Raw genomic sequence first — 57,671 nt, 5'->3', positions numbered from 1 at the left:
GACCGCCGGTTTCCAATGGAAACACCTGCAGGCGATCAAGGGGAGCGAGTTGGTCGCATGCTTGCTGCACTTGCTGGCGAGGTCCGCTCACCACGATTTGAGTCAGATTGCTATCTTCCAGGCCATGGTGACGCTGGCAGTACCGGCACAATCGGGTGTGGTGCTGTACGAGCAGTTTGCCGAGTTGCTGGATATCGACACCCCCACCCGGGCGATAGTCGAGGAACATGCGTCCGCCACCCATCACGCCGAGTTCCACGCGTGAGTCGTTCACACTGATCACCAGATCGGCTTTCGATTTTGACCTGCGGGCAAGATGAACCGTGCGGGCGAGAGCGACTTGCGACGATTGAATCGAATCGACCTCCATGCCCGATGCTTCTACCGTTTGCTTGAGAACCTGCAGCGTTTGTTCGGTAGCGACCGACAACAAAGCGTACGAGTGACGTGCATCCAAGGGGGTGCTGCTGCTGGCAATTACCTTTCGGCCTGGGCCGAGCATCAGATAAAGTTGGCTCCGCTCACGTAGTTGACCAGTTTCCCGGTTAACGTGTTCGGTGGTTCCAGTGACTGCGCGGGTAACGCACATTTCGCTGCTGAGCAGCAGTACCGCGCCGGAGCCTGCCAAACGTTCCTCGGTAGAGAGTTTGGTGAGAGCGGCGGTGAGCTCATGTTTGGTTTCGGGGGCATGCAGCGGTTCGTTGCTGGCTCGCCATTGCAGCGACCGGCAAACAGCAAGATCTTGTTGTTCACCAGGGCGTTCGACCACGATCACTGCATGCAGCATGGAAGGGGTGATATGGATTACCGGAGTCCGCCGCTCGGCATTGCGACGTCGATCACCATTTTGGCGACGATCGACTCGTTTGCGGCGATCGCCAGGCGTTCGTTGTTGGGGAGATGTACGGTTCATGTCTATTACAGTTCGACTGTTGCTTCCACGGTGCGTGTTACATTGCCGCTGACGCCGGTCGATACGATGTCCACATCGCCATCCGTCCCATCGCTCGCTGTTGCGGAGTAGGTGTTGTTTGCTGGATAACTACCGTCGGTTACTGTGCCACGCCACGCGTTGTCGGCCTCGAGTTCTGCACAGACGTGATGCACACCTGCGTTGGCAAGATAGATGGCGCGTTGGTAGTCATGTACGTTGCGAGCTACCGAGTATTGAAGGGTTTCTGTGGTGATCACATTCAATATCAGCGAGCTAACGATAAACACGACAAACAAACAAAGCAGTAGCGCCATGCCACGTTGATCGTGGCGGCGTCTTTTTCGCTGATTGTCGTAAAGGTGAATCATCGGTTACCAGGTGCGGATCCAGGCGTAACAGGAAACGGTGCGCACCGTTCCACCAGCGGCAGGCAAAGTGATTTGGACTGCGCATTTGATGGAGTGAATGTCTTCAACGACTGTAGTCGGAGTGGTGCCATCCGCTTCGTATCCGACGAACGTCAATTGATCGATGTTGAAAGCCAAGGGCTCGGTCGGCGAGGCCGGATCGATTCCGAACAGCACTTGACCACTGCCATCGTGCTGCCAGTGCCAGATTTCACCGGAGTCCATCGTGAGCGACAAGTTGCCGGTGGTGTCACTCGATGCGGAAATCGCAGAAACCCCACTCGCTTGGCGAGCGTTACGGACGATATGTCGCAGAGCAGCGTAGGCGGACTCCGCAACCTGCATGTCCGATTCGTGGGCCTGCCACACGGCGTAGCTCGATCGAATCAACACGACAACCGCCACCATGAGCGTCGCCATCATTGCAGTGGCGGCCATCAGTTCCAGCAGCGTAAAGCCGGATCGTCTATGGGGTGGCAAGCGATTCATACAGAGCAAACTTTCCGACTTTCGTGCGGAACGTGCAATTCTTCTCCGAGCTATCAAGGGTGTCGTCGCTATCTTCATCCAGGTAAGTCGTTACCTGGATGTGCATCAGTCGGTCGACCAGGCCACCGTTGGCTTCGGCATCCGAGCGATTCACCGAGTAACGTATGTCCGCGTGACCATCGGCAGCAAAATCGCCTGACGCTGAGCCTGAAGTCCAGGTCGCAGCTACCAGGGCTAGCTGTTCCTCCAGTTTGCTTACCGCGTAGTTGGTCATTAGTTGTCGTTGGTCAATCGTACGGCTGGCGATCATTCCGTCTCGCAACAATTCCAGTCCCCCAACTAGCGCAACTGCACACAACGTCGAGGCCATTGCTACCTCGAGTAATGAGTATCCGCTTCGGTGGCTTGGCGATTGTCGATTCATCGTTCAGCAATACAACGTGACTAGCATCTGGGAATGAAAATCTCCCCTGAAATCTAGGACGTTCTGTTCGCGAATCAACGTGGATTTCACGCTGGTAGCGAAATAATGAACAGCAACTATTCGCTGGAATAAGCGCTGGTATCGTTACAAGCTGACTTTGCTCGACGAGATCGTTCCGGTTGCCCGATAGACCGAAATGGTCCATGTGTAGAAATGGCCGGTCACCTGGATGGTGCCGACGCCGGTGCCGGAGCCGAGGGATCCGTCGAAGTCGAAGGCCCACTGATCCGTGGCCGTAGTGACAAGAGTACCTTCGGGAACATCGACGATACGGTCAACTACTACAGCACCGCTTCCAGTGTCGCGATAGAGGGTGTAGCTAGTGACGATCCCCCCATCACGCGTGAGCTGCAGATAGTGGTTATCACCAGTACTGATGGTTCTCGCCCGAGCTTGATTCAAGTCGAGCATTAGCATGCGGGTGAATCCCGCGGCGTTGGTACTTTGGTAAGTAGATGCACCGAACCGCAAGAAGACCGCCGACGAGATGATTCCAATGATGGTAAGCACCGCCATGAGTTCAATCAGCGAAAACGCACGTCGCGCATTAGCGCGACGTGCGTTGTGAACTCGAAAGTAGCGGTCCGATCCCATCGTCTACTCTGCGTGCTGTTACTACTGCACGCGGTGCGTGGTGGTATTCAGTGCGTAGGCCGAGTTGTCGGTCGGGTTCACTGGAATGCCGTCGGGGAAGTAATTGGTGTTAGCGCCGATGTCGCTTAGATCGTCGGCGGGCCAGCTACCGGTCTCGATATAGTACCGCTCTACGGCCGAATTGATGGTGGCCTTGTTGTGCTCATGAACCTTTTGCTTCGCCGTGGCGGACGAAACACTAACACGAGGCACTACGATGGCAGCGATAATACCAAGGATGGTCACCACCGCTAAAAGCTCCATCAGGGAGAAACCGCTGCGTTTGGTGGATGTTCGTCTCATGATTCTGGGACCTCTAGTGTATGTCGCGTGTCGGTTCTGTGTGTGTCCACCCGACGGTGGTGAAAGTCAATAAACAAGCTGTCAAATGGAACTAGGCGTTTGTTCTAACATAGGTCGCAGCAAATCGGCGTCAGGTAAAACTGATCCAGATTGCGCTTAATGCGTGTGGCCTATGACGGTTCCTGTGGTTGTGTCGATCGTATAGGGAGTGCCATCTACTGGGCACGTCGGGAGACCTTCAGGGAAGTAGGTAACGTCTGCACCAGCGTCCGACATGTTGGCTGATGGATAGCTGCTGTGATTTCGCAACCATAATTGTGTTTGCAGTTCAATTTCGGCCTGGTTCATATAGCAGGCTTCTTTGCTGCACTCGCTTATCTGGTTCGTTGCTCGCGGAATGATCACCGTTGCCAGAATGCCCAGTAACACGAGCACAGCAAGCAGTTCGATGATCGAGAATCCTGCTTGTGGGTAACTATTGTTATTCATTTCTACTTGCCTACGGTGTTAATCATGTCGAACATCGGCAAGTAAATCGCCATCAACACCGCCGCCACGGCAGCTGCCAGAGTCATCGTGAGAATTGGCTCAATCGCGGCCACAAACACGGTAGCTTTGCGTTCAATCTCCGAGGAGAGGTGATCGCAGATATGTCGGGTTGATTTGGTTAGCATGCCGGTTTGCTCGCCGATAATCACCAGTTGGCTTACCATAGGAGGGAAGAACGAAGAGTGTCGTTCCATTTCGCGACTGAAGCGTTCGCCACGGATCACCGCCTTTTGGAGTTCGCGAACGCGTACTTTAGCGGAGCGGTTTGTAACCGATTCGGAGGCTTCTCCAAGTGCATCGGCAAGGGTAAAACCGGCTTTTAGTAGATCGCCTAGCACTTCCATCATTTGTAGCAGGGCCATTTCGCGAAGCCAGGGGCCCACGACTGGGATCTTTAATAGCGATTCATCCATGCGGAAGGCAAATTCTTCATTCCGCCGCAATTGCCGGATGGCAACCGTCGTGAGAATGATACCGCCGATAATGAACAGCAGATAGCTACGGCTGAATGCACCAACTGCGATGAGGGCTTGAGTGATGGCCGGCAAGGGTACTTTGGCGTTGTCGTAGGTTTGCTCGAATACTGGTACCACGTACGTGAGCAAAAAGGTAATAACGGCCGTGCCAACGATTACCAGCAGGGCAGGGTAGGTGAGTTTCTTAATGATCTCACTGCGGAGCTTACCTGCTTTTTCGCGATGTTCGGCGAGGTGTCGGAGCGACTCACCAAGGTGACCTGCACGTTCGCCAACCTTCACTTGGCTAATCAGCACCGCGTCGAATGTGCTGGGGTAATGGCTTAAAGCGCCGCTAAAGCTTTCGCCGTTCTCGAGTCGTTTTCGGAGGACTTCGAGCATGCGGCGATAGGTTTCGGTCCCTTTTTCTTCCGACAGAGTGGCTAATGCTTTGGGGAGTGAAACACCATTTTCGATCAAAGTCGACAACTGACGGAACAGGTAGGTGACTTGCTTGTTCTTTAGATGACCTGAATCGAGTTTGTGTTTGTTGCTGGTCCGCAGGCCACCTCGCGCAGCATTATTCTTTCTCGCTTTCGAGAACGAAGGTAACTTCAAGCTGTCGAGTAGGGGACTCATAGCACTCTTAATCTAGCAGTCGATGAGACTAGCCATTTACCTTGTAATACACTTCTTCCAGGGTCGTGCGACCAGCAAATACTTGTTCAAGGCCAGCCGTAGCCAGTTCGACCATGCCTTGCGAGATGGCAATTTCTCGCAGGCGATTCGCGGGTAGCCCCTTTTCGATTCCGTCGGATAATTCAGGCGTGATCACCATGATTTCATAAATCGGAATTCGTCCCAGGTACCCGGTGCCGAGACATTTTTTGCAGCCGCGTCCGCGGAAGTAGACCGGGTTTTTGTCGACCGGACAGTTTTTTGCAAGGGCTTGCAGCAAGGATGGGTTCGGATCGGCCGGTTCTTTGCACTCGGGACATATCGAACGCAATAATCGCTGAGCGACAGAGCCCAACAATGCACCGCCGATCTTGAAGTTGTCGACGCCCAAGTCATTCAAACGAGCAACCGCACCCACTGCATCGTTGGTATGCAGCGTACTGATAAGCAAATGGCCCGTTAAGGCGGCTTGCACACTAGTCGTGGCGGTTTCGTGGTCGCGAATCTCGCCCACCATGATCACGTCGGGGTCCTGACGCATGATGTATTTCAATGCGTTGGCAAAACCCAATCCGTAGTCGTTGTCGGAGGCCACCTGATTGATGCCAGGGAGTCGATACTCGACTGGATCTTCAACGGTAACAATGTTTCGATTGATACTATTGAGTGGCCTTGTTGACTAACTCCACTCGAACTGTGGAAGCCCGAGTTGGGTGAATTGATTGATGATTTTACAGGGCCTTGTTGACTAACTCCACTCGAACTGTGGAAGCCCGAGTTGGGTGAATTGATTGATGATTTTACAGCGCAAGCGGGCTTCCGTTTGTTGGTTTTCGAATACTCGGTTTTTGAGATGGCTCCCAAAGCTTTGTTTCACTCGGTACATGGTCGTTTCCGCCAAGCTTCTACGATGATAGCCCACTTCCTCTTTCCAACTCCTACGCCCCTTGCGTCGAATCTGACGAATTGCCTCGTCCCGGGGCAAAGGCTCCTCCGCAGAGTTGCCATGTTGTTTGATCTTGGCGTTGTGCTGCGGCGGAATCACCGGCTCAATGCCTTCGGATTCCAGCCCTTCATAAACCTTCCACTTGTCGTAACTACCGTCGCCGTGAAACTTTTTTACGGGCTGCTCCACCTGCTCCAGCATTTCGGGAACCGCATCGGCATCGTGGCAACTGTTCTCGGTCAAAATCTCCGCCACAATCTCGCGGGTGTCAGGATTCACCGACAAATGCAGCTTCCGCCATGTCCGCCGCTTCGACTTGCCATGCGTCCGCATCTTCCATTCGCCCTCGCCAAACACTTTCATGCCGGTGCTATCCACCACGATATCGATGTCGCCCCTCTTGTTAGCGATATCGAGCGAAACATTCAGCTTGCTGGCTCGCTTGGCGAGCGAAGAATAATTGGGAATCGCTGCCTCGACGCCCAACATCGCCACCAGCGAGCGGCCGAATCCCTCAGTCTGCCGATAGGGAAGTTTCAGCAGTTCGCGAATCGTCAGCAAGCACTCGATCGCCGTATCGCTGAAGACAAAAGGGCGACCGACTTTTGTCTGGTCGTTAGGATGTTCCCAGTTCTCCAACGCCTCGTCGCTAAACCAAATAGTGATGTTTCCACGCTCGATGAGCGACTTGTTATACTCCTTCCAGTTCGTGACTTTGTAGGTTCGTTTTTCTTTCGTAGCCATGTTCGATCTCCGTAAAAAAGGTACGTGGTTCCATTCCACGTTAGTTTTTACGGAGGTTTGTGACTAATTGTTCAACAAGGCCCTATTGAGTTGCGAGAGAATCGCATACATCGAGGTCGTTTTACCGGAACCTGTAGGGCCGGTCACCACGAGCATGCCATGCGGTTTATCGATCAGCGATTGCAGGGTCTTCAAATCGCGATCGTGCAGACCGAGCGATTTGAGGTCGAAGACTTTATTGCCTTCGTCGAGCAAACGCATCACAACTTTCTCGCCACCCACGGTTGGAATAGAGCTAACACGAAAGTTGACGCGTGCCCCGGCTTCACTCACACTAAGCCGCCCGTCCTGCGGACGACGATTCTCGGTGGTATCCATGTCGGCCATGACTTTGATGCGCGAGACGACTGCTTCCTCAATGTGATTGGGAATCGTCATCACCTGCTGTAATTCACCATCCACCCGATAGCGTACCCGCATTTCGGGGATGTGAGGCTCGAGGTGAATATCGCTTGTGCCTGCATTGATCGCACCCATGAGAATCGCCCGCACCAGGCGGACGACAGGAGCCAGGTCTTCTTTTTCGACTGGCTCTTCCGCGAGCGACTCGTCGATTGAGTCTTCCGCAGCCGCCAGATCGGCCATCTTCATGTCAACAATCGTCTGGCGAGCAACAATTCGGTCGTCGAAGCTGCGGTCGATCGCCGATTGGAGAGGGCTGTCGAGTGCTACGACCGGCTCGACATGATAGCCAGTGATCAGCTCGGTTTCGGCAATCGTCTCAATGTCGTCGGGGGCCACCATGGCTAATTGCATTTGATTGCCGGAGACACCGACTGGCACACAACCGCGTTGGCGAGCCATTGTTTCCGGTAGCAAACGGGCGATCTGTGGATTGACTGCTTGCGGCACCAGCTCGAAGTAGGGCACTCCATATTGTTCGGACAGCGCTTGTCCTAATTGATCGAACGAGATCAGTCCTCGGCGAACCAGGATCTGTCCCAGCATACCGCGTTCGTTGCCCTGAGCCATCAGCGCACTGTCCAATTGACTGGATGTGATCCAGCCATGATTAACCAGGATGTCGCCAAGTCGGGCCATGGAGTTGATTCAGTCTGTGAGTGCTATCCGTCAGGTCTACAGTTCGAGCCCAGCCAGACGGTTGACCTTGTGTTCGAGAGTTTGAGGATCGTATGGCGTTACCAGATACTCATCCGCACCCGCATTGAACGCTTGTTGCACGTCGTCGAGTTCGGAGTTGGGCGAAAGCAGCATGGTGGGAATCTTCGATGTTTTCACTTCGTTACTGATACGATTGAGAAACTCGAAGCCGTCCATGCCGGGCAGAAAGTGCCCGATGATCATCAGATCGGTAGAGCTCTTCTCAAGCCAATGTAAGGCTTCTTCGGCCGAGTGAAGCACCGATACTTCATGCCCCAGCAATTCCAGACGAAACGAAGTGATCTCGGCTAAAGTCGGATCTTCTTCGATCAGCAGAATGTGATTCTTGTTCTTCGCCACAATAATGTTGGTAGTACGTCAAGGGGATCGTCAAACAGCAAGCAGCCGATGCTTGTTGCAAAAGCAGAGGTTCGGCGTGTTCAATGAGCGCAGAAACTCAGAGGTATGTACCTTTTTTGCAACGCCCTGCAAGTTGTGTTTGCCGCAGCATGGAAGAGAAACGGATGGAGCACTCGTAAGGGGAATGCCATCTGTTGCAGATATCTTGTCTACCGAGCTTCGGTCCACTTAATCAGACGAATGCCAGGCCCTTTTCCCGAGTGGTAAATCGCATCGACTTCTTCCCCTGAGAGTGCCCGATTGTACAAGCGGACGTCTCCCATTCGGCCTTGGTAGAGTCCATCGCTGGGCCAGTTGCTACCCCCGATGAAGTTGTAGACTCGCGAAACATTCGTCGGAAGTACTCGACTGTCCGTACGAACCTGCTCGCCATCGACATACAACCGAATCACCCCTTGGCGATCAATTGTGCCAGCGTAGTGGTGCCAAGCGTTGTTTACAATCGTGCCGGCCTGATAAGAGTGCATGCCAGGAGCAGCAATCATGCGCAGGCTATCGGTCGTGTCGAAGCGGCCAAAGTCGATTTCTTCCCAGGTTCCATTGGCCAGCTGAATGAATTTGCCATAGAACGGCGAAGCTGTCGGACGTGCCCAAACCGAAAGTGAAACTCCTGTTTGAAATGTATCGTCAATGACGGGAAGCTGAACGAAGTCGTCGGTTCCGTCGAATTCCATCACGGGTTGATCTGCATGGATCCCACTAGTGGCAAGTGTGGGACCTCCGTGGATCACGCCATCACGGGCGTTTGGCGTGCTATCATAGGCAGTGTTGCCAGCCGATTCATCAAGCTTCCACCAACCGATTAGACCATATAGTCGGGATACTTCTTGTTCAGAGATGGCACGATTGTAGACTCGCACATCGGCGAGTCCCCCATCCCATAACCGCGAGGTTGCTTCAGTGTTGCGAGCGATGTTTACGGCAACCGTGTTAGTGCGTAGAAGGCCTGTATGACTAGAGGCCCCTTCAAGTTCGCCATTCACGTAGATCTTCGCGATCGTCCCGTCGTAAGTAGCGACCACGTGCTTCCAGCCACCTGTCATGGTTGAACTTGCATTGGCTAGGGCCATCCCGCCAGATTGCAAATCCATGTGGCAGGTCAAGTAGTCGCTATTGAGATACTGATGAAGTCGCCAACTGGAATCGCCCTTAGCAATGACTGGGTTGTAATGGTTGTACGTATCGGCTCTTGTCCACGCGGCGATTGTAATAGCCTCTTCAATGTTGTAGGAGCTATGATGGGGAATGCTCACGTACGCAGAGCTTCCATCGAACTCAGCCGAGTACTCACCGGAGTAGGGTTGGTCGGTATTCACGGTAACCGTGCCTTGGTAGGTTCCATGGTTACCGATGCCAGAACTATCGTAAGCGGTGCTGCCACTCGTTTCGTCAAGCTGCCAGTGACCAACGAGACCGTAGATTTCGGCGATTTCTGCTTCGGAGATTATGTAACTATAGACACGCAAGTCGTCGATACCCCCGCTGAAACGCTCGCTAGATCCGGTGCGAGTTCCCATGGTGAGTGTCGCTGCGGCAACATCCGATAGTGCCAGAGTGCCTGATTGGTGCAGCTTGCCGTTCAGGTAGATGTCGTAGGTGCCCTTGGTGGAATCGTAACGATACACTATATGGGTCCACTCTTTGTCGTTTGTGAACAGGCGATTCACATAGGTGCCCCCTCCGATGGCGATATCCAGATAGAGGACAGCGGTGCTTTCGAGTCGAGCTTCCCAGGCGTCGCTGACGCCGAAAATGCGCTCGACCCATTGAGGAGAGGAACCTGGGTGAAACCAGAAGGCGACACTGCCGATCGGCGGTGGGTCGAATGTAGTGCTGGTCGCCGCAGTATTCAAACCACTGAACTGAAGCGAATCGTCGCGCACGCCAGGGGTCCAGGTGGGCGTGCCAGCGCTGAAAGTCGCGTTATTAGCCTTCGGTGACGAGTCGGCAATGGTGGTTCCGGTACCTTCGTCGAACTTCCAGTGGCCGATGAGGCCATAGAGGTCGATCACCTCCGAGGCACTGATCGCGGTGTTATAGACTCGGATATCATCGAGAGAACCAGTTAGATATAGAGCGTAGTAAGGGGTTCCTTCGTCTCCGGCGATGGTTTGATTGCCGACTGTATAGTTGGGGTAACCGGAAGTGGTACCGCTACCAGCCAGCACTCCGTCGACATAAATCTTTAGCGACCGATTCGAGCTATTGAACGTCGCGCAGTAATGATGCCACCCTTTGCCTATACGACTCCCACCAGATGCGGCTACTGCTTCGATGGAGCCACCGTTCCAGAACGTGATCACGGGTGAATTAGAAGCCGAATAGTGAGCGAGCAAAGCAACGCAGTTACCGATGGAAAGCACTGCTGCACCGTCGGTATCCGAGGCGGTGACATTCGCCCAGCCGGCAACGGTAAAGCTGCCTGGTTCACCGAGTTCGCTGTTGATGTAGCAATAAGAACCCTTAGGAACTTTGAGTCCACCGTCGCGCTTAGCGGTGATCCAGGTAGGAGACCCGGAGAGTGTGCCATTGCGATGGTAGTCAGAAGCATCGGCAGACGAGGTACCTGAGGTTTCGTCAAACTTCCAGTGCAGGATCAGTTTGTTGTAGTCGCTTGCCGCCCAGTCGATGGCTCGCTCAGCGATGAGGAGTCCATTGCTGTTCAGAGACGACCAATTGAAGCTGTCGCTCCCCCAGGGCATCGCCACTCGACGACCGGCTGCATTGCCGCCGCCCGCCAATGCACCGCCAACTTCGATAACGCCCAGCATTTTGCCGTTACCATAGCTTGAGTTCTGCGATAACAGCGTCATGCCAGAGGCAAGCGTATTCTTTCTCATCGCAAGCTGCTGCGTGGAAGAGACGATGGTCAACGAGCCAGTAGATAAGCCTGAGGTAATAGGGTGATTGTTAGAAGTGACCTCCGTATGAGAGAAGAAATCATGCCAACCCTGGTTTGAGGAATATCCAAGGTGTTGATCTAGGTAGGGATTCTCGTTCACGACTCCCGCCGTGGTATTCTTGCACTTATCCAGAACTTCCCACTCGGAGGTAGTTGCAGAGATGTAAACCACATCGACGGCCGCCATGGCGGTGTCGAAAGTCGCTTGCGACGCATTGCCATCGATTGTGGTAACCGTATGTCCCCAGCTCTCAAACTGAGTTTTCCGCGATTGCTCGGAAGCGTTGATGCTACCATCGCGCATGACCAGTAGCACGTTGGCTCCCTGGCATTCCTCAAGGAGTCCACACGCGAGCATCCCCAGCAAGATGGCGAACGCCAGGGGAATACGATGCGGCAAACGGTGGCGACTCATTCGGTTCGGTCCTTCGATCGAGTTCAACTTAGGCCGAGCAGACCGGCGCTTGTGCTTCGCACAAGGCGCGCAAGACATCGACGCGAGAGATGAGTCCAATTAACTTGCCCTGGCGAATCACCGGAAGTCGACGAACGCGATGCAATATGAACTGATCGGCTACATGATTCACTGGTTCGTTGGCTTCCACCGAGATCACTTCGCGAGTCATATGTTGCGCGACCGTGTTATTCATGATCTGCTTGTCATACACCATCGCAAGCAACCCATATTCGGTGAGTACGCCGACCAGGGTGCCTGAGTCATCGATCACAGGTAAGCCACTAATGCGTTTGTCCAGCAACATGCTAATGGCTTGCTGAATGGTCGCATCGGGATGAATGGTATACACGTTGGGTGTCATAATCTGTTCAGCAGTAAGCATGGTACGATCTCCGTCCGATTGTCTTGAATCAATGTGAGCACCGGCCTGCTGGCAAGAGTGGTAGAGAGCCGCCTGGTTGCGCACATTTTCCCACCTTGTTAACCATAGGTCACAACACTGCTGGGGTAGATGCGTGATAAGGGGCAAAATGCCGTAGTTTTTAGGCGAACCATTGCTATCTGGTTTGCGTAGGAATGGTGCCGGCAAAACTAGTTGTAGTGCCGCGCGATCGGCAAAAACTGCTTATTCCTTACGGCAGATGCCATCCCGCACGGAGGGCGAGACGGAAGATTAATTAGGGGCCAGTTCAGTGCTGGCGCAAACTTCTCCTCCGAGCCGTCGATGTCCGCCATCCCAACTACTCCTTCTGATCGTCTCAGGCAACGAATCCCTCGCTCCGCGTTTGCTTTTCGCGGTTACAACATTACCAATCTCGGCAGGACCCACGAGCTTTGGCAGGTGCCAGCGTATCGTGCAGCTTTGGAAAAGTGGTTAGCCCTAGGCAGCACAGTTTGCCGTGAGCATTTGCAAATCTATGCGGATTTGACGGAGCGAGTTATTGAGCGACGAGATTTGGGGCTGCCCGAATATCCCGAGGCGGTTGCCTTTATTATGTCGGTGGAACTCGCTCAGCTGGAGATGCTGGAAACAGTGCATGACATACGGTTTCATGATGCCAAGCTGGCATTTGGATACAGCCTGGGAGAGCTCACGGCTGTTGCTGCCAAGCGGTTGGTGGGTGCCGTAGATGCCATGACCATCCCCGTTGCGCTAGCGTGGGATTGTGCATCGCTGGCGAGCGACATTGAGATGGGCATCCTCTTCTCGCGATCGGAAATGATTCCGGAGGATGCAGTGCATCGCTTGTGCGAGCGTGTAACCGCCGAAATGCGGGGCGTGGTCGGCACTTCGTCCATTTTGTCGCCCAATACGCTACTCGTGTTGGGGCAACATGGAGCATTGGGGCGATTCAAGCAGTTGATGCACGAGGCATTGCCAAAGTCAGTGTTGCTGAAACGCGACCCTAACATCTGGCCGCCGTTGCATACACCGATTGTTAGACAGCGGTGGATTCCGGATCGCGCTTCGGTAATGATGGAACGCATGCTACCAGCGACGACTAGCGAGGGGCCACAACTGTTTTCGCTAGCAACCGGAGCGCCCAGCTACCAAACGATGCCTACCCGCGAGGTGCTACGCCGGTGGGTGGATCATCCCCAGCGATTGTGGGATGCGGTAACCTTCACCCTTCGGGAGGATGTCGATCTTGTCGTCCACGTGGGGCCGGGACCGAACGTGATTCCTGCAACGTTCCAACGACTGAGCGATAACGTGAGTACTCAGCTGGCGCGTCTATCACTAGGAAAAGCCGGCGTGCGTGCCGTGTCGAATCTGGTTCACCGCAGGTGGTTGGCCAATCTACTGCCCGACCGGGCGGCGCTATTGCGCGCACCCGGTGTCGAGCATGTGATTCTGGAAGATTGGCTGTTGGAGAATGCTCCCAGATAGCAGGATTAACCCTGCTTGGGGGCCGTCGCTTGAGCAGTGGATTCAGCCGGTTTGCTCTTCGTGGCCGACGCCCGCAATGCTTCTACCACGTCGTTGGTAATATCGCACTCCGGTGCATAGTCGTAGAGCAGGCTGTCTTGCTTCGTGACAATCACGCTTAGTCCTCGTTCGCGAGCCACCTTACGAGCAGCCGGTTTGACGGCTTCACGAAACTTGCTGATCAATTGCTGACGGTGAACCGCCAGATTCTGTTTGGCTTGGGACCGGGCGTTCTGGAAGTTCTTGTTGGCTTGCTCCTGGTACGAAGCTAGCTGCACAGTCCCCTCTTCGGCTGCGGGCTCCGCGTCCATCGCTTCTTTTTGCTTATTCAGGGCTTCGGCGTACGACTTGGCGAGTTCCGTGAGCTTGGTATTGAGCGCGGCCTCGCGTTGCTTGATCGCGGTCACGATTTGCTTATCGCTACCCAACTGATGGGCAATCTCGTCGAGATCGATGATTGCAACCCCAAGGCCTTGTGACTGCTTGGCTGCTGTCGGGGCCGGTTCGGTTTGGGTGCAGCCAACGAAGCAGGGGAGTGCCATAAGTGTAAATGACAGGGCAAATAGCTTGTTCATCTCAGTCTCTATGCCGTGGAAGATGGGGTGGTCAACAAGCGGCTAAAGCCGGCGGCGAGAGATTAGTGGAACAGCACATTTGGAGCAAGCTTGGTTTAGGGGTGGGATAACATGCGGCAAACAGTGAGTTGCTTGCATTGCTGTCGCTGAATGCAGGGAAGTGGTCGAATAGGCAAACCTTGACGATAAAGTTGTGAGAAATGGTTGGTGAAGTCCTGCCGGTTGTGCCGATTACCGTCGTAGCGACTGTATAGACCTCGTGGATGTAGCGCCATTGCTATGGATAGCGATGACGTTAGAATCTGCCCCCCGCGACCGCCAAGAACCTTGATTCTTGGCCCAGCACTTTTCTAGGAGCTTATCGTGCAAGGCTGTCAAACTCCACTGTGGAACCTCCGTGGTGCGGCTTCAGCGATGACGATCATATGTCTGATGGCTGCTTCACTGGCCCACGGACAAACGCCGACAAGTGTCGATCCGTCAATGATTCAGACAGGACCCACCGGCGACATCGTCTATTCGACTGAGGGAAGCTTCTATAGCCGCCCTAATGCCAGTTACTCTCCCTATGGAAGCGACTACAGCCCAAGTGCACAGGCGCACTTGAGAGCGCGCTACAACACCAAGAGCTACGGCCAGGTGCGTGGTAACCTCGATTTAGGCACCATGCGAGTCTTTGAAACACCTGAAGGGGTGTGGTTTGTCGATGGCCAGGTAACACTGAACGATGAGTCGAAGATCGGCTACAACGTTGGTATTGGTTACCGATACATGACGTTGCCGCTCTTCCCGTTTAGCGACGATACCGCCAAGATTGCTGGTATCAGTATCTGGTCCGACGGTACCACTACCATCAACGACAACTTCCTGTCGCAGTTCGGTGTGTCGCTTGAGTACCTCGGCGACAACTGGGACGTGCGGTGGAACTCGTACGCTGCTCTTTCGGGCACTGAATCCGGAGAAGCGGTTGGAACCGGCGACATTTCGTACGTCGGCAACTTCTTGGCCGCGGAGACCATTACTGGTACCGACGAAGCCCTGGGAGTGAACGAGTTCGAAATCGCTCGTCGCATGGGGAACCGCGACCTGTGGTTCTACGGCGGCGGTTATGGCTTATATGGCGATACTACCGACACCACTGGTTACAAGCTGGGTGCTCGTGGTTATCTGACCCCGGATCTCTCGGTCGACTTAGGCATTTACGACGACGACGTCTTCGGAACCAACTCGAAATTCACCGTTACATGGTTCATTGGACGTACTCGCGATCCCGCTTACTGTACGCCCTCTTTGGCAACGCGGATGCGGGATCCTGTGATTCGTAACGACTACGTGGCAGTGCGTCAGGATAACGTCTTTGGTGGCGAGATTCTTGAGGGCGACCTCGACGGAGACGGTGAAGTAGAACCTATTCGCGTGGTGCATGTCGATAGTTCGGCAGCTGCAGGTGGTGATGGTTCGTTTGAGAACCCGCTCAACACGCTGGCCGGTATCGAAGGCACTGGTGCCTCGCCCGGTATCGTGTTTGTGCACAGCGGCAGCGCCTTTACCGACGATGCTGCAGTACTGCTCGACGGCCAACGCATGTTGGGCGAAGGCAACGACATCGAGCATATCGTAAGCACCACCGATTTTGGCGACGTGGTGCTACCGGAAAGTTCGCTCGGAGCCGCTTCGGGTGCAATTCCCACGATTACCAACTCGGGAGCCCAGGATGCCATTACTTTGGCTAACAATACCTTGGAAGTCTCGAATCTCTCGATCGACGGCGGTGCCCGCGGCATCGTCGCTCCCAATGGCAACATGGGAGTCGATATCAATCACGTAGCTATTTCGAATACAACTGGCAACGGTATCGAACTCACCCCTGGTGTGTTTGCGGATGATCCTGAGACCACGACCGACGAACTCGCAGTGCGGTTTGCTCCCACGATTTCGGATGTGACCTTCGATAACATTGGTGGCAACGACATCGATATCGATGCCACTTCGCCGGAAGCGTCGAGCGTGCCAATTACGGAAGCGATTGCTATCTCTAATGTCACCAGCACCAATGGACAGGGCATTGGCATCAATCTGTCGAATAACGTGAGTGCTGTATCGATTAGCGACTACTCGAACGACTCGGGTAGTGGTCCGGCAGCTATCTTGTTGACTTCGAACGATGGTGCTGTTTCGATCACCGATGCTACCATCACCAATCAGGCTGGCATGGGTATCTCGCTGGTCAATTCCGATGGCAGTCACACCTTCACCGACGTGGCTATCACCGACACCGACGGAGCAGCCATGCACGTCAGTGGGGGGGAAGCCGACGTTACCTTCACCGGCAAGATCACTCAAGCTGGTTTGGGGGCGGTGTTGTTAGTTGAAAACGAGCATACTGGGTCGCTCGACTTCTTCGAAATGGAAGAGGATGAGGGAGTGATCGAAGCCACCAGCGGTGCGGGCATCGTGCTCAACAACGCCGATGGTGTCTACACATTTAACGAAAACGTAACGCTGAATGGCACCACTAATGCGTTGGATGTGACCAACGATTCGGAAGGCACATTGACCTTCCTCGATGCTGAGTTCACGGATACCACCGGCACCACGATTCACTTCGACGGTGGCGAAGCAAGCTTGAGCCTTACCGGTATCGTGTCGCAAAGCAATGCGGCAACTACGTTGTTTGTGGAGAATGAGCACACGGGTACGTTGACCTTCACCGAACGTGAAACCGACGAAGGTATCTTCGACGTGACGAATGGCGACGGCTTTGTGTTCGACGACGCAGACGGCGGTTACGTGTTCAACAGCCTCGTGACGTTGGATGGTTCTGGTAACGGTGCGGATACAGCGATCGATATCCTGAACGATTCGGATGGTACGTTTACCTTCGCTGATGCAACGATTGTCGATCCTTCGGGTGAAGCGATCCGGGTAGACGGCGGTTCTTCGACCTTCACCTTCACGGGTGATATCAGCCAAAATAACAACGTGGCCGCGGTCTACGTGACCGGCGAACACGATGGCACCATGACCTTCCTGTCGCGTGATACCGATAGCGATGTAATCACCGCCACAAATGGTTCGGGCTTGCAGTTCGACCAGGCTGACGGCGACTACGGTTTCATTGGTGCAGTCACCTTGGATGGCTCTGCCGTGGCGGCTGATACCGGGGTGGATATCATCGATTCGGATGGTACTTTCACCTTCAGCGAAACGACCATCGTCGATCCAACCGGCACGGCGTTTAACGTCGATGGTGGTACGGCCGACGTCGACTTCACTGGTAGCATTGAACAGTCGAACAATGCGACCACAGTCGCTGTGACCGGCGGTCACACGGGTTCAATGACCTTCAGTTCGATCGATACCGACACCGACGTGATCAACGCGACAAATGGTGACGGTCTGCAATTCGATAACGCGGATGGTACCTACGACTTTGATGGTACCGTGGTGCTCGATGGCTCTTCCAATGGGGCCGATACCGGTATCGATATCATCAACGATTCGGATGGTACCTTTACCTTCCTCGATACGACGATTGTCGACCCGAGTGGAACCGCGTTTAACGTGGTTGGTGGTTCGGCTGATGTGAGCTATATCGGTAACATCACTCAGTCCAATAACGCGACGACGGTATCTGTCACTGGTGGTCATGATGGAACGATCAGCTTCACCGTTGGTGGAGACACCGACGAAGTCATCAATGCGACCAATGGTAATGGTCTGCAGTTTGACAACGCTGATGGTACCTATCGCTTTAACAGTGCGATGGTGCTCAATGGCGGAGACGCTGGTGTGGACATCTTGAACGGCTCGTCGGGTAGCTTCACCTTCGATAACGAAGTGGAGATCATCAATCCGACTGGCGACGCCTTTGTGATCGACAGCAGCTCTGCCGATGTCGACTTCAACGGAACCATCACCGACAATACCGGCTACGCGGTACGAATCGAGAACAATACCGACGGTACGGTTACCTTTGATGGTGAAGTCACCAGCACCGGAACAGGTATCCTGGTTCAGAACAACACCGGCGGAAGCTTCAGCTTCAACGGTGGTGCTGACCTTGATACCACAACTAACGATGCGGTCACCTTGGCGAGCAACACTGGAACGACTATCTCGTTCTCGTCGCTAGATATCAATACCACCTCGGGGGATGGCTTTGTGGCCACGAACTCCGAAGGAGTCTCGGTGCTTGGTACCGGTAACACGATTACCACTACCACCGGCACTGGCTTGAACCTTAATGGTGTCGAGGTGGCAAGTGCTGGCATCGCCATCGATAGTGTTTCGGTCGACGGTGCGGTGAATGGTATTGTGATGACCGATGTCACCGGTGGTCCGGTTGTGATCGGTGCTACGGCTTCCTCGCAAGGTGGTGGTGGCGAAATCCATAACACCACTGGGGATGGTATCGTGCTGACCAACGTGGAAGACGTCACTCTCAACTTTGTTGAAGTGATGAACGCCACCGGCGATGGTATCATGATGACTAACAGCAACTCGGCACAAATGAACGTGCGGATTGCTGACTCGGTGGTGCGTGGTTCGAGCGATCAGGGCATCAGCCTCGACGCCAATGGTACTGGTGTCGTGCGACTGGCGATGACCGACAACACGCTCGACTCGAATACCAACCAGAGTATCAACCTCGATATCAACGGCAACGCCAGTACGGTGCACATTATTGCCTCAGACAATAACGTTGACACCTCGACCACCTCGAGCGAAGCGTTCAACTTGGTGGCTCAGGGTGCCTCGGGCAAGACGGTGAACCTGTTGCTGGATACCAATAGCTTTACCAATGACGATGGTACTGCAGCGGCGGCTAACATCCTGGCCGATGGTAACGCCACGTTGAATGTCACCGCTGTGGACAACACGTTTGTCAACAGCGATAACACCCCAGGTCCTGCGTTCCAAGCCACGACCAACGCTGGTTCGGCTCGCATTCGCCTGAACCTCGATGGCAACACGGCTAGCTCTGGTACCGTGGCCGGCAACGATGATTTCTATCTCATCAACAATGCTGGTACCTTCACGGTCGAAGACCTGGCCGACATCGAGACCAACAACACTGGCCAAGTCAGTCAGACCGGTGTGATTGGAAACGACTCGGGTAACATTCCTCAGCCGCAGCAACCGTAAGCTCGCTTCGGTAACTTGTGAAACGCAAAAGCGGCCAGTGCTCGATGGTGGGCACTGGCCGCTTTTTATGTTGGGTGGCCACTGAAGTGTTAGCGGTGAGTGGCTACGACGCGATTAAAGTGAAGTTTCACTTCGCCATCGACCACTCGGCGAACTCCTTCCACCAAGCAGTGTGGCTCGTTGCGTTCTTGCCCTTGGCGAACGACTTCGTCGACGGTCTGCCCAGGAGGAACGGTAAAGGTCGATTGGTAAATGATCTGATTGCCAGCATCCAACTCTGGCACAATGAAATGGCACGTTGCTCCGAAGGTGAGCATGCGACTCGCGTACGCTTCGTGATAGGGGCGAATGCCTGGGAAACTCGGCAGCAAGCCGTGATGTAGGTTGATGATTCGCCCCCCAGCGTACTTCCAGCAGCTTGCCGCTGGTAGCACTCGCATGTAGCGGGCCAGCACAATGTAGTCGACTTGATGTTCGTCGCAGATGTCGATCAGCCGCTCGTCATCGGGAATCCCATCTTCGTCGGCGATGTTCTCCCAGGGAACTCCAAATTCGTCTGCCAAACTATGGCACTTTTCACGATTGCCAATCATCACCGACGGAGTCGCCTTGATAGCCCCATCCTGAATCGCTTCTAGAATGGCACGTGGGGTTTCGGGACGGAAGGTCACGCAGATCGCTACGCGAGGCTTCCTGCCGCAGATGTCAGGCGACCAGGTACGCACGGAAAGTCCAGTGCTTTCTGCCACGCCGGCCATGGCTTCTTCCACTTTCGTGCGTTGGCCTGGATCAATCTCCACACGAGTTAGCATGCTGAATACCGACTCCTGGTCGTGGTCGAACATCTGGATCTCCGAGATGTTCGCTCCCAGGGCGGTCACCGAATGGACAATCGGATCCGCCAATCCTCGATTGTCAGGCCCTACGGCTGTGATTACGACTTGCATATTACTTTCCAACCGGTCATAAGTGGTTGCGAGCGTTGCTGGCCCGAAATAGTTTATCAGTCCACTATAAATGCGGCTCCGCCAGATCAACTAAGGTCGAACCTCGTTCGGCTGCCAATTCTGTGAGGTCCGAGTATGTCTAAACCGACTGTAGCGATCGTAGGTGCCAGCGCCGACCCGGCGAAGTATGGAAACCGATCGATTCATGCCCACCTGTCCCAAGGGTACGAGGTTTTCCCGGTGAATCCGAAGGGGGGAGAGATTGACGGCCTCATTGTGTACACTTCGCTTGCCGAGGTGCCGGTGGAGCATCTCAACCGAATTTCGGTGTACTTGCCTCCGGCGGTCGGAATCGAAGTGATCGAGCAGATCGCCGCGAAAGGGTGCGACGAGCTCTGGCTCAATCCCGGCAGCGACGCTCCTGAGGTGCTAGCCCGCGCCCACGAGTTGGGGCTAGAGCCGATTCAAGCCTGCAGCATTGTGGACGTGATGAATCGCGGCGGGGGGTAGCGCACGTGGGATTTCGTACTTCATGAAGCTAGCGTGCGACGTTTTGCCGCACGAGGGCGAACGCTGTCGGGCTGCTAAGATACGTTAGAACTCACTCGAAGCTGGGCTCGCAATGGTTTCTGTCGGAAACACTGCGATGGATACCGCCCTACACGCATCACGCTCGTGCTGCATGCACGGATCGTGTTCCTACGAACCCCTCAAACCCCGAGTAGCGGTTGTGTTTCCCTATTATCCGGTCAACGGTTTTGGGCCCGTCATGCAGGGCATGGTGATCGGTGGCCTCGGTATATTTCATGTGTTTGTCGCCCAGTTTGCCATCGGCGGCGGCATGCTACTCTGCTACTTCCAGTGGCGGGCCAATAACCGTGACGACGAACTCGCTCGCCGATTTGTCGACGGATACTTTCGCTGGCTGGTACTCGTGAGCTTCGTCACCGGAGCAGTGACCGGCGTGGCCATGTGGTTTACCACCATTCAGATCAGTCCTCGCACGATCGGGATGATGATCGATGAATTTCACTGGCTGTGGGCTACCGAGTGGACATTCTTCTGCCTTGAAGTCGCCAGCGGCTACATTTTCTATCGCTACGCCCCGCGGCTCGACGGAACCACTCGCTTGCGGTTACTGATTCTCTACGCGATTGCTGCATGGATGAGTTTGTTCTGGATTAATGGGATTCTGTCCTGGCAACTGACTCCGAGTGGATGGCTCGATAACGGTAGCGTGTGGGCCGGCTTCTTCAACGCTACGTTCTGGCCGTCGCTTGTCTATCGTACCTTGGCTGCGATGGCCATTGCGGGACTCGTCGCCGCGCTGGTGGTGAATCTGGCCAAGGCCTTCACTCTCGAAGAGCGTCGCACGTTGATTCGCCGGGTATTTTGGTTTCTCGCTCCTATGGCACTCATGCCTTTGATCGGTGGCTGGTTCATGCTGGCGCTGCCCGAGGATAGCCGGCAGTGGATCATGGGTGGCAGCATAGCCATGACCCTGTTCTTTTCGCTCGGGGCAGGGGCCTCGCTGCTGATCGGCGGGTATGGACTCGCGATGCTGGTGAAGTCGAATCTCACCATCAACGGGGCGACCGCGTCGCTACTGTGTGCTCTGGCGTTTGCCGCGACTGCCGGCGGCGAGTTTGTTCGCGAAGGTGTTCGTAAGCCCTACACAGTAAGGCACACCTTGTATTCCAACAGCATTACCGAAGACGAAGTGGCCTACTTCCGTCGCGTAGGGTGTACCACCAACGATCCCTATCCCTTGGTCGATGCCGACAGCTATCCCACCGAGCAGCTGCAGCTTGGAGCACACGTGTTTCGTATGCAGTGCGGCATCTGTCACACGATGGATGGAGCAAATGGATTGGTGCACTTGGCTGGTACGTGGAGCGTCGATCAACAGCGGCTGAATATCGCCAAACTGCAGCATACGAAGGCGTTTATGCCACCATTCGCGGGCACGCCGGAGGAGCTTGAAGCCTTGGTGCAGCTTATTCGCTGGCAACACGATGCCCGACCGACCGAGTGGTCCGAGACCACCGACGCCTCGGTGCTGGAGAGTATCGCCCAGCACTTGGAAGAAGCCGGCACTCGTTCCATGGTTGCCCGCCCTCAGTGAGCGATTTTCTCGATCCGATTTACTAACGTCCCATAGCGACCCCATGTTTGACTTGCCCACCGAAAGCCTTGGTTACTTTGTGTTGTACCTCGTGACGCTGGTACTGCACGTGGTGGTGATGAACTACGTTGTGGCTGGTGCGCTGATGGTGGCCGGGGCCGCCGTTTATCGATTGTTCGGGGAATATTGCCAGGCAACACGCACAATGGTGTCGGTGGTAAAAGACTGGTTGCCGCTCGCTCTAGGCGTAACCATTACTTTGGGAGTAGCCCCCATCCTGTTCGTGCAGTTGCTTTACAAGCATGCTTTCTACACGGCCAACCTGCTGCTATTCCATCGTTGGATGGCCATTCTGCCAGTGTTGATCGTCGCCTTTTACTTGCTTTACTTGCAGAAGACCAAATGGCTCGAAGCACGCGGCAAAGGCCTGCAGGCACTCGTCGCGGTCGGCGTACTGGCGATGTTCTTATTTGTTGCTTGGAGTTGGTCGGAGAATCATCTGCTCTCTCTTGCTGGTCAAGAGACATGGACCGAGCAGTTTGCCGCAGGGCGCTGGTGGCACCAAACGGCCGAGTTGCCTCCCCGACTGTCGTTGTGGATGATCGGTTCGCTGGCGACCTTCGCAGTGCTTCTCGGCTGGCAACTAATGGATACCGCCGATAAACAAACTGTTGGTCGGCTATCGCTCACCGCACTAAGTGGAGCAGGCGGAGCAGTGCTCGCGGCCATTTGGTACGCGGTGGTGCTACCGGAAAGCGTTACCAAGGCGCTTCAGCAACCGTGGCCATTGGCATTGTTGGTAGTCGGCGGGGTAGGACTGGCCGGCTTTGTTGCTTCGTGGGGGATGATCGCTAAGAGCGGCCAGTTGCAAACCAAGTGGATGATTTCGGCCTCGGCGAGCATCGGATTGGCGATTATCGCTGCTACGCTACTTCGCGAAGTACGTCGCTACGTCGCGCTCGTCGGTGTCGAGCAGTGGGATGCTGCAGTTCGCGATACTCAACAAGCCGCCCATACTCAAGGGCTGGGCGTGTTCCTGTTGTTCTTCGTCGGCAACGCCGTGGTCATCGCCGGCATCATTTGGAACGTCCGCAAACGCTTAATGCAGTCGGAAAACCAAACTAGCTAGATACTTCGTTCAGGTCTAGATCTAGTACTTCGTCGCTTCGTTTACCAGATGGCCAAGTTCGGGCAGGATGAGCTTCTCCATGGCCAGTCGAACTGCAGCCGTCGAGCCAGGCATCGTCAGCACGACCGTATCGCCGCACACGCCCCCCACCGCTCGGCTGAGCATGGCCGCGGGGCCGATCTCCTGGTAGCTAAGCATGCGGAATAGCTCGCCGTAGCCTGGGAGCTGCTTGGTGAGCATCGTGGTGATGGTTTCATAGGTCAGGTCGCGAGGAGCAATGCCGGTGCCGCCGGTGAGGAGCACTGCCTGCACGTCGGGATTCTCGACCCAGCGAGCGACAAGTTCGGCGATGAGCATCGGCTCGTCGGGGGCGATTTCGCGATCCACTACCCCGTGGCCCGCTTCGTTCAACAACTCAATCACTAGAGCGCCGCCATGGTCGGACTCAGCGGTGCGCGTGTCGCTCACCGTAAGCACCGCCACGGCGACCGGTCGGGCGGCGTCAGAGTGGTGTTGTTTTAGCGACATTGGATGTTTCTCCTCGGCAACATGGGTTGGCTGGATGAGGTAGTTAGTGTCCATATTGCTGGAACAATCGGCAAAAGTGGCCCGCGAACTGTAGCGCAGAGCTTTTGGCACTGGTTTCGCAACGAAGCTGCTGGCACTCGATGGTCGTCACTCCTTATAATGGGTGCTGGTCCTGCACTCCTCCCTAAATCTGCCGGAAACCCATGCGTATTTTACTGTTGCTACTACTGGTCGTCTCTCCAGCCGCCCTGGCCGACATCGTGGAACTGAAGTCGGGTGGGCAGATTGAAGGCAAAGTAGAGCAGCTGGAGGATGGTTCGTATCGCGTGACCACCGAGTCGGGCACGGTCATTACGCTCGATCGGGCGCAAGTGATGAAGGTCGACTCACCCTCGGCCGAGCAGCAATCGTACGCCTCGCGGGCGTTTGCCGCCCCCGATACGGTCGAAGCCCAGCTGGCGCTCGCCCGTTGGTGCCGCGAGTCGCAACTCAATACCGAAGCCGCTCGGCATGCAGAACGCGTGGTGGAGCTTGATCCCACCAATGCCGAAGCTCGACAGTTGCTGAACTTTCGCAATGTCGATGGCAAGTGGATGACCCGCGAGCAACTGATGGCCGAACGCGGCATGGTATGGCACGACGGTCGCTATCGCACTCGGCAGGAGATAGCGGTGCTGGAGCAAGAAGAACAACTCAAGCAGCTCAACGTCTACTGGCGGTCGGAGCTTCGCAAATGGCGACGCTGGTTGGACGATCGCAACGCCGATAACGTGCAGCAAGCGGTAGCCAACTTTAGCAACCTGAGCGATCCGATGGCAGGGCCTCATCTCGTCGATTTGCTCTCCGATGAACGGGACCCTAAGGTTCGTCGCTTGCTGGCGAAGACCGCCGGACAGATCGATCATCAAGCAACGGTAAACGCCTTAGTTCAACTGTCGCTCAACGATCCCGACGAAGAGATTCGCTTGCAGAGTCTCGACGCGCTGATTCGTTCGGGCCGTCCGGGGTTAACCGAAGCGTACGTCAAGGCACTACGGAGCAATGAGAACGCAGTAGTCAATCGTGCTGGAGTCGCTTTGGCGAGCCTGGACGATAAGTCGGCGATTGGTCCCTTGATCGATGCTTTGGTGACCAAGCACAAGAAAGTGGTTGGCAATGCCAGCGGAGGCGATACCTATTCGGTGAGTCCCTCAACCGGGGGCTTCTCGTTCGGCGGCAGTGGCCCCAAAGAAGTCTCTGGACTGCTAAGAAATCCGGATGTTCTCTCGGCACTCGTGAAGTTGTCGAACGAGCACTTTGGTTACGATCAATCGACCTGGAAAAAATGGCACGCTACGCAGGCACGCATGGTGCAGGTCGATTTGCGTCGCGATCGCTAAGCCAATTTGTGCGCAGCAATGCACAGCGATTACATCTCTTGGATCGCCGCTTGCAAGACCCTGTGGCTTTAGGCAGCAGCCATCGCCTTGGTGGCCGACAGCGTTTCTTCGATCTGCGGCAGCATTTGGTCGAGAATTTCTTCGCTCAAGCCCAAACGTTCAAACACGGTCGCTGGTGGCATTAGCGGTTCGGCTTCGAGCATCACGCCGACACCGTTGCGGGTGGCGACGTAATCGGCCACGGCTACCAGATCGGTGAGTTCTCGTTCGTCGCCTTTGAAGTCATCAGGCTTCTGGTGAAACTCAATCGCCGAGATCAAACGCGAGGGGAACTTCGAACGCCAAGCGACGTAGGCACCCAGTTGCGAAGGATCGAACGTAAGGATGCGATGCACGGCTTCGTGCAAGGTCGATCCTTCTTCCATAGTCGACCGAATGCGGGGCACGTGACGAGCCAGGTGCTGATCGATGATCAACAGGCCCATGTCGTGTAGCAATCCAGCCAGATAGGCTTCTTCCGAGTCGGCTTTGTGGGTCGATTTTGCGAGCAGACGAGCGATTGCTCCAACCGCCATCGAGTGGTTCCACAACCGATTGCGATCCAAGGTGTCTTTGCTGCTCGCAGCGTTGAACTGCCGAGAAACGAACACGGTGATCGCAACGTTGCGGATTTGTTTGGTACCAAGCAGTGCGATAGCGCTACGCAGATCGGCAACTTCTTGACGCACGCCGTAGAACGACGAATTGACGATGCGAATGATCCGTGCCGAAAGGGCAGGGTCTTTCTCGATCAATTGTCGCAGGTCTTCGGCATCGGTTCCTTCGTCAACCGCTGCTTCAATAATACGGAGGGCAATCGATGGCAGCGACGATAACTCACTAAGGCGTTGAAACAATGTTTCAAGTGCCTCGTTGTGCAGTTCGAGCGTGCCTTCGCCCAATTCGTCCTTCGATGTTGCAACGGTTGCTGTCACGGTAGCATCACTGGTTGGAGAACACGGTTGATTCGTTGAGTCTTTGCAGACCTATATGCCCCACGGAGCGTGTTCGCCGGGTCCTTACGGAACCTCTAGCGACAGACAAACCTACCTTGCTTGCAACCAGAGTGCGAAAGTGTGTCGACATTTCTCGGAGACCGGGGCAAAGCAAAACTCCATCCAAGCCATAAGGTTCGGGGAATCGTCATAACCGTTCGATCATGGCGAGTTGCTTGCTCATGCGGCTCTATGTAGTACAGTTCATCTTGAGTCCCTAAGTAGCCGTTTGTCGGCCACGGGGACCGTAGCGCGCAGGTTGAGAGCCCCGACTCGGAGATTGCCCCACGATGCCTTACTCTCAAAATCAAGGTGGCCCCGCTGTGGCGGATCAAGATGCCGCCCAAGAGCGACTCGATCTTCTGCTGTCTCGCATTAATGAACTCACCGCAGCCAGCGAGGAACCGGCCGTTACGATGCCGGTGGTCCCAGGCTCGGCAGCCAGCGACGAATCTCACCGCACCGGCGAATCAACCGATCCAACTGTCCCAGCGACTCCTTTTTCCACCGATCCGATTGCCGATCAACGCGATCTGCATGGCGACTGGATCCCCGTGGAACCTGATAACCTCCGGAAGTCAGGCATCACTGAGAGCGAAGTCGAGGACCTACTGCTTAAGTGCCTGAATACGCGCAGCGAGGCGAGCGGGCGGGATCTTTCGGACCAGGTAAAGCTGCCGTTTCGGATCATCGATCCATTGCTGCAGCAGATGAAGCAGGATCAATTGGTCGGACATCGTGGTGCGGCCATGATGAACGACTATATTTATCAGCTCACGAACAAAGGTCGTGATCGGGCGAAGAAGCTTAGCGAGCACTGCACCTACTACGGTTCGGCTCCCGTGCAGCTCAAGCACTATATCGATAGCGTCACGAAGCAAACGCTCGCCGATCAGCATCCGAGCGAAGAAGACCTACATCGCGCGTTTGACGATCTATTGATCGACCGCCGAATGTTGCTGCGACTCGGGCCCGCGATCAACTCTGGACGGGGGTTGTTCCTGTATGGTGCTCCGGGTAACGGTAAAACGAGTATCGCCGAGCGGGTGACCAAGGCGTTTGGTGAGTACATCTGGATCCCTCGCGCCATTGGTATCGATGGCGAGATCATGCGGTTGTACGATCCGAGCTTGCATGAGCTGGCGCCAGTCGAAGACTTCGACGGCCTGCTCGATAACCGCAAAATCGATCATCGTTGGGTACGTATCAAGCGTCCCACGATCGTGGTGGGTGGTGAATTGACGATGGCCTCGCTCGAGGTGACGCTCAACACCGCAACCAACGTGAGCGAAGCTCCTGTGCAGCTCAAAAGCAACTGCGGTACCTTGGTGATCGACGACTTTGGACGTCAGCGGATGACCACCGACGAGTTGTTGAATCGGTGGATTGTGCCGCTAGAAAAACGATACGACTTTCTCAATCTGGCCAGTGGTAAGAAGATTCAGGTGCCGTTTGATCAGCTGATTATCTTCTCCACCAACCTGGAACCAAAGGATCTGGTGGACGACGCCTTCCTGCGTCGTATTCCTTACAAGATCGAAGTGACCGATCCCGAAGAAACCGCGTTCCGCGAATTGTTCGAGATCATGGCACCGATTATCGGAGTGGAATACAACCAGGATTCGCTGGAGTACCTGATCGCAACGCACTACAAGGCAGTGAATCGCCCCATGCGTTGCTGCCAGCCTCGCGACTTGCTATTGCAGGTTCGCAATTACTGCCATTACGTGAAGGCCCCCGCGGTCATGTCGCGCGAGAATCTCGACTTTGCCGTGGAGAACTACTTCGCGGTGATGTAGCCGTGCGGCGCGATTCCATCGGCTGAGTGCTTAGCGACCGTTGCCAAACTTGAGCGGTAACTGCGGGTCGTGGGCTTCCCCATCGCACAGCTCCTCGTGCAATTTGCTCGGCTGGATGTCGCGATTGTGCTGGTACTTGCTAGCGTACTCGGTGATCTCCCCGGTGATTTCGTGGTAGAAAATCTGGCAGATTGGTACCCCGGGATAGATACGAATCGGTTGCACCGCGAACATCTCGAGCGTCCAGTAGCCGGAGAAGCCGACATCGCCAAAGCCGGCGGTTACGTGAACGAACAGTCCCAGGCGGCCGATGCTCGAGCGACCCTCGATCTGCGGCACCAAATTGTGCGTAGTGGTTCGCTCGTTTGTGCGGCCGAGGTACAGCTGATTGGGGCTGAGCGTGAGCCCTTCGTCAGGGATACGAATGCGCCGGACTCGATTGCTCTTGGCCATATCGAGTACCAATTCTTCGTAAACCAACAGCTCGTCATGCAACGTCAGGTTGTAGCTGTTTGGATTAAGCCGCGACTCATCGAAGGGGTCGATTTGAATATCGCCGTCCAACCGTTCGAGAATTTGCTGACCCGATAAAATCATGGCCGTGAAACTCCTTTGCCCGAAACCTGTGCCCAAGGTAAGCAATGAATTACACCCCAGACCGGCGGGGTTTTCAAGACGCCAGATTTGGGGGAAGCTTCGCGCGGCCGTTCGCAAGCGACGCTTAACGGGGATTTGCCGACTCTATACGTCGATTTGGGGACAGAACTTTTTCATCGAGCAGTCGTCGCATTTAGCCTTGCGAGCGTTACAGATAGCTCGGCCGTGGTGAATCATGCGGTGCGAGAACTCAATCCATTTGGGCTTCGGCAGTATTTCCATTAGGTCCTTTTCCACCTTTACCGCATCGGTATTCGTGGTGAGTCCTAGCCGCCTAGAGAGTCGCCCCACATGCGTGTCGACCACCACGCCCGTGGGAATCCCAAACGCGGTGCCGAGCACCACGTTGGCCGTCTTGCGGCCCACGCCTGGCAGGTTGACCAGGATATCGAGATCTTTAGGAACCTCGCCTTGGTGATCGTCGACCAGTGCCTGGCTGCAGGCCTTGATATTCTTGGCTTTGTTGCGAAAGAAACCGGTGCTCTGCACGAGCTTTTCGAGCTTCGCGATGGGGGCACCTGCAATATCAGCCGGTGTCGGAAGCTTGGCGAACAGCTCCTCGGTCACGATATTCACCCGCTCGTCGGTGCATTGTGCCGAGAGGATCGTTGCGATCAACAGCTGGTAGGCGTTGTCGTGGGTGAGCGCACACTCCGCATCGGGATAGTCGGCTTCCAGCCGTCGAACCACTTTGGCGGCCTGCTTCTTTCTTTCGGCAACCGGCATCGCAGGTGTCTTGGTGGCGGATTTCTTGGGGCTCGCTTTTTTCTTGGCCATGCGGTTTGTTCGACCATGTAGGGGGAGACGATTGCAACTGCCAGCAGTATCTATCATTCGCAAGGGTTGCGGAAGTTCCACCCCACTCGGGAACGCCTTGAGCATGGCGAATCAGCTTGACGCTGGCCCAACACCGACATACGCTTGCGGGTATCGCCGCAGGTAGTATCCTCTCCCATTCCGCATGATCCATATAATTCGAGCTGAAAAACTGCCATGAACCAAGCCGACTTCCGTGCTCAGAATCCCTACGCTTCGTTTGGTATGGTTGCCGCCGACGCTCCTGCTGCTGACCGACTGAGTTTTATCCGTCGGACGTATCTGCATGTTGCCTTGGCTGTTTATGCACTGGTGATGCTCGAGGTGATGTACTTCACCCTGTTCGGCGACACCATGAATCAGCTGATGCCAAGAATGATGAATCGGGTAACTTGGTTCCTGATCCTGGCCGCTTTCATGGCGGTTGGTCATGTAGCGAATAAGTGGGCGATGTCCGATACCTCGGCCTCGAAGCAGTACATGGGCCTTGGCTTGTACGTGTTGTTTGAATCGTTTGTGTTGGCACCATTGCTGTGGATCGCAAATCACTACGCGACCCCGGTGGGAGATATGACGTTTAGTCCCATCGCAGTCGCGGCGGTGCTTACGCTCTTTGTGTTTGCTGGGCTTACGCTTGGGGTTTTCCTGACCCGCGCCGACTTCTCGTTCCTCGGTCCCATTCTCGGAATCGGCGGCATGCTGGCTCTGGGGCTGATTGCGGCCAGCTTCTTCTTTCCTGGAATGCTCTCCGGCGTGTGGTTCCCAATTGCCATGGTGGTGCTCGTTTCAGGGAGCGTGTTGTACAGCACCTCGAACGTGCTTCATCACTATCGCACCACGCAGCACGTTGCTGCCGCGTTGGCGCTATTTGCTTCGCTGGCGACGCTCTTTTGGTACATCCTGCAGATCGTTCTCGCTTCGTCGCGTCGCAATTGAGGTTGACTGGTCGCTGTAGCCAAGCCCTCTGTGCTGCTGCGCTTGGGCACCATGAACGGAGACCTGGTTAGCCGGAATAGCCGCGGGCGCGGGATGCGGCCAATGGCAAGTGGTTTATTCGGGGAATTTCGCCTTTTTTGCCAATTCCCCGGGCAACTACTTTTAAGCTTCTCGCTTTTCAATTCCGAATGGCTGCATATGATGAATGATAGATGAGCAAGGAATCTCGCTAACCCTACAGTCGCCAACTCTTCAGCTACCAGCTCCAGGATGAACCCTTCTGATCTACAGCATGTGGAATTCAACCCCGACGATTTTTCGGGTCGAGTTCGCCTGTTTCCCATCCCCAACTTGGTGATGTTCCCGCACGTTGTGCAGCCGCTGCACATCTTCGAAGAACGTTACCGGGAGATGATGCAGGATGCGCTAGCGACTGACCAGTTGATCGCCATGCCGGTGTTGCAGCCTGGCTGGGAGCCCGAGTACGCAGGGCGGCCGCCTATTGAGCCGTGGGCCTGCCTCGGCAAGGTAGTGCTGCACAATAAGCTACCCGACGGATGTTACAACCTGCTGCTCATGGGAGTTGCCCGACTTCGACTAGAGGAAGAGTTGCCGGCGGTGCGTAGTTTCCGCGAAGCCCGTGCGGAACTAATGGAAGAGTTTCTTCCCAAAGCCGAAGGGGAGTGCTGCAAGCTGCGAAAGCAGCTCACTTCCATCTTCGACGGTTGTGTCCGCCGAGGTGAGGCTCCCCATGCGGTGCGTCAGTTGTTAGCTACTGAACTGCCGCTGACGACCCTCACCGACTTGATGGCCTATGCTTTGCCGCTGAGTAGCGAGGTGAAGCTGAATCTACTGGCCCAGCCATGCGCGAAGCAGCGAGCTGAAATTCTGCTCGAGCTGCTCGACGATCGCGTCGCCTCGGCTCCCTCGAGTCAGAGCACCGGCGACTTCCCGCCGCCGTTTAGCACCAACTAGCGGCGTCTATACCAGCCCTACTCGGGGCGTCATAATAGTTCTCTGTGCCTATAGTATCGAAACCGACAGGCGGTGGCCGCTGGTCAACTTGGTCGGTCTGTCATTTGTATTCAGGAACGACAAGTGGATAAACCATCCGAATCTGGTTCGCTAGATGGCGAAACCTGCGAAAACACCGCAAGCTCCCAGCGGAGCCCTGTGGACATGCCCCGCATCGAACGGGCGGTTCGCGAAATCCTGGCCGCGGTCGGCGAAGATCCTGATCGCGAAGGCTTGCTCGAAACGCCTGCCCGCGTCGCCCGGATGTATGCCGAGTTGTTCAGCGGTCTGCATGAAGATCCCCGAATTCACCTCGAGAAGTACTTTACCGAGAAATACGACGAAGTGGTGTTGGTTCGCGATATTAGCTTCAACAGCATGTGCGAACACCATATGCTGCCGTTTTCGGGCAAGGCCCACATTGGCTACGTGCCGAAGGGCAAAGTGGTGGGGCTCAGTAAGCTGGCCCGCGTAGTCGAGGTGGTTAGCCGCCGGCCGCAGGTGCAGGAACGCATGACCGAGACGATCGCTAACCTGCTAATCGACGAGCTCGACGTCAAAGGCGTTGCCGTAGTGATCGAGGCGTCGCACAGCTGCATGACCATCCGTGGTGTCCGCAAGCCAGGCAGTTTGTGCGTGACTTCGGCCATGAAGGGGCTGTTCCGGTCGAACGAATCGAGCCGCAGCGAGGTGATGAAGCTCATTTACGGTGGCTAAATCCGTGTGGCACCTAGCCTTAGGCGTTGCTTATACTGGCAGCTGGAAGGCGACTTGCTGACCGCCTGCTATCGAACCACGCCACCCGAAATTTGTCCTCCGCCACCGCATTATGGATCCCGAACGGCAACGCATCGAGGAAGATCTTCGCGGCCTGGTGGCAGGCGAAGTGCGTTGCGACGACACGGCGGTGCAGCTTTATGCTGCGGATGCCAGCATCTACGAGATCCGCCCGCTAGGGGTGGTGCGGCCCCGCTCGACCGACGACGTGGTGGCCGTCGCCCGTTACGCCAGCGAACAAAACCTGCCGGTGCACGCCCGCGGCGGTGGTAGCGGCTTGGCCGGCGCTGCGCTCGGCCGAGGGATCGTGGTCGACTTCTCGCACAGCATGCGACGCGTGCTGAAGCTGCAGACCGACTCGGTGCTCGTGCAGGCGGGCGTCGTGCATGGCGAACTCAATCGCCTACTGGCGTCGCACGGCCGGCTCTTTGGGCCCGACCCCGCGACCACCCAGGTAACCACCATGGGCGGGGTGGCTGCGATCAACGCAACCGGCAGCCACTTTTTGCGTTACGGCACCCCGCGCGACCATATTCGCCAGCAGCAAGTCGTGCTGGCCGACGGTACCACGTTCATCGCCGGTGTGCATCAGGTGCCGAAATTCGAACCGGAGTACATCGAGTCTCCCACCACCGAAGAGCGGGTCGAGCGGTTGGTCTGGCAGATCGCTGAACTCATCGAACGCAATCGCACCATCATCAACGACACAGCGATCTACACCGCAGTGAACAGCTGTGGCTATCATCTTCGCAACGTGCTGAAGGATGGCGAGCTGAACCTTGCGAAGCTACTGATCGGCAGCGAAGGAACCTTGGCCCTGAGTACCGAGCTGGAGTTCTCGACGCAGGTCATGCCGAAGCACGTGGGGTGCATGTTGCTAGTGTTCGACTCGCTCGACAAAGCCGCCCGCGCGGTGCAGCACATCCTGATGGTCAAGCCATCGGCCTGCGACTTGATGGACCGCCGGCACCTGAGTCTGGCGCGGGAATTAGATGTGCGCTACGAGCAGCTGATTCCCGGTGCGGCCGAAGCGGTGCTGCTCGTCGAGTTCGATGGCGACACGCGCGAGCAAGTGGATGTGAACCTGAACGAAGTGGTCGAGCTGGTCACTTCCACGCACCATCTGGCGGCCGAGGCCCACGTAGCGACTGAGGCCAGCGACAATTTATTGTTCTGGGAACTCGCCAAGCGGTTCGTGCCGACCTTGCACAAGCTGCAAGGGGTGCGTCGCTCAGTCCCCTTCGTGGAAGACATGGCGGTGCCGATCGGCGCGCTGCCGGTGTTCCTGCGCCATCTGCAAGACGTCCTCAAGCACGAGCAGGTGACCGCCAGCGTGTTTGGTCATGCTGGGCACGGGCAGTTGCACGTCCGCCCGCTGCTCGACTTGTCCAACCCCAACGAGAAGCGGCGGATGGAGCGCATTGCAGGCCAGCTTTACGAGAAGCTCTGGCTACTCGGCGGCACCATCAGCGGCGGGCACGGCGACGGTCTTAGTCGCACTCCGTTCATTGCTGGGCAGTACGGCCCGCTCGTTGGTGTGTTCCGCGAGCTCAAGCGGCTGTTCGATCCCGATGGTATTTTGAACCCTGGCAAGGTGGTTCCGCAGGCCGGCGCGCGGATGATTCACCACTTGCGGAGCGTCGTAGCCGATGTCGACCGCCCTGCGCCAGCTACCGATGATAGTTCTGCTGCTCAGCCGGCCAAGCTTGGCGGGGCAGGGCAGCTTGTTGCGTTGCAGCTGAATTGGGACATCGACCAGGTAACGCACACCGCCCGGGCCTGCAACGGCTGCGCGGCGTGTCGCACGCGGAGCCCCGACACGCGGATGTGCCCAGTCTATCGCTTCGCGCCGCGCGAGGAAGCCTCGCCAAGGGCGAAGGCCAACATCATGCGGGCGGTGCTCACCGGGCAGTTGCCGCCGGATGCGGTGCTGCATGACTCGGTCAAGGAAGTCGCCGACCTGTGCGTGAACTGCCAGATGTGCCGACTCGAGTGCCCGGCTGGGGTCGACATCCCTCGCTTGATGGTCGAAGCGAAGGCCGAGTACGTTGCCAGCAATGGCCTCGACATGCACAACTGGATGCTTTCGCGCATCGACAGCTTAGTGCGGTTCGCGTCGCGGCTGCCGACCATTACCAACTGGGTGTTTCGCAACCGACAGACTCGTTGGCTGATGGAAAAGATCCTCGGCATCAGCCAGGCACGCACGTTGCCGAAATTGGCAGTCCATTCCTTTCTCGACCGGGCTACGAAGCATCGGCTCGAGCATTACGATGACGATCGCCCTCGCGTGGTGCTCTTCCTCGATACGTTCGCTAACTACTTCGACACCGAGCTTACCGAAGCGATGCTCAAGGTGCTTCGCCATAACGGAGTCGAAGTCTGCATTCCGACCAGTCAGCAGCCTTGTGCGATGCCGCTGATCACGGCCGGCTCGCTCGACGTTGCCCGTCGCATCGCCCATCGCAACGTGGCCACCTTAGTCGAGGCCGTGCGGCTGGGCTACACGGTGATTTCCACCGAGCCAACCGCCGTGTTGGCTCTCACCCGGGAATACCCCGCGATGCTGGCCGACGACGAAGACGTGAAACTCGTAGCCGAGAATACTCAGGATGCCTGCCATTACTTATGGCGGCTTCATCTGCGTGGGCGGTTGAAGCTCGACTTCGAGTCGCAAAACCTCGAGCTGGCGCATCACGTTCCTTGTCATCTGAAAGCGCTCGAGGTCGGTGTTCCGTCGGCCAATTTGTTGCGGTTGATTCCCGGTCTGCGTCTGCGTGATGTCGAAAAAGGTTGCAGCGGCATGGCCGGCACCTGGGGACTCAAGAAAGAGAACTACCGCAACAGCTTGCGTATCGGGTTGCCGCTGATTAGCGAAGTCCGCGACGGTCCGTATCACGCGTCGGTCACCGAGTGCAGCACCTGCAAAATTCAGATCGACCACGGCAGCCACAAACCGACGCTCCACCCGATCAAGGTCATTGCGGCCGCCTACGGCTTGATGGACTTGCCGTTTGACGCTGCCGACGCGGCGATCGTTCCGGGAGAATAGCCAGCGATGCAGGTCGAGGTGCTACTGTTCGCTGCGGCTCGCGACTTAGCAGGTGCCACCCAAGTGTTGGTGGAGTTGCCGGAAGCGCCGACCGTCGCCGATTTACGTGTCGCACTCGCCCAGCAGCACCTGGGCTTGGCTCCGTTGATTGCGAGTTGCCGGATCGCGGTGGATGGCGACTTCGCCTTCGATTCGCAACGGATAGAACAAAAAAAAGAACTGGCACTTATCCCGCCGGTGAGCGGGGGATAAGTGCCAGTTGGGTAGTCCCAGTTGAGCGTCGCCTCATGCAACGCTGTACTCTTTAGGTCTCTTGTGGTGCTTGCGACTAGCGAGGAGTCACACCACCGCCGGAGCTCGAAGTGCTGCCGGTACCTTCTTTGCCACCTGAGCTGGTCATTTCGTTCCAGGCCAGCGGAGTGACGTCGTCGGTGATGAAGTCGACCGAGCCATCGCAACGCGACACGTTCACACCACCAGGGTGCTTACTGCGAGCGGTGACGTACTGTTGCTTGTGGTTCAAGCTGTCGTCCGAAGTAGCCGACTTGGGAAGTCCGCTGTTGCCGCTCACGCTAACCGGCGTGGTCGGGGTCGGCAGGTCTTGTTCAATGAAGCCCGACTCTACGTTCGACCACCATTCGCCTTGGCGTGCCAGGGCGTCGGGATCCGACGAGTTAGGCGTGTTGTAGCCAGTAAAGGTCTGACCACCGAGCGCGGTTTGAATATCGGAGTAAGGGCCACCCCAACCAGCGGTGGTTGGCAGTACCAGCACTTCCGACATCATCAGCGTGTTCGAGGTGCCATCGGTGATCTTCGAAAGCTTACCAACCTTCTCCGGCACAAACGGGCCACCGCGGAATTGACGGCAAGCCGGGTAGGGAGAATTCGGGCAGTTGCCGATGTTGTGCTGACCGTACACGGTGTTACCAGCATTCACCACGTAGTTGCCACGAACACGTGCCCACGTGGGGTAGCTCCATTCGTTCATTTGCAGGCCAATGTCTGAAGGGCAGGCAAACATCGGAATGAAGGTCTTACGGGCCTGTTCGTTGAGCGGATCGCTGAACGAAACTTCGGGATGCACGATGTCTTCCAGGCCTTCTTGTTCGATATAAGGCATCACCGGCATGTACCAACCATGATCGTCGTACCAGCGATTACCATCCCACCGCTTCGCCATAGGTGGCAAGCCGCCGTGTGCGCTCTCGTAGTTGAGCATTGCCAAGCTAAGTTGCTTAAGGCCATTCATGCACTGCGCCCGTCGAGCCGCTTCGCGAGCAGCCTGTACCGCCGGCAGCAACAACGCCACGAGAATGCCGATGATGGCAATCACAACAAGGAGCTCCACCAGCGTGAAGCCTTTGATTCGGTTCGCTTTAGTAGACATGGAAAGATACTCCACCGCATTGCTCTCCGGAGCGCGGTACTGGGAAAAGAGGGGACTAGTTAAGGTCGAAATCCAAGCTAGGATCGTCCTCCGTTACGGTTATCGACACTCCCGGTGCTGAGCCAGCAGGCACCAGGTTTGCCTTCTCTTGATATTCTTCGCCTGTACGTTGGTTTATTCGCTTTGGGCCAGAAGGGCTCGTGATGAAAAACTTCACGATCACTTCGCCGGTCGGCGACTTTGGACAGTCGTACTTGCTGTCGATGATTTCCGCTTTGACGGTTTTGCCACCGTCGACGGGTTGAAAAGTAAGTTCGCCAGTCGCATCAGCTGGTAACGCCTGACCATGAATGGTTACTTGACCCTCGAGGTGAGCCGTTTCTCCGCTGCCGCCACCGCAACCTACTAGTATTGTTAGCAGGCATGCAGCCAGCGACCACTGGAGCCAGCCAGCGCCAAGGACTTGTTGTTCACGTTGTTGTTGAAGAGCCACCTGTGGCGATCTCCTTCTAGGGAGCCGCTGCTTCTCTGTAGCCAATAGACGAGTTGAATTGGGACGAGCAGAGAAGCGATTAACTTGACCACTTTTAATATTAACATTTCGTCGCCCAAAGTCAGCCCTCAAAATTGGGTTTATGGCAATTTTTTTTAGAAATTACCGTTCGGCTGAAAAGGTGAATGTGTGTGTCGGAATCGCACAGATTATGGATCACCTGCGATCAATTCTGCGTCATCATAACCCCTCAAATCGACACCAGGCAGCAACTCTTTCAGGTGGTCGATGGTGGATTGCCGCATCACCTGGCTGTACGACACTTTTTTGAGTTTCGGAAACGTTGCCAGCATTTCGATTTCTTCGGGACTCGAGCCGCAGAGTTCGAAGCTAAACTCTTCGATCGACTCCATTCCTTGGGCCGCCTTGAGCGCTTGCTCGCTACCTCCGCAATAGAAGTAGATGCGCTTGAGATTCGTCAGTTGGCGGATCACCGAGTAATCGAACGGTTCGTCGAATGGCTCTCTTCCCAATGAGAACTCAAGGCTGGTTACCTTCTCGCGACACTCTTCGTCGGCCGCCAGCGCGGTAAGCATTTCCCAATAGAACACATAAGTATTACCCGATTCTTTCGCGTGGGCGACCGCACTCGTGGCGTACTTCGCCGCCCGCGCTCGCTGATCGGCTTCGATCGCTCTCAGGGATCGCTCGCGGAGAAGCATCACCCCAAATACAAGTAGCGTACCGACAGCAAAGACGGCTAAAGCGATCGATAAACGACGTAAGTTGCGAGACATGGTAGGGGACGCCTAAAAAGGGGGCTGCAAAGTAGCGGAACGTAGGACGCATTCAAACGCTTGGTGCGGATCCTCACTCACAATAGTCGGGGCACCAAACGATCGATTCTCGATGGATCCTTGGTAAGACCAGAACCTGCTTCGAATGGGGGGGGGGAGTTGGATACCAGCAAGCTTTCCAATCTTCCCACCACGAGACAATAGATTCCCAACGCTGGGCAAATAGATTCCCAATTTACCCAACGATGGGAAAATTGAATCTGCACGCACGCTACAAAACCAGTGGTTTTCGCACGCAAATAGATTCCCATTTCCCAAAACGCATCGAGTGGGAATCTATTTTCACGCTGGGAATCAATCGCAAGTCGTTTGTTAGCAATGAGTTGCATCAACACCTCCGGAATAGTTGCCCAAAATAGATTCCCACCCATGGGAAAGTATTTTGGGGAGGAGTCAGGGATCAGGATTCAGGGGACAGGAGAGTTTGGGATATATGATTTCTGAATGATGATTTCTGACTTGCGGAATGTCAGCTTGAGGGAGCTTCCAGCGACTGAAAGATCTAGCCTATTGCTTACAGCTTAAAGCCTACAGCTTTGACACACGCGCAGCAGTGAACGCCAGCACAAGGGCCATCGCGGTCAGAGACCGCTCCTACAGCGCGCTTGCCTGGTGAATGGCCTTACTTGTTTTCATATTCATTCGGTTACATCTTTCCATCCTCCAACAACGAACTACTGACCACAAACAACGGACCAAAACATACCTGTCCATTAGAACACCACAGGTGGCCAATTCCCAGTGAAATCTTGAGCTTCTAGAAAAATCGTTTAGCCCGCAGCCGAAGGCGTAGGCTGGCGATGGGAGACAAGAGCGACCACACAAATTCACACGAATTGTCGCTGGGTGCCACACAGGATCCCACGCCCCGAAGGGGCAGCTACATGTCAGCCCGGGGCATCGCCCCACGAAATGGAATCCCCCCACAAAGCCTCTGGCCCTTCCCGGGCCTGATAGCCCGACCCTCCCGCAAGCGGGTGGGTGAAGACATGAGTGTGGCGAGGTCGCTTACCTAAGCGTGCCCCATTCTGGGTGCCACTGGCGAAGCCCATTACTGTCCGGAGTTCGGTTCTTTGCATTCCGGGAGTGTTGCGCGGCGTCTTATGATTGCATGGATTGGCTTACGCGATCAAGACTCGCCGCCTTTTTCCTTTCACATTGCGCAGGCGGCAGCGTGAGAATCGCGGCCGAGTGGCAGCGTCTCTAAGTCGATTGCTGTTTCTTTTTCTCGCTCCGCCGCGCGGCCGACTGCCGGGCCAGTTCGTTCTGACGTTCTCGCTCGCGGAGGATCGGCAGGATCTCTTCCAGGGTTGCCGCCCCGCGGCCGACCTGTCCCATTAGGGCGAACAGGTACTTGCTCGGTCGATAACCGGTGTGCAGGTACATCAGCAACACGGCAATGACCGCCACGTAGAAGTGCGTTTGCACCCCTTCGCTTGCGTGGCTGATCAAGTGTCCGAAGTTCGCAGAGCTCTTCAGCCACCGAAAGAACAGTTCTACTTGCCAACGATAGCGATACAGCATGGCAATCACGTGCGCCGGTACATCGAGCAGGTTGGTGATCAACCGCAGTTGCGACGGTTTTCCCTTTTCTTCGCAAGCGACGATGACTTCGCGAAGCTGCACTCGGGGAACTCGATGTCGGCTCGGATTCGAAGACTTGAAATGTCCCACTCCATCGCTGAGCACGCCGGCCGCTTTGTCTTTTTCGGTGAGTTCGCGACTTTTCACTTCCCGCAGCGTGGGCGAATTGCCCCCCGCTGGGCGATAACGAGCCACGAAGTGCGATTGCAACGCGTGTGTGTCGTCGTAGTGCGCTGCCAAGAGCGCGAAACTCATGAAGCCGCGGTCGTACAGATAGATACGACCGGGCTGCAACCGTTCGATGGCTGAATCGGCCTCGCTCTGGCCAGGGGATGGAATGACGATTGCCTCGGGAAGCCACGTGCTCACCGGCAAATGGACATCCACCCGCGCTCGATGCTTCTTCGCCCCATGATTGTTCGTATTGCACATGGCCCAGGCGACTTCGGCCACGGCCGGGAGAAACGTGCCATCGACGGCCACGGTCTGCTGGAGCAGTTCGTCGAGATCGTCGTCACCTATCGATTGCCGTTTTGACTTGCGGGCAAGTTGCCGGCGGAGGGCATCGAGAATCGGCTGCAATCGCTCGGGGTCGGCCAGTTGATTGAAGTCTGAGAGCGTACTTCTAGTGATCTTGCGAATCGAAAGGTGTTTCTGAGCCTGTACCGTTTGGCTGAAATCTTCGATGGTTCGCAAACTGCGGATGGTGGGATTGAAGAACGCCAGCAGGTAGGCTACGAACACGTCATCGAGAAATAACTTGCGATTACCGTGGGCGTCTTCCGAGCGGAGTTGTTTGAGAAACTTCTCCAAAAGCCGGACATACTTCCCCCCAATGACCTGCTCGGGCCACACTGGTAGCTCGTCTTTAGCAACTCGCTGGGAAGGCATGGACTATGTCGTACCACACCACTCCCCACCGCGCAAGTTCAGAATCGGTTAAGATTAATTCCGGACAGTAATGGGCTTTGCCAGTGATGAAACTCAGTGGAGTCACTGAACATACGACTGCGTGTTAATCGGATAAGTGCAGTCCCCACCCACTTCAACAGGTCACACAACAAACCATCCAGCAAGCAAACACTGGCGGAGCCAGTGGCCCCCAGGGCAATGCACTACATCCATCCTCAGCACCTCCATATCCCTGAAAGGGAATCGTCGCCCAGCGAAGAGTTGCGCGCCGGCGAGCTCCGCGAGCCAAAACGCTACCCTGGGTAAGAGTGCTGGTGATTGGGGAACGTGGCGGATCATGATCGACCCGTTGCTACTGCCATGCGATCTGGCAAAGCTGTCAGTGGCAAGCAAGCTGTGGTAACTCGGCTATCGCACTTGGGGAGGCTTCCCAAAATGGCAGCACTGCGTGCTTATCGACTTAACTTTCACTACCCACCCCAAATGCAGTCTTCTTTAACTCAAGCATAGGAGTATCCTGGTCCTGCTCTAACTGCTTTCTAGCATTCTCCCAGTTGTCTTCGAGCTGTTGATGAAATTTCACAATGAACTCTAGAGACTCTGATACTGAATTAGGGTCAATCGAATCATTGAGCCTAATAAACTCAACGAACCACGCTCCCTGGCGCTTCTTCAATAGCAGCGGATCAAAGTGTGATGGATTGTTTTGGTAGTAACTAATGTGCTCAGGACCATATTGTCCCGGCAGAACAGTGACTGGGCTTCTTGAGCTTGGAATGTATACCTTTTGCTGGGTAGGGTCGTCAGGATTCTCGAAAAAGACTGTCTCATTCCATTCCTCTTCAGTTAACCATGGAGCATCCAGTTCAATCGGTGAATAGGCAACACCGCCTATTTTCAATTCCAAGAACTGTTCCCATCCATGTTCTCCAAATCTCTCATTAACGGACTTTTCAAATGCATGATGAGCCTTGATTGATTTGAACGCTGACAAGTAGGCCGGCCTTAGGTTTTCTGCTATCCCAAAAGTGCATTCCACAAAGTCCTCTTCATCACCATTCAATAGCGCTCGACGCCACTTCGTAAGCGTGTCTTTTGCGGTTGCTTGATCGGTGGGGATTCTCAAGAGCTGTTTTGAATCTGTGCCCGTTTTCTTGTCTTGGCATCCAACCAACATTGGCACAAAAACTAACAGGCATATGAGAAAGTTATGTAATCTAGCTTGCATTGGTGATTTCCTATTCAGAGTCTATTGTTCCTGTGACTTTACCAAAGGCAGACAGAGAAGCATACACTCCACCGCGCGAACCACAGATAGTCGATGCATTTCTATCTTTGATTATTCGGCGATAGCTACCGGGACGCATCCAGCAAAGATACCAGAATCTTTACTGACAAGAAGCAAGAATAGAGAAGGCATCTGTTTATTCGTCTTCCTTGACGATCCGTATTCATCCGTGGCCAGAACGACTCTGTTTCTCACGTCAGAGGCTACGCGCAGTCCCGACGACGAAGATTCAAAGAGTCGAATGCCACAAGTGTTCCGTCGTGAACTGCGCGGTTTTGCTCGGTTTGCGCTAGGGGGTATTCTGACTCTCTTCGTATTGCTCTATCGCCTTCCGTAGATTCCTGAGCCCGTCCAGGCATTGCTGCCGGATTAGTGCCTCGCGTCGAGCAGCCATCAGCCCTGTTGCGAGGGAGAGTATCACTAGCAGGGCGAAACCTATCACGGTTCGCTTCCGTTTCTTACGGATCACTGCATGAAGGAAAAGTCCGGTACCAGTAATCAGAGTGGTCGTGCTGAGTCCCTGCAGCAGATGCAGCCCTACGACGTCGCGGCGCAGCTCGGAGTGAAGGTCTCGGAAGAGCTCGACTGCACAGTACCCCACGCACAGGATGGCAACAGCCAGCGTGCCATACAGTAACACGCCTGCCAGGGGGTTGCCGGCTCGGTGCTCGTTCGGCTCACTGGTGGGGGATTGGTAAGGTGACTCCATGGAACCTTTTCAGAGGGAGGGGCAGGGGGCGTAACGGAGCAGTTGTGGAGGTTCCCCAAAAACAAGAGTGGCCATCCGACACTTGCTGGTATCTAATGTTACCATCGCAACTTACTGGATGGCGATCGCCTGGGTAGCACCCTGCACCAACCAACGAATGATTCAACTTACGCACGACAAGATCGACCCCACCCAACTGACCGGCCAGGCGACGCATCCGGCCGCCGGGGCGGTGGTGCTGTTTCTCGGTACCACTCGCGGGGTTACCAGCGACCAGTCGTCTGGCGAGCGCCATACCGCGCGGCTGATGTATGAAGCCTATAACTCGATGGCCGAACGCAAACTGGCGGAGCTCGAGGCGGCCGCCCGCGAGCGGTGGCCGATCGTGGAGTGCTTGCTGGTGCATCGGCTCGGCGAGGTGCCAGTCGGCGAAGCCAGCGTGGCGGTGGTCGTCAGCACCGCGCACCGTCGCGAGGCGTTCGAGGCGGCTGAGTGGCTGATCGATACCTTGAAGCAAGAAGTCCCGATCTGGAAACAAGAGCACTACACCGATGGCCAGGCCGAGTGGGTCGGAGCCGTTCGCCCAACGACTGGTTAACCTTACCTCCATATGCCCGACTCTCGATCCTTGCCGCTTGTTGATTCGTTTCAGCGTGTGCATCGCAGCTTGCGATTGAGCGTGACCGACCGCTGCAACATCCGCTGCTTCTACTGCATGCCGGCCGAAGGGGTGCAGTTTCTGCCACGGGTCGACATCCTGTCGTTCGAAGAGATCGCGCGATTCGTTCGCGTTGCGGTATCGTTAGGCGTCACCCGCGTTCGACTGACCGGGGGCGAACCGTTAGTGCGGGCGGACCTGCCAGCGCTCGTCGAGACGCTAACGGCCATCGAAGGGGTCGAAGAGCTGGCGATGACCACCAACGGCATGCTACTTACTGAGCACGCAGCCGCGCTCAAGCAGGCGGGGCTTGGCCGTTTGAACATCAGTCTCGATACACTCGACCCCGAGCAGTTCCAGCGGATCACGCGCCGGCCTGGTCTTGAGCAGGTGCTAGCGGGCATCGATGCAGCACTCGAGGCGGGCTTTAGCGACGTTCGCCTGAACGCGGTCGCGGTCCGCGGCGAGTTGGAGTCGCAGGTGGTGCCGCTGGTGCAGTTTGCCACATCTCGTGGAATGACCATGCGGTTCATCGAGTACATGCCGCTCGACGCCGATCAGGAGTGGGAATCGCAGCAGGTGCTCGCCGGGGCGGCGATTCGCGAACTGATCGCCCGCGAGCTGGGACCGCTCGTGCCCGAGGGCCGCGACCATGCCAGTCAGCCAGCCATGAACTATCGGCTCGTCGAGGGCGCCGGCCGGGTCGGCTTCATCAATCCGGTCAGTGAGCCTTTCTGTCGTAACTGCGATCGCCTACGATTGACCGCCGAAGGAGCGGTGCGCAATTCCTGTTCAGTACCAGCGAGTCGAGCGTTCGCGACTTGATCCGCAGCGGTGGCAGCGACCAGGCGATCGCCGAACTGATTCGGCAGGTGGTTGCCGCCAAGCGGGCGGGCCACGGCATCGACGACGCTAGCTTCCACCGCCCACAGCGGGCCATGTATCAGATCGGCGGCTAACGCCCCGCCACCGAACTCCCCCACCATCCACAGACACACGAACCCCACACGCCGATGTCGAAGAAGAAGCAGTCCGAGAAACAGCCCTGGTACGCCGATGGCCTCCGCTTCAAGTGCACCGGATGTGGCGACTGCTGCACCGGGGCACCTGGGTACGTGTGGGTGAATAAGGAGGAAATGGCCCAGATGGCCGAGCTGGTGGGCGTTGAGCTCGAGGAATTCGAGCAGCAGTTCGTCCGCAAGGTCGGCGTCCGGCGGAGCCTGGTGGAGTACGACAACGGCGACTGCGTGTTCTTCGACAACAAGAGCCGGCAATGCCAGGTGTACACGGCCCGACCGCGTCAGTGCCGCACCTGGCCGTTCTGGGACTCGAATCTGCGGACGCCCGAAGCCTGGGACGAGACCTGCGAGACCTGCCCTGGCAGCGGGCGGGGCAAACTCTACGACATCGATCACATCGAGGCCGAGCGGGCGAAGATCCGCGTATAAACCGCAGGTGTGCTAGCGTTTCTGATAGTCTAGTCGTAACGATTTGAGAAACTTTGACGATTAGGTGGAGAGTTCCGCCGAGACTGTCCGATACTTGCCTCTGAGTCCATGAGACATGGCGATTAGGTAGCGCTAAGAAAGCTTCCAAAAATCGCCGCAACCTGTTGAAATGCAACAAGTTGCGACGAATCGTCCTGAATCCTGGGCCCGGCAGGCCTTGGTTGCTGGCCGTAAGTTGTTTGATAATTTGGGTTTAAGTAGCTTTTGCTGAATTTGGCCGCTAGCACTGCTAAGGCCGAACCAAGCGAGCGACAAAGCCGTATCTGGAGCTACCTCGACGACGGTCAAACTTGACACTAGTGCTTGCTACAACTACACTTGGAGCAAGTCGAGACGACGTCAGATGGGGTCCATTTGGACCAGAATTGCTCCTCGGAACGGGAACTTTGTCGTGACCAAGAAAGAGATTGTGAAGACCATCTCCGAGGAGATAGGCTTGACCCAGCTCAAGACGAAGGAGATCGTCCAAAAGACGTTCGACGCTATCGTCGAGACGCTAGTCGAAGACCACCGAATCGAGCTTCGCAACTTTGGAGTGTTCGAGGTCAAGAAGCGTGCAGCGCGTAAGGCCCGCAACCCGCGGACCGGCGATAAGGTGGACGTGCCCGAGAAGTTCGTGGTAACGTTCAAACCAGGCAAGGAGATGGAAGCTCGTGTTCGCGAGCTGGAGCTCCAAGCCCAAGCCGAACGCGAAGCTCGCGAGCGGGCGGAAGCGGCCAGGTTAAACGGTTCGGCGGGTTATCCACCACCGTCGCCTGAGCAGATGCCAAGTTCAAGCGAGCAAACGAGTTAGATACAGCTACTTTTCCCAAAGGGGTCTTCGCGACTCCCACCAACTTATCGCTAGGTAACGCAGGCAAATCGCCGCAACTCGTTTACCAAACTAGATTTAAGCCAAGCGGTCCCCGCAGGATACGGGGAGCACTCACGATCCCCGATCGATTCGGTATCCGCCGGACGTCGGCGGTTACTCAAGGAGGAGTACCAGTCCCATGCGTAAGTGGTTATTGACGGGCCTCGTGGCCTGTGTGCTCTCGTCGAACGTAGGCTGCCTGATTCCCATGTACTCGGCCGATCCGGCCCGTCGTGCTCGGCAGTTGATTTTCACCTCCGAGGACTTGAGCGCAGTGCTCGATGAATGGGAGCGAATCTGGTTCCTCGATCAACCGAGCCATCTCAGAACTCATCCAACCCACGGCGGCGTGATCTAAGCTGCCAGGGCGTAAGAACTTCCAGCGAGCTGCTGCCGGCGCGAGATGCCCCTCGATGGGCGTCTCGCAAGCCGGGGGCGGGTGGGGTACATTGCTAGTTTGCCCCTCCGCTATTGCTGCTCACTTAGGGATATTGCGACCGTGGATTTATCCGTCACGCTTGGCCGTCTTCGGCTGCCTAATCCCGTGCTCGTCGCTTCGGGGACGTTCGGCTATGCACGCGAAATGCAGGGTCTGGTTGACCTCGGTCGACTAGGCGGTATCCTGCCGAAGACCATTACCAAGCTGCCAAGACCTGGCAATGCGCCGTGGCGTACGGTCGAAACCGCGGCCGGCATGCTCAATTCGATTGGCTTGGACAACGATGGCATCGACTCGTTTCTCGAGAAGCTGATGCCGTACTTGGCGTCGTTGGACGTGCCGATCATCGTAAGCATCGCCGGCCGGTCGGCGGACGAGTTCGTCGAACTCGCCAAACAGCTCGACGGTGCCGCAGGTGTAGCTGCGGTAGAGCTGAACATCTCCTGCCCCAACGTCTCGGGCGGGGTCGATTTTGGTACCGACCCGGCCATGTGCGAAGACCTGGTGCGGCGGGTTCGCGAGGCAGTGTCGCTGCCGATCCTGGCGAAGCTCACACCGAACGTCACCCGCATTGCCGACATGGCCAAGGCCGCCTCGGCCGGTGGAGCCGACGCCCTGTCGCTCATCAACACCTGCCTGGGCATGGCGATCGACTGGCGTCGCAAGAAACCGATTCTCGGCAACGTGATGGGTGGCCTCAGCGGCCCTGCCATCAAGCCGATCGCCCTGCGTTGCGTCTACCAGGCTCGCCAGGCGTGCGACACCCCGATCATCGGCATCGGCGGCATCGCGACCATCGACGACGTCATGGAATTCCTCGTAGCCGGCGCGTCGGCCGTGCAGCTCGGCACCGTGAACTTCTACCACCCCACCGCGTCTATGGAAGTACTCGACGCACTTCCGGGGGCACTCGAGGAGTTGGGAGCGAGCAGTGTTGCCGAGGTATCAGGATCTCTGCAGGTGTAAATGAAGGATCGTTGCCATTGTTGTTCCCAAACCGACGAGTTACGTCTCGTCGGGAGAAGTGAAAGAGCGATTAATCCGACGAGGCGTAGCTCGTCGGGTATCGGTGTTCTCAGAACTATACCCTCATTAAATCCATAAAACTCTAGCCCCTTCGAACCATGCGCGTACTTTCCGGAATCCAACCGACCGGCCCGTTTCACTGGGGCAACTATTTTGGTGCCATCCAGCAATACATCGAACTACAGGACGTTGCCGACGAAGCCTATTACTTCATCGCGAACCTGCACGCGCTCACGACGGTTCGCGACAAGGACCTGTTGAAGCAGTACACGCTCAACGGAGCGATCGACCTGCTCGCGTTGGGCTTGAATCCTGAGAAGGCAGTGCTGTTCATACAGAGCGACGTGCCAGAGGTTAGCGAACTCTGCTGGCTGCTCATGACCGGCACGCCGATGGGGCTGTTGGAGCGGTGCGTCAGCTACAAGGATAAGCTGGCCAAGGGACTCAAGGCCGATGCGGGGCTGTTTGCCTATCCCGTGCTGCAAGCGGCCGACATCCTGGCCTACGATGCCGACATCGTTCCGGTGGGCGAAGACCAACTGCAGCACATCGAAGTGTGCCGCGACATCGCTGGCTCGTTCAATCATCACTTCGGCGAAACGTTCGTGATGCCCAAGGGCAAGGTGCTCGACCAAAGCGCCCGCGTGCCTGGCACCGACGGCGAAAAGATGAGCAAGAGCTATGGCAACACGCTTGCAGTGTTCGACGACGCCAAGAAGCAACGCAAGCAGATCATGCGCATCCAGACCGATAGCCGCCCGATGGACGAGGCCAAGGAGCCCGATGGCGACGTGCTGTACGACTTGTACAAGCTGGTGGCCACCGAAGACGAGGTCGCAGCGATGGCGGCCACCTACCGGGCGGGCGGGTTCGGTTATGGCGAAATCAAAAAGGCACTGGCCGAAGCCTCGGAACGGTACTGGGCCGAAGTCCGTGAGCGCCGCGAAGAGTATGCTGCCAAGCCCGAAGTGGTCCGCGAAATCCTGGCCGCTGGTGCCGAGAAAGCCCGGGCGAAAGCCAGCGTGGTACTCAAACGGGCGCAAGACGCCTGCGGGGTGATCGGTTACTAATTGCTGACTACTTTCGACGCCTCTTACCTTGTGATCATATAAGCTTTTCATTCACCCATCCCACGATTCGACCCCCGCCATGCAATTCCGTACTCGCGCCATCCACGTTGGTAATGAACCTTGTCCCGAAACGGGAGCCGTTGTGCGGCCTATTCATCTGGCGAGCACGTTCATGCAGCACAAGGCGGGCGAATGGCGCGAGTTTGATTACTCGCGGAGCGGCAATCCCACGCGGGCGTGCTTCGAAGAGTCGATCGCCCACCTCGAAGGGGGAGCCGGCGCCATGGCGTTTGCCACCGGCATGGCGGCCACCAGTTGTGCGATGGCCATGCTCAAGAGCGGCGACCACGTGCTCACTGGTAGCGACATCTATGGCGGTACCTATCGCCTGCTGCACCACGTTTCGAATCGGGCGGGGGTGAAGACCACGCTGGCCGACTCAACGAATCTCGACGCGTTTGCCGCCGCGATTCAGCCAGACACCAAGTTGGTGTGGATCGAGTCGCCAGGCAACCCGCGGATGACCATCACCGACATTGCCGCGTGTGCCGAGATTGCCCACTCAGTCGGCGCACTGCTGGCGGTCGACAATACGTTTTCAACGCCGGTGCTGACCCGCCCCATCGAACTGGGGGCCGACATCGTCATGCACTCGGCCACCAAGTACATCGGCGGGCATAGCGACGTGATGGGCGGTGTGCTCGTCGCCAAGACCAAAGAGATCTACGACGAGCTGTACTACGTGGCCAACGCCACGGGGGCGATCATGGCCCCGCTCGAGTCGTTCCTCTGCTCGCGAGGACTCAAGACGCTAGAGCTACGGGTCCGCGAGCAAAGCCGCACCGCGATGCAGCTAGCCGAGTGGCTCGCCAAGCATCCGAAGGTGGCCAACGTGTTGTACCCAGGGTTGCCCTCGCACCCTGGCCATGAACTCGCCGCGCGGCAGATGGACGGGCAGTTCGGCGCGATGATGTCGTTCGAACTCGATGGCACGTTCGAAGATGCCAAGCGCGTGGTCGAGTCGACCAAGCTGTTCCGTCTGGCCGTGAGTCTGGGGGCAGTCGAGTCGCTCATCGAGCAACCCGCGAGCATGTCGCACGCCAGTTACGACGCGGCCGATCGGGCCAAGCACGGCATCAGCGACGGCATGATCCGCCTAAGCGTCGGCCTCGAAGCGCTCGAAGACCTGCAAGACGACCTGCAGCAAGCAATTGGTTAAAAACTACTAACTGTATAATCAAGTCTTGAATTGTGATTCCGATTCTCTGTCGGGGAAATCACGGTTTCGAGCTATTCTTTTGCTTCGCGCTCGTGCAGAAGCTTGACGCTGGTCTCGTCATCCCGATAAACTGGGCAATGTAACGTTTGGTTTGCCTGCGCAATCTTTTCTCCCAGGCATCCCAAGCGACAGGGGCAATAGCTTTACGCTATTTTTTCTTCGTTTATCACGAGGGGTCTAATGAGCGCGAAACATGCAGTGGTGCAGCTAGTCTGCGCATTGATGGCAACGGTTGCCATGAGTGCCAGCAGCACCTTACAGGCGAGTGAGATCGTTGGAGATCACAATCTAGATGGTGTGGTAGATCTAGGCGATTACACCATTATCATCGACAACGGTCTGGGCGATGTTTCTCTCGACGAATGGCAATCGCAATTCGGCGAAACCGGCGATACCATTCGCCTGGCAGCCGAGGGGGATGAGGACGATACTCCTGGCCCCAAAGTATCTGTCGCGGGTGTCGTGGCTGGCGAGCAAATCAACTGGACTGCCACGTTCATGCCGGACGAAGATCTGTACGACGATACGACTGCCGGCTTCGGCGGATCGATCGCTGTGAGCTTCAGTTTCGAAATGCCTACAGGCAGTCTTATCGCATCGAGTGTGATGTATCATCTGCCGTTTGATACCGAGTTATCCGGCTTTGACCCCTACACGGGCGACTCGATTGCGTTCGGAACGCAGGTTCATCCTGCGACCACCAGCGTGATGGGCACCGGCACGGTCGATGCCTTCTTCACGACGGTGGGTAGCGATGTGATCAAACCGGGCGACACGTTACCAACCATTACGTTCAGCACCACCCTCGATGGCAGCATCGTTACCCACGGCGGCATCGCTGCTCAGGCTGGCATGGAGTTCACGATTCCGCCGGCAACTTCGCGGGCGGTTCCCGAACCAAGCACCCTGGTGCTGGCCGGCATGGCGGTCGTTGCTTTGGGCGTGATGTCGCGCCGAGCGGCTTAACGGATCGACCATCAAATTTTTCGATTACTTAGGGCAGCCCGTGAATCTTGCGTTCGCGGGCTGCCTTTTTTCGTTACGCGTGTCGGCTCGCACGGTGATTCCTTCCGGCCGCAACAAGTTGTACACTCAGAGCATCTGTTTCGAGAGTAACTTTAACGCGCGAGGGGTTCCCCCATGCAATTAGGATTTGTGACCGCGATTGTGCCCGACTTGTCGTTCGAGGAAGTCTTGGCATTTGCCTCCGAGGAAGGATTCGACTGTTTGGAGGTCATGTGCTGGCCGCCGGGAGGTCCGGATCGTAAGTATGGGGGGGTATGCCATATCGACGTGTCCGACTTCACCCAGGCGATGGCCGACGACACCATGGCGTTGTGCCAGAAGTACGGCGTCGGCATTTCGGCCTTGGGGTACTACTCGGTGCCGCTCTCGGCGAACGAAGATCAGGCCACTACCGCAGTATCGCATCTGTACAAAGTGATCGATGCGGCCGCGATGATGGGGCTGAAGAACGCAAATACGTTTGTGGGAGCGAACCAGTACCTGACGCTCGAAGAGAACATTGCGAATTTCACCGAGGTGTTCCCGCCGATCATTCGCCATGCCGAAGAACGCGGCGTCTACATCGGCATCGAGAACTGCCCGATGCTCTACCCCAACACCTGGCCGCAGGGGCTTAACATCGCCCGCTCGCCGGCCATCTGGCGGCGGCTTTTCGAGATCATTCCCTCCGACCATTTCGGCTTGAACTACGACCCCTCGCACCTGCGGATGCAGTTGATGGATCCGATTGCGCCGATCCGCGAGTTTGGGTCGCGCATTTTCCACTCGCACGCGAAGGACATGCGAATCGATCTCGATCGCCTGAACGATGTGGGGGTGCTTATGCCGCCGATGGATCGCTCGACCGCCAAGATCCCCGGATTAGGCGATATCGACTGGGGCAAGTACATCGGGGCGCTGAGCGACGCGGGCTTCCAAGGCCCGGTTTGCATCGAAGTGGAGGACGAGGCCTTTACCGAGACCCTCGAAACCCGCAAGCAGTCGCTACGCATCGCCCGCAACGTGCTGCGCCCGCTGATCGGCTAGATTTTGGCGGCTAGCCGAGTTCCCCCTCGACCCCTCAGTAATTAAAATCGGGGGATGGCCAAGTTTGCAAAGTGGGTGACCGACGCAGCCCCCGATTCGCCGATGAGCGACGTGGTTCGCGTTGCGCTCGAAGTGCGGCTGGCGGCCGTGCAGCACCACTTGCCGAGGGCGGCCTTTCTGAGCGACGAAAACGTGGAGTACGTGCACGCAGCCCGCGTTGCGACGCGACGCGCGTCGGCCGCGCTGGCGATGTATCGCGCGTTCCTGCCCGACAAGCCTCGCAAGAGACTGCGGGCGTCGCTGAAGGAGATGCGAAACTCGATGGGCGAAGCCCGCGACCTTGACGTCTACCTTGAACGCTTCACCGAAGTCGACGAGCCAGGCGTCGGCGCGTTTGCGGGGCAGCTAGAGCAGCAACGCATTGCCGCGCAGCGGAGCGTGGTCGGCTGCGCGCTCGGATTGCTCACCGGCGATCGCCTGACGCGGCAATGTCGCCGGGTGGTGAAAGCCAGTAAGCGGTACGCTGCCAAACGGCTTCGCAAGCAATCGTTCGGCGAGTGGGCGACTGGGCAGCTGCAGCAAGCGTGGGTCCCCTTCGCGGCAGCAGTGCCGAGCGACGACCCGGTGGCCACCGAGCTGCACGACTTCCGGATTGCGACCAAGCACTTTCGCTACACGCTCGAATTGCTCCGCGGCGGCCTGCCCGAAACGCACCGGCGGCTAGCGTGCCAGCAGATCAAATCGCTGCAAGCGCAGCTCGGCGAGATCCAAGACCACGCAGTGGCCGCCGACAAGCTCGCCCTCTGGGCCGCGCAGGCTCGTAAGAAGCGTGTCCGCAAGTTGCTGGCTCGCTATCAGCAAGAGGAGCTAGAGCAGTATCGCGGCAAGAGCGAAGCCTTCGTCCATTGGTGGCGCCGCGATCGCATCGACGAACTGCAAGCCGCCGTGGATGCGGTGACGCACGAGCAAGCTTCGTAGTACAGCACGAAGCACATAGCGTTGTTGCTCTAACGCAGGGTTTGCGGATCGCCTTCGATGCGAGTGCCGAACGACACTTTGCGGGACACTTCAAACGCGACCCGCTCCAGGTACTCCCGGCGGGGAATCTCGCTGGCGCCTAACCGTCCCGTATGGGGAGTCCATTGCTGCACGTCGAGTAGCCCGTAGCCCCGCGACTTGAGGTGCGCAATGAGCGACGCCAGGGCGGCTGTCGAGGCGTCTCGCTCGAGGTGGAACATGCTCTCGGCAGCGAACAGCCCGCCGATCGCCACACCGTAGGTGCCGCCGACCAGCTGGCCTTCGGCATTGCGAATCTCGACGCTATGGGCGAAGCCAAGATGGTGCAGGTGGGTATAGCCGCGGATCATGTTGGGAGTGATCCAGGTGCCCCCCTCGCGGCCAGGGCCTTCGGCGCAGCCATGCATCACGCCAGCGAAGTCGGTATCGATCGACGCGCGAAACTGCCCGGAGCGAAGCCGGCGGAGCACCCGCTGCGATGGGCGGAAGTCGTCGAACTCGATGATCGCCCGCGGGTCGAGCGACCACCACACCAGTGGTTCGTCGTCGGAGTGTGGCCACGGAAAGATGCCATGGCTGTATGCATCGAGCAGCAACTCGGCGTTCAAATCGCCCCCCATCACCACTGCGCCTTCGGGCGAGGCCGATTCGGGCGGGGGAAAGAACCGGGGCCGTCGGCTCGGCTTGAAGGTCGGTGGCTTGCTACTCATGCCCTAAGCATAGAGACCCGCTCGCAGGGGGGCGAGGGGATTGCCGCCAAAATTGGCAAACGCGTTACCAGGGCATATTGATTTCGGGCAGCAGCTCTTTCCATTCGGCGTTGATCAGCCGCCCGCTGTCGGACTGCTTGGTGTAGCTCACTCGGCAAGTGAATCGCGGTTCGACCCAAGTGGCCGTTTGCGACAGCTTGAGAATCGGCTGACTGGTGATCGCCTTCTGCAACCGCTTGGCAAGTTTGCGACTCTCGTCGGGTTCCAGCGTGGGAGTCAAACTGCCAGCGTAGGTGAGCTTGCCATACTGTTCGGTCGCGAGCACCAGCTTGGCGACCTCTTCTCGATCGTTCAGTTGAAAGCCGACGATCAAGCAATCGGCATCCAAGCGTGGGGTGGCCAACTCGTCGTCGTTGCCGGATGCTTCGTCGCCGGTAATGCCGCCAGCGGCTCCGCCGGCAAAGTCTCCGACCGCTTGTTCCAGTCCATCGTCGTTCGCGGGGCCGTTGGCTGCCGCAGCGGCGATGGCCGATACCAGGCTCTGCTTCGCGGGGGCCTTGATGCCCCAGTCCCACAGGCGGTCCCATTGAATGCCGCCGATGATCAGCACGGCCGATAGCGCCAGCGTCACGCCGCAGGTGCCGCCGATCGCCAGCCAAAGCCGCTCGGGCAGGTGGGCGAAGGTCCGCCACCAGGGCTTGAGCGGCTTGACGAGCAGGTCGAAGATGCCAATGTCGCTATCGGTCGAAGCGGTCATGATGAAGCAGGTTACATGCAGTACCAGCGTGGCCATTAGGCCGATCGCCAGCTGCCAGACTCCCCAGAATTCCAGGATGATGCTTTCGCGGGGGATCAACAGTCGCACCGCGAGCGACATGGCGATGATCACCACGTTCGGCACCGCCAGGGTGGCCGCCCAGCTGGGGATCGACTGCGTGATCTCCTGCCAGGTGTCTTGCTGCTGCGGGGCAGGGGCCGAGTCGGGATTGGCCGCGGCTTCCCACTCGCGGTCGATTTCAACGGTAATTCCGAGCGTCGTGTGGTACCCACACTCAAAGCAAACCGGCTGCTCTTCGTCCATCGGCGACTCGCACCGCTTGCAGCGAGGCCCCTCGTAAGCGGGGTCGAGCGAACCGGTCGCCGGCGTTTCGAGCAAGCCAGCGTTGGAATCCTCTAAATTTGACATCGAAAAGTCTCACGCTGGGAGAAGGAAGGCAAACCAATGCATGGCGTCGCGCCAGATGATTTCTGGCCGATTTCAGACAACCGTAGCTCGTAAAAGGCGGGGTGGAGCGGTCGTTCCGCTCAAAAGTGACCATGAATTTCGGAATGCCATGGAGGCGAAACAAAGTGGTTTATGTCATGTTTCGTATTTTCACCATGGTTCTTTCACGAATGAATCGCCACACGGCGGATTCGTCGTTATAATGAGGCCTAGCTGTCTGATGTCACTGCCCAACATCTTACTAGGCTGATAGCGATGTCTCTTCCCGAGCAAAATCCTAGCGCTGCGCCTCCAGCCAATGCTGAAGGTAGCAATCCTAATTTAACGTTCCTGCTGGTGCTGTTAGTGGTACTGGTGGTCGTGCTGGCGGGACCCTTCCTGCTCGGACGCTTCCAGTACGCAAACACCAAGGCCCGCATGCAGGCCGAGGTGGAAGTTGCCACCAATCAGCTCACCAAGGTGAGCGCGAAGCTCAACGACCTGTCGCTCGCTTCGCGGCTAGTCGCCAAACGGGTTTCGCCCAGCGTGGTGAGCATCCATCGGGCCGATATGCAAGGCAACGAAGGCCAAGGCTCCGGAGTAGTCGTCGATAACGAAGGCTACATCATCACCAATTACCACGTGGTCGAAGGGGCCACGGGGCTGCATGTGATTCTGGCCGACGGCCGAGTCGATTACGAACCGATTGTCGTTGGCGGCGACAAACGTATCGATCTGGCACTGATTAAAGTCAATCAACCCGACCTGATCGCCGCCGAGTGGGGCGAGAGCGATTCGCTCGAAGTCGGCGACCTGGTGTGGGCGGTCGGCAGTCCCTTTGGGCTCGACCACACGGTGACCTTCGGCATCGTGAGTGCCAAGCAGCGTCGCAGCATGACTGGCATTCAGTCGAACCCCTTCCAGGAGTTCCTGCAGACCGACGTGGCCATTAACCCTGGTAACAGCGGTGGACCGTTGGTCGATCTCGATGGCCGGGTGGTCGGTATTAACACCGCGATTGTTGGTCAGGTGTATCAAGGCGTTAGCCTTTCGATTCCCAGCCAATTGGCCCGCGAGACCTACCTGAAGCTCAAAGAAGATGGCTGGATTGAGCGGGGGTACCTGGGGGTCGAGCCGCACATGCTTACCGACCTGCGTCGCCGGCACTACGACCTCAAGCCAGGCGAAGGGGTGTTGGCCGCCAAGGTGTCGTCGCTCACTCCTGCCGAGCGGGCAGGGCTGCGAGCAGGCGACGTGATTCTCAAATGGAACGAGCACAACGCCAGCGATCCGTTCCTGCTCACCCAGGCGATTGCCGACACTCCGGTCGGCTCGAAGGCCCAGATGCTGGTGCGCCGCATCGTGCAAGGCGTCCCGACCGACGTTGATCTCGAAGTCACGGTCGGCGCAGCCCCCCGTCTCGAACGGCTCACGCAGTAACTCGCTTTTCTTCTGATCTGCTCCGGTGTTTGTTCCCGAAGTCGTGCTGCGCTTGATGGTTTTCTAAGGCCGAGGAGCTATGCATCGTCGCTACGCACTTCCGCAGGGCTGCTTTTTCGCGGGTTTGGCGGTGCGTTTCCAAACGCCATCCAAACACTATACTGAGGGCTCGTTACCACCAGGACTTTTGTTGAGCCAAACGGACTTTGCCACCCATGGATTTTGGAGCCTCGCACGACACGAAGGAGCAGATCCGCCAGGCGGTCGACATTGTCGATCTTGCCAGCAACTATCTGCAACTCCGCCGGCAAGGCCGCATCTACGTCGCTCACTGTCCCTGGCACGACGACAGTCGCCCTAGTTTGCAGATCAATCCCGAGCGGCAAACCTACAAGTGCTGGGTCTGCGACATCGGTGGCGACATCTTCAGCTTCCTCATGCGGCTCGAGAATCTCGAGTTCCGCGAAGTGCTTGAGATGCTTGCCGAACGCACTGGTATTTCGCTCGCTGCGACCGCTGCGCCGACCGTCGAGCCTGGCAGCCCTGGCGACAAACGCACGCAACTGGCTGCCATGGAGTGGGCCGCGGGGCTGTTTCAGCAACACCTGCGGCAGTCGCCGCACGCCCAGTCAGTGCTGGAATACCTGGCCGACCGTGGCATCAACGAACAAATGCGGGAGCAGTTTCAGATCGGCTTCTCCGCGCCCGACTGGGAGTGGATGGTTCGCCAGTCGCGGCAAACTCGGTTCTCGCCTGCGGTGCTCGAACGCGTGGGGCTGATCGGCTCCCGCGACGGCGGCGGCTACTACGACCGATTCCGCGGCCGATTGATCTTTCCCATCCGCGACGTTCGCAGTCGCCCGATCGCGTTCGGCGGGCGGGTGTTGCCGCAGTTTGCCGACGATCGCTCGGCCAAGTACGTGAACTCGCCGGAGACTCCGCTCTACAGCAAGAGCGATCAGCTTTACGCGCTGGACATCGCCCGCGATGCGGTGAAGGACACCGGGCATTTGGTGGTGATGGAGGGCTACACCGACGTGATCATGGCCCACCAGCATGGCATTGCCAACGCGGTGGCCTGCTGCGGTACCGCATTAGGCGAGCGGCATTTGCACCTGTTGCGTCGGTTTACCGACCAGGTGGTCTTAGTGCTCGACGGCGACGAGGCCGGGCAGCGACGCACCTCGGAAGTGCTCGAACTGTTTGTCGCCAACCAAGTCGATCTCCGCATTCTTGCGCTGCCGGAAGGCCAAGACCCATGCGATTTCCTGCGGGCCAACGGGCGCGAAGCCTGGCAGTCGCTTATCGACACCGCGGTCGACGCACTTGAGTACAAGTTGCGACAAATCGAAAGCCGGGTGGGGGCGAATCCCTCCACCCATGTGGCAGCCGAAGCGGTCGAAGAAATTTTGGCGGTGCTAGCAAAAGTGAACGTGCAAGCGGGGCAAGCTGGATCGGCTACGTTGGTTCGCGAGAGCCAGGTGCTGGGACGCATTGCGCGAAAGTTTCATTTGCGCGACGAAGAAATTCGCGAGCGTTTAAAGGTATTACGTCGCAGCGACACCAAACTCACTCGCATCGGATCTGATCAATCGATCACTGATAGCACCGAGGTTTCGCAGCCGCCGAGTGCGCAAGCATTGCTATCACGCTGGGAGCAAGAAATCTTTGAATTGGTCTTGTCGGATGCTTCGCTCGTGGGTCCAATCATCACATCCATTCCATTAACGGCAATGGTGAGTCGTCCCGCGATTTGGTTGTATGAGCAGTGCCGACA

Annotated in this window: 54 protein-coding genes (2 of these 54 only partly in view); 26 read left to right on the top strand and 28 right to left on the bottom strand. The window is 56.8% G+C overall.

From position 1 onward, the window contains the following. From Pan181_RS15975 to Pan181_RS15910, 14 genes are all read right to left on the bottom strand, one after another. On the bottom strand, positions 1 to 913 hold the 5' portion of the coding sequence (locus Pan181_RS15975; protein ID WP_145248085.1) for a PilN domain-containing protein. It extends 662 nt beyond the left edge of the window; 913 of the gene's 1,575 nt are visible here — the first part of the coding sequence; its start codon is at positions 911 to 913; its stop codon lies beyond the left edge, outside the window. A gap of 5 nt (positions 914 to 918) precedes the next feature. After that, the gene (locus Pan181_RS15970) at positions 919 to 1,302 is read right to left on the bottom strand and encodes a hypothetical protein (RefSeq protein WP_145248083.1); all 384 of its coding nucleotides are present in this window, start codon (positions 1,300 to 1,302) and stop codon (positions 919 to 921) included. A 3-nt stretch (positions 1,303 to 1,305) separates the two neighbouring features. Continuing rightward, on the bottom strand, positions 1,306 to 1,830 hold the full coding sequence (locus tag Pan181_RS15965) for a PilW family protein (protein WP_261342231.1): 525 nt from the start codon (positions 1,828 to 1,830) through the stop codon (positions 1,306 to 1,308). Continuing rightward, positions 1,808 to 2,200, bottom strand: a complete 393-nt coding sequence (locus Pan181_RS15960; protein WP_197528411.1) for a hypothetical protein — start codon at positions 2,198 to 2,200, stop codon at positions 1,808 to 1,810. The genes Pan181_RS15965 and Pan181_RS15960 overlap by 23 nt, the downstream gene beginning before the upstream one ends. Before the next feature lie 198 nt (positions 2,201 to 2,398). Further along, a complete protein-coding gene (locus tag Pan181_RS15955) occupies positions 2,399 to 2,908 on the bottom strand; it encodes a prepilin-type N-terminal cleavage/methylation domain-containing protein (protein WP_145248064.1) in 510 nt (169 codons plus the stop codon). Between the two features lie 21 nt (positions 2,909 to 2,929). Next, a complete protein-coding gene (locus Pan181_RS15950; RefSeq protein WP_145248062.1) occupies positions 2,930 to 3,250 on the bottom strand; it encodes a competence type IV pilus major pilin ComGC in 321 nt (106 codons plus the stop codon). A gap of 156 nt (positions 3,251 to 3,406) precedes the next feature. Further along, on the bottom strand, positions 3,407 to 3,739 hold the full coding sequence (locus tag Pan181_RS15945; RefSeq protein ID WP_145248060.1) for a competence type IV pilus major pilin ComGC: 333 nt from the start codon (positions 3,737 to 3,739) through the stop codon (positions 3,407 to 3,409). 2 nt (positions 3,740 to 3,741) lie between these two features. After that, a complete protein-coding gene (locus tag Pan181_RS15940; RefSeq protein ID WP_145248058.1) occupies positions 3,742 to 4,893 on the bottom strand; it encodes a type II secretion system F family protein in 1,152 nt (383 codons plus the stop codon). Positions 4,894 to 4,921: 28 nt separating this feature from the next. After that, positions 4,922 to 5,590 (bottom strand): GspE/PulE family protein, encoded by a 669-nt coding sequence (locus tag Pan181_RS15935; protein ID WP_145248056.1) that lies wholly within the window; start codon positions 5,588 to 5,590, stop codon positions 4,922 to 4,924. 90 nt (positions 5,591 to 5,680) lie between these two features. Then, complete coding sequence (locus tag Pan181_RS15930; protein WP_145244898.1) at positions 5,681 to 6,622, bottom strand: IS5 family transposase; 942 nt, start codon at positions 6,620 to 6,622, stop codon at positions 5,681 to 5,683. 63 nt (positions 6,623 to 6,685) lie between these two features. Next, positions 6,686 to 7,723, bottom strand: coding sequence for a GspE/PulE family protein (locus Pan181_RS15925; protein ID WP_145248054.1), 1,038 nt, complete (start codon positions 7,721 to 7,723; stop codon positions 6,686 to 6,688). A 36-nt stretch (positions 7,724 to 7,759) separates the two neighbouring features. Further along, a complete protein-coding gene (locus tag Pan181_RS15920; RefSeq protein ID WP_197528410.1) occupies positions 7,760 to 8,143 on the bottom strand; it encodes a response regulator in 384 nt (127 codons plus the stop codon). A gap of 209 nt (positions 8,144 to 8,352) precedes the next feature. Further along, on the bottom strand, positions 8,353 to 11,520 hold the full coding sequence (locus tag Pan181_RS15915; RefSeq protein ID WP_197528409.1) for a LamG domain-containing protein: 3,168 nt from the start codon (positions 11,518 to 11,520) through the stop codon (positions 8,353 to 8,355). Positions 11,521 to 11,548: 28 nt separating this feature from the next. Beyond that, positions 11,549 to 11,944, bottom strand: a complete 396-nt coding sequence (locus Pan181_RS15910) for a CBS domain-containing protein (protein ID WP_145248048.1) — start codon at positions 11,942 to 11,944, stop codon at positions 11,549 to 11,551. A 573-nt stretch (positions 11,945 to 12,517) separates the two neighbouring features. Here Pan181_RS15910 and Pan181_RS15905 point away from each other — a divergent pair. Further along, complete coding sequence (locus Pan181_RS15905; protein ID WP_145248047.1) at positions 12,518 to 13,453, top strand: ACP S-malonyltransferase; 936 nt, start codon at positions 12,518 to 12,520, stop codon at positions 13,451 to 13,453. A 5-nt stretch (positions 13,454 to 13,458) separates the two neighbouring features. Here Pan181_RS15905 and Pan181_RS15900 read toward each other — a convergent pair whose 3' ends face one another. Then, the gene (locus Pan181_RS15900) at positions 13,459 to 14,067 is read right to left on the bottom strand and encodes an OmpH family outer membrane protein (protein WP_145248045.1); all 609 of its coding nucleotides are present in this window, start codon (positions 14,065 to 14,067) and stop codon (positions 13,459 to 13,461) included. Between the two features lie 414 nt (positions 14,068 to 14,481). Here Pan181_RS15900 and Pan181_RS15895 point away from each other — a divergent pair, with 414 nt between their 5' ends. Then, entirely contained in the window at positions 14,482 to 19,215 is a 4,734-nt protein-coding gene (locus tag Pan181_RS15895; protein WP_197528408.1) for a beta strand repeat-containing protein, read from the top strand. Between the two features lie 89 nt (positions 19,216 to 19,304). Here Pan181_RS15895 and Pan181_RS15890 read toward each other — a convergent pair whose 3' ends face one another. Continuing rightward, entirely contained in the window at positions 19,305 to 20,162 is an 858-nt protein-coding gene (locus tag Pan181_RS15890) for a formyltetrahydrofolate deformylase (protein ID WP_145248042.1), read from the bottom strand. Positions 20,163 to 20,297: 135 nt separating this feature from the next. Between Pan181_RS15890 and Pan181_RS15885 the strand changes: the two genes are divergently transcribed. The 3 genes from Pan181_RS15885 (at position 20,298) to Pan181_RS15875 (ending at position 23,416) form a co-directional block, all read left to right on the top strand. Next, positions 20,298 to 20,672 carry a CoA-binding protein gene (locus Pan181_RS15885; protein ID WP_145248040.1) on the top strand — a complete coding sequence of 125 codons (375 nt, stop codon included), beginning with the start codon at positions 20,298 to 20,300 and terminating at the stop codon, positions 20,670 to 20,672. A gap of 220 nt (positions 20,673 to 20,892) precedes the next feature. Continuing rightward, positions 20,893 to 22,287, top strand: coding sequence for a c-type cytochrome (locus tag Pan181_RS15880; protein ID WP_197528407.1), 1,395 nt, complete (start codon positions 20,893 to 20,895; stop codon positions 22,285 to 22,287). Positions 22,288 to 22,330: 43 nt separating this feature from the next. Next, on the top strand, positions 22,331 to 23,416 hold the full coding sequence (locus Pan181_RS15875) for a hypothetical protein (RefSeq protein ID WP_145248038.1): 1,086 nt from the start codon (positions 22,331 to 22,333) through the stop codon (positions 23,414 to 23,416). Between the two features lie 21 nt (positions 23,417 to 23,437). Here the strand turns inward: Pan181_RS15875 and Pan181_RS15870 are convergent, their stop codons facing one another. After that, positions 23,438 to 23,944 (bottom strand): MogA/MoaB family molybdenum cofactor biosynthesis protein, encoded by a 507-nt coding sequence (locus Pan181_RS15870; protein WP_145248035.1) that lies wholly within the window; start codon positions 23,942 to 23,944, stop codon positions 23,438 to 23,440. Positions 23,945 to 24,147: 203 nt separating this feature from the next. On the opposite strand from Pan181_RS15870, the gene Pan181_RS15865 reads away from it, so the two are divergent. Continuing rightward, positions 24,148 to 25,323: a HEAT repeat domain-containing protein gene (locus Pan181_RS15865; RefSeq protein ID WP_145248033.1), complete on the top strand. Its 1,176-nt coding sequence runs from the start codon at positions 24,148 to 24,150 to the stop codon at positions 25,321 to 25,323. 68 nt (positions 25,324 to 25,391) lie between these two features. Here the strand turns inward: Pan181_RS15865 and Pan181_RS15860 are convergent, their stop codons facing one another. After that, complete coding sequence (locus Pan181_RS15860) at positions 25,392 to 26,297, bottom strand: HDOD domain-containing protein (RefSeq protein ID WP_145248031.1); 906 nt, start codon at positions 26,295 to 26,297, stop codon at positions 25,392 to 25,394. A gap of 350 nt (positions 26,298 to 26,647) precedes the next feature. Here Pan181_RS15860 and Pan181_RS15855 point away from each other — a divergent pair, with 350 nt between their 5' ends. Beyond that, complete coding sequence (locus Pan181_RS15855) at positions 26,648 to 28,156, top strand: ATP-binding protein (RefSeq protein ID WP_145248029.1); 1,509 nt, start codon at positions 26,648 to 26,650, stop codon at positions 28,154 to 28,156. A gap of 30 nt (positions 28,157 to 28,186) precedes the next feature. On the opposite strand, the gene dcd is transcribed toward Pan181_RS15855, so the two are convergent. Both dcd and nth read right to left on the bottom strand, forming a co-directional pair. Continuing rightward, a complete protein-coding gene (gene dcd, locus Pan181_RS15850) occupies positions 28,187 to 28,753 on the bottom strand; it encodes a dCTP deaminase (RefSeq protein WP_145248027.1) in 567 nt (188 codons plus the stop codon). A gap of 144 nt (positions 28,754 to 28,897) precedes the next feature. Beyond that, a complete protein-coding gene (nth, locus tag Pan181_RS15845) occupies positions 28,898 to 29,590 on the bottom strand; it encodes an endonuclease III (RefSeq protein WP_145248025.1) in 693 nt (230 codons plus the stop codon). Positions 29,591 to 29,806: 216 nt separating this feature from the next. Here nth and Pan181_RS15840 point away from each other — a divergent pair, with 216 nt between their 5' ends. The 5 genes from Pan181_RS15840 to Pan181_RS15820 all read left to right on the top strand — a co-directional run bounded on the left by Pan181_RS15840 (position 29,807) and on the right by Pan181_RS15820 (position 35,660). Further along, positions 29,807 to 30,565 (top strand): Bax inhibitor-1/YccA family protein, encoded by a 759-nt coding sequence (locus tag Pan181_RS15840; RefSeq protein WP_145248023.1) that lies wholly within the window; start codon positions 29,807 to 29,809, stop codon positions 30,563 to 30,565. A 270-nt stretch (positions 30,566 to 30,835) separates the two neighbouring features. Beyond that, a complete protein-coding gene (locus Pan181_RS15835; RefSeq protein WP_145248021.1) occupies positions 30,836 to 31,540 on the top strand; it encodes an LON peptidase substrate-binding domain-containing protein in 705 nt (234 codons plus the stop codon). Between the two features lie 204 nt (positions 31,541 to 31,744). Next, entirely contained in the window at positions 31,745 to 32,296 is a 552-nt protein-coding gene (folE, locus tag Pan181_RS15830; RefSeq protein WP_145248019.1) for a GTP cyclohydrolase I FolE, read from the top strand. A 112-nt stretch (positions 32,297 to 32,408) separates the two neighbouring features. Further along, positions 32,409 to 35,408 carry an anaerobic glycerol-3-phosphate dehydrogenase subunit C gene (locus tag Pan181_RS15825; protein ID WP_145248017.1) on the top strand — a complete coding sequence of 1,000 codons (3,000 nt, stop codon included), beginning with the start codon at positions 32,409 to 32,411 and terminating at the stop codon, positions 35,406 to 35,408. A 6-nt stretch (positions 35,409 to 35,414) separates the two neighbouring features. Next, positions 35,415 to 35,660, top strand: a complete 246-nt coding sequence (locus tag Pan181_RS15820; RefSeq protein ID WP_145248015.1) for a MoaD/ThiS family protein — start codon at positions 35,415 to 35,417, stop codon at positions 35,658 to 35,660. Positions 35,661 to 35,736: 76 nt separating this feature from the next. Here the strand turns inward: Pan181_RS15820 and Pan181_RS15815 are convergent, their stop codons facing one another. From Pan181_RS15815 to Pan181_RS15790, 6 genes are all read right to left on the bottom strand, one after another. Further along, the gene (locus Pan181_RS15815; protein WP_145252264.1) at positions 35,737 to 36,795 is read right to left on the bottom strand and encodes a DUF1559 domain-containing protein; all 1,059 of its coding nucleotides are present in this window, start codon (positions 36,793 to 36,795) and stop codon (positions 35,737 to 35,739) included. Positions 36,796 to 36,850: 55 nt separating this feature from the next. Continuing rightward, entirely contained in the window at positions 36,851 to 37,288 is a 438-nt protein-coding gene (locus Pan181_RS15810; RefSeq protein ID WP_145248013.1) for a hypothetical protein, read from the bottom strand. Between the two features lie 209 nt (positions 37,289 to 37,497). After that, complete coding sequence (locus tag Pan181_RS15805; protein ID WP_145248011.1) at positions 37,498 to 38,085, bottom strand: hypothetical protein; 588 nt, start codon at positions 38,083 to 38,085, stop codon at positions 37,498 to 37,500. A 1,263-nt stretch (positions 38,086 to 39,348) separates the two neighbouring features. Next, positions 39,349 to 40,620 carry an IS4 family transposase gene (locus Pan181_RS15800; protein ID WP_145245135.1) on the bottom strand — a complete coding sequence of 424 codons (1,272 nt, stop codon included), beginning with the start codon at positions 40,618 to 40,620 and terminating at the stop codon, positions 39,349 to 39,351. 481 nt (positions 40,621 to 41,101) lie between these two features. Continuing rightward, the gene (locus Pan181_RS15795) at positions 41,102 to 41,869 is read right to left on the bottom strand and encodes a hypothetical protein (protein WP_145248009.1); all 768 of its coding nucleotides are present in this window, start codon (positions 41,867 to 41,869) and stop codon (positions 41,102 to 41,104) included. A gap of 349 nt (positions 41,870 to 42,218) precedes the next feature. Further along, a complete protein-coding gene (locus tag Pan181_RS15790; RefSeq protein WP_145248008.1) occupies positions 42,219 to 42,638 on the bottom strand; it encodes a hypothetical protein in 420 nt (139 codons plus the stop codon). A 157-nt stretch (positions 42,639 to 42,795) separates the two neighbouring features. Between Pan181_RS15790 and Pan181_RS15785 the strand changes: the two genes are divergently transcribed. The 12 genes from Pan181_RS15785 (at position 42,796) to Pan181_RS15735 (ending at position 52,501) form a co-directional block, all read left to right on the top strand. Further along, positions 42,796 to 43,236, top strand: a complete 441-nt coding sequence (locus Pan181_RS15785; RefSeq protein ID WP_145248007.1) for a molybdenum cofactor biosynthesis protein MoaE — start codon at positions 42,796 to 42,798, stop codon at positions 43,234 to 43,236. A gap of 12 nt (positions 43,237 to 43,248) precedes the next feature. After that, the gene (moaA, locus tag Pan181_RS15780; RefSeq protein ID WP_231943613.1) at positions 43,249 to 44,121 is read left to right on the top strand and encodes a GTP 3',8-cyclase MoaA; all 873 of its coding nucleotides are present in this window, start codon (positions 43,249 to 43,251) and stop codon (positions 44,119 to 44,121) included. After that, a complete protein-coding gene (locus tag Pan181_RS26610) occupies positions 44,118 to 44,255 on the top strand; it encodes a hypothetical protein (RefSeq protein ID WP_231943612.1) in 138 nt (45 codons plus the stop codon). Before moaA ends, Pan181_RS26610 begins: the two co-directional genes overlap by 4 nt. 54 nt (positions 44,256 to 44,309) lie before the next feature. Next, positions 44,310 to 44,744 carry a YkgJ family cysteine cluster protein gene (locus Pan181_RS15775; RefSeq protein ID WP_145248005.1) on the top strand — a complete coding sequence of 145 codons (435 nt, stop codon included), beginning with the start codon at positions 44,310 to 44,312 and terminating at the stop codon, positions 44,742 to 44,744. A gap of 451 nt (positions 44,745 to 45,195) precedes the next feature. Next, a complete protein-coding gene (locus Pan181_RS15770; RefSeq protein ID WP_197528406.1) occupies positions 45,196 to 45,597 on the top strand; it encodes an HU family DNA-binding protein in 402 nt (133 codons plus the stop codon). A gap of 199 nt (positions 45,598 to 45,796) precedes the next feature. Beyond that, positions 45,797 to 46,015, top strand: coding sequence for a hypothetical protein (locus tag Pan181_RS15765; RefSeq protein ID WP_145248003.1), 219 nt, complete (start codon positions 45,797 to 45,799; stop codon positions 46,013 to 46,015). A gap of 141 nt (positions 46,016 to 46,156) precedes the next feature. After that, a complete protein-coding gene (locus tag Pan181_RS15760) occupies positions 46,157 to 47,062 on the top strand; it encodes a dihydroorotate dehydrogenase (protein WP_231943611.1) in 906 nt (301 codons plus the stop codon). A 158-nt stretch (positions 47,063 to 47,220) separates the two neighbouring features. Then, positions 47,221 to 48,192 carry a tryptophan--tRNA ligase gene (gene trpS / locus Pan181_RS15755; protein ID WP_145247999.1) on the top strand — a complete coding sequence of 324 codons (972 nt, stop codon included), beginning with the start codon at positions 47,221 to 47,223 and terminating at the stop codon, positions 48,190 to 48,192. Positions 48,193 to 48,271: 79 nt separating this feature from the next. Then, positions 48,272 to 49,411 (top strand): trans-sulfuration enzyme family protein, encoded by a 1,140-nt coding sequence (locus Pan181_RS15750; protein ID WP_145247997.1) that lies wholly within the window; start codon positions 48,272 to 48,274, stop codon positions 49,409 to 49,411. Positions 49,412 to 49,651: 240 nt separating this feature from the next. Continuing rightward, entirely contained in the window at positions 49,652 to 50,437 is a 786-nt protein-coding gene (locus Pan181_RS15745; RefSeq protein ID WP_145247995.1) for a PEP-CTERM sorting domain-containing protein, read from the top strand. 174 nt (positions 50,438 to 50,611) lie between these two features. Continuing rightward, positions 50,612 to 51,523 (top strand): sugar phosphate isomerase/epimerase family protein, encoded by a 912-nt coding sequence (locus Pan181_RS15740; protein ID WP_145247993.1) that lies wholly within the window; start codon positions 50,612 to 50,614, stop codon positions 51,521 to 51,523. A gap of 54 nt (positions 51,524 to 51,577) precedes the next feature. Further along, the gene (locus Pan181_RS15735) at positions 51,578 to 52,501 is read left to right on the top strand and encodes a CHAD domain-containing protein (RefSeq protein WP_145247991.1); all 924 of its coding nucleotides are present in this window, start codon (positions 51,578 to 51,580) and stop codon (positions 52,499 to 52,501) included. Between the two features lie 29 nt (positions 52,502 to 52,530). On the opposite strand, the gene aat is transcribed toward Pan181_RS15735, so the two are convergent. Then, positions 52,531 to 53,250 carry a leucyl/phenylalanyl-tRNA--protein transferase gene (gene aat / locus Pan181_RS15730; RefSeq protein ID WP_145247989.1) on the bottom strand — a complete coding sequence of 240 codons (720 nt, stop codon included), beginning with the start codon at positions 53,248 to 53,250 and terminating at the stop codon, positions 52,531 to 52,533. Positions 53,251 to 53,314: 64 nt separating this feature from the next. Next, entirely contained in the window at positions 53,315 to 54,436 is a 1,122-nt protein-coding gene (locus tag Pan181_RS15725) for an ATP dependent DNA ligase (RefSeq protein ID WP_145247987.1), read from the bottom strand. A gap of 294 nt (positions 54,437 to 54,730) precedes the next feature. On the opposite strand from Pan181_RS15725, the gene Pan181_RS15720 reads away from it, so the two are divergent. Together Pan181_RS15720 and dnaG are read left to right on the top strand one after the other, a co-directional pair. Next, positions 54,731 to 55,894 carry a S1C family serine protease gene (locus Pan181_RS15720; protein WP_145247985.1) on the top strand — a complete coding sequence of 388 codons (1,164 nt, stop codon included), beginning with the start codon at positions 54,731 to 54,733 and terminating at the stop codon, positions 55,892 to 55,894. Positions 55,895 to 56,109: 215 nt separating this feature from the next. Then, a protein-coding gene (dnaG, locus tag Pan181_RS15715) for a DNA primase (protein ID WP_145247983.1) crosses the window boundary here: on the top strand, positions 56,110 to 57,671 show its 5' portion. It continues 307 nt past the right edge of the window; the window shows 1,562 of its 1,869 coding nt (coding positions 1–1,562); its start codon is at positions 56,110 to 56,112; its stop codon lies beyond the right edge, outside the window.

The organism is Aeoliella mucimassa, assembly GCF_007748035.1.
GTDB classification, from domain to species: domain Bacteria; phylum Planctomycetota; class Planctomycetia; order Pirellulales; family Lacipirellulaceae; genus Aeoliella; species Aeoliella mucimassa.
The sequence above is the reverse complement of the archived record's forward strand: the minus strand, read 5'-3'. Positions and strand labels throughout refer to the sequence as shown.

Bases quoted from the DNA above. Each gene is read 5' to 3' on its own strand.
- Pan181_RS15970 (WP_145248083.1), bottom strand. From the start codon at position 1,302: ATGATTCACCTTTACGACAATCAGCGAAAAAGACGCCGCCACGATCAA.
- Pan181_RS15965 (WP_261342231.1), bottom strand. From the start codon at position 1,830: ATGAATCGCTTGCCACCCCATAGACGATCCGGCTTTACGCTGCTGGAA.
- Pan181_RS15960 (WP_197528411.1), bottom strand. From the start codon at position 2,200: ATGGCCTCGACGTTGTGTGCAGTTGCGCTAGTTGGGGGACTGGAATTG.
- Pan181_RS15955 (WP_145248064.1), bottom strand. From the start codon at position 2,908: ATGGGATCGGACCGCTACTTTCGAGTTCACAACGCACGTCGCGCTAAT.
- Pan181_RS15950 (WP_145248062.1), bottom strand. From the start codon at position 3,250: ATGAGACGAACATCCACCAAACGCAGCGGTTTCTCCCTGATGGAGCTT.
- Pan181_RS15945 (WP_145248060.1), bottom strand. From the start codon at position 3,739: ATGAATAACAATAGTTACCCACAAGCAGGATTCTCGATCATCGAACTG.
- Pan181_RS15940 (WP_145248058.1), bottom strand. From the start codon at position 4,893: ATGAGTCCCCTACTCGACAGCTTGAAGTTACCTTCGTTCTCGAAAGCG.
- Pan181_RS15930 (WP_145244898.1), bottom strand. From the start codon at position 6,622: ATGGCTACGAAAGAAAAACGAACCTACAAAGTCACGAACTGGAAGGAG.
- Pan181_RS15925 (WP_145248054.1), bottom strand. From the start codon at position 7,723: ATGGCCCGACTTGGCGACATCCTGGTTAATCATGGCTGGATCACATCC.
- Pan181_RS15915 (WP_197528409.1), bottom strand. From the start codon at position 11,520: ATGAGTCGCCACCGTTTGCCGCATCGTATTCCCCTGGCGTTCGCCATC.
- Pan181_RS15910 (WP_145248048.1), bottom strand. From the start codon at position 11,944: ATGCTTACTGCTGAACAGATTATGACACCCAACGTGTATACCATTCAT.
- Pan181_RS15900 (WP_145248045.1), bottom strand. From the start codon at position 14,067: ATGAACAAGCTATTTGCCCTGTCATTTACACTTATGGCACTCCCCTGC.
- Pan181_RS15895 (WP_197528408.1), top strand. From the start codon at position 14,482: ATGACGATCATATGTCTGATGGCTGCTTCACTGGCCCACGGACAAACG.
- Pan181_RS15890 (WP_145248042.1), bottom strand. From the start codon at position 20,162: ATGCAAGTCGTAATCACAGCCGTAGGGCCTGACAATCGAGGATTGGCG.
- Pan181_RS15885 (WP_145248040.1), top strand. From the start codon at position 20,298: ATGTCTAAACCGACTGTAGCGATCGTAGGTGCCAGCGCCGACCCGGCG.
- Pan181_RS15875 (WP_145248038.1), top strand. From the start codon at position 22,331: ATGTTTGACTTGCCCACCGAAAGCCTTGGTTACTTTGTGTTGTACCTC.
- Pan181_RS15870 (WP_145248035.1), bottom strand. From the start codon at position 23,944: ATGTCGCTAAAACAACACCACTCTGACGCCGCCCGACCGGTCGCCGTG.
- Pan181_RS15865 (WP_145248033.1), top strand. From the start codon at position 24,148: ATGCGTATTTTACTGTTGCTACTACTGGTCGTCTCTCCAGCCGCCCTG.
- Pan181_RS15855 (WP_145248029.1), top strand. From the start codon at position 26,648: ATGCCTTACTCTCAAAATCAAGGTGGCCCCGCTGTGGCGGATCAAGAT.
- dcd (WP_145248027.1), bottom strand. From the start codon at position 28,753: ATGATTTTATCGGGTCAGCAAATTCTCGAACGGTTGGACGGCGATATT.
- nth (WP_145248025.1), bottom strand. From the start codon at position 29,590: ATGGCCAAGAAAAAAGCGAGCCCCAAGAAATCCGCCACCAAGACACCT.
- Pan181_RS15840 (WP_145248023.1), top strand. From the start codon at position 29,807: ATGAACCAAGCCGACTTCCGTGCTCAGAATCCCTACGCTTCGTTTGGT.
- Pan181_RS15835 (WP_145248021.1), top strand. From the start codon at position 30,836: ATGAACCCTTCTGATCTACAGCATGTGGAATTCAACCCCGACGATTTT.
- folE (WP_145248019.1), top strand. From the start codon at position 31,745: ATGCCCCGCATCGAACGGGCGGTTCGCGAAATCCTGGCCGCGGTCGGC.
- Pan181_RS15825 (WP_145248017.1), top strand. From the start codon at position 32,409: ATGGATCCCGAACGGCAACGCATCGAGGAAGATCTTCGCGGCCTGGTG.
- Pan181_RS15820 (WP_145248015.1), top strand. From the start codon at position 35,415: ATGCAGGTCGAGGTGCTACTGTTCGCTGCGGCTCGCGACTTAGCAGGT.
- Pan181_RS15815 (WP_145252264.1), bottom strand. From the start codon at position 36,795: ATGTCTACTAAAGCGAACCGAATCAAAGGCTTCACGCTGGTGGAGCTC.
- Pan181_RS15805 (WP_145248011.1), bottom strand. From the start codon at position 38,085: ATGTCTCGCAACTTACGTCGTTTATCGATCGCTTTAGCCGTCTTTGCT.
- Pan181_RS15800 (WP_145245135.1), bottom strand. From the start codon at position 40,620: ATGCCTTCCCAGCGAGTTGCTAAAGACGAGCTACCAGTGTGGCCCGAG.
- Pan181_RS15795 (WP_145248009.1), bottom strand. From the start codon at position 41,869: ATGCAAGCTAGATTACATAACTTTCTCATATGCCTGTTAGTTTTTGTG.
- Pan181_RS15790 (WP_145248008.1), bottom strand. From the start codon at position 42,638: ATGGAGTCACCTTACCAATCCCCCACCAGTGAGCCGAACGAGCACCGA.
- Pan181_RS15785 (WP_145248007.1), top strand. From the start codon at position 42,796: ATGATTCAACTTACGCACGACAAGATCGACCCCACCCAACTGACCGGC.
- moaA (WP_231943613.1), top strand. From the start codon at position 43,249: ATGCCCGACTCTCGATCCTTGCCGCTTGTTGATTCGTTTCAGCGTGTG.
- Pan181_RS15775 (WP_145248005.1), top strand. From the start codon at position 44,310: ATGTCGAAGAAGAAGCAGTCCGAGAAACAGCCCTGGTACGCCGATGGC.
- Pan181_RS15765 (WP_145248003.1), top strand. From the start codon at position 45,797: ATGCGTAAGTGGTTATTGACGGGCCTCGTGGCCTGTGTGCTCTCGTCG.
- trpS (WP_145247999.1), top strand. From the start codon at position 47,221: ATGCGCGTACTTTCCGGAATCCAACCGACCGGCCCGTTTCACTGGGGC.
- Pan181_RS15750 (WP_145247997.1), top strand. From the start codon at position 48,272: ATGCAATTCCGTACTCGCGCCATCCACGTTGGTAATGAACCTTGTCCC.
- Pan181_RS15745 (WP_145247995.1), top strand. From the start codon at position 49,652: ATGAGCGCGAAACATGCAGTGGTGCAGCTAGTCTGCGCATTGATGGCA.
- Pan181_RS15740 (WP_145247993.1), top strand. From the start codon at position 50,612: ATGCAATTAGGATTTGTGACCGCGATTGTGCCCGACTTGTCGTTCGAG.
- Pan181_RS15735 (WP_145247991.1), top strand. From the start codon at position 51,578: ATGGCCAAGTTTGCAAAGTGGGTGACCGACGCAGCCCCCGATTCGCCG.
- aat (WP_145247989.1), bottom strand. From the start codon at position 53,250: ATGAGTAGCAAGCCACCGACCTTCAAGCCGAGCCGACGGCCCCGGTTC.
- Pan181_RS15725 (WP_145247987.1), bottom strand. From the start codon at position 54,436: ATGTCAAATTTAGAGGATTCCAACGCTGGCTTGCTCGAAACGCCGGCG.
- Pan181_RS15720 (WP_145247985.1), top strand. From the start codon at position 54,731: ATGTCTCTTCCCGAGCAAAATCCTAGCGCTGCGCCTCCAGCCAATGCT.